Origin of the sequence: Saccharothrix mutabilis subsp. mutabilis, from assembly GCF_039521145.1 — a bacterium.
Classification (GTDB): Bacteria; Actinomycetota; Actinomycetes; order Mycobacteriales; family Pseudonocardiaceae; genus Actinosynnema; species Actinosynnema mutabilis.
The window spans coordinates 57,672-114,043 of the sequence record NZ_BAAABU010000023.1 but is presented as its reverse complement, the minus strand read 5'-3'; the positions used below and the strand labels follow the sequence as shown (position 1 = coordinate 114,043).

General features: G+C 74.0%; 56 protein-coding genes (2 of these 56 cut by a window edge). 28 read left to right on the top strand and 28 right to left on the bottom strand.

What is annotated here, in order from left to right:
* The 4 genes in view from ABD126_RS32520 to ABD126_RS32505 are tightly spaced (at most 15 nt apart) and all read left to right on the top strand, a layout consistent with a single transcriptional unit that may run on beyond the window.
* A protein-coding gene (locus tag ABD126_RS32520) for a ferredoxin reductase domain-containing protein (RefSeq protein WP_343938254.1) crosses the window boundary here: on the top strand, nt 1-486 show its 3' end. Its footprint begins 705 nt before the window's first position; only the last 486 of its 1,191 coding nucleotides appear in the window; its start codon lies off the left edge, out of view; its stop codon occupies nt 484-486.
* Nucleotides 487-496: 10 nt separating this feature from the next.
* Nucleotides 497-796 carry a hypothetical protein gene (locus tag ABD126_RS32515; RefSeq protein WP_343938252.1) on the top strand — a complete coding sequence of 100 codons (300 nt, stop codon included), beginning with the start codon at nt 497-499 and terminating at the stop codon, nt 794-796.
* Nucleotides 797-811: 15 nt separating this feature from the next.
* Nucleotides 812-1,321 (top strand): sigma-70 family RNA polymerase sigma factor, encoded by a 510-nt coding sequence (locus tag ABD126_RS32510; RefSeq protein WP_343938296.1) that lies wholly within the window; start codon nt 812-814, stop codon nt 1,319-1,321.
* Nucleotides 1,318-1,998, top strand: coding sequence for an anti-sigma factor family protein (locus ABD126_RS32505; RefSeq protein ID WP_343938250.1), 681 nt, complete (start codon nt 1,318-1,320; stop codon nt 1,996-1,998). The genes ABD126_RS32510 and ABD126_RS32505 overlap by 4 nt, the downstream gene beginning before the upstream one ends.
* A gap of 4 nt (nt 1,999-2,002) precedes the next feature.
* Here the strand turns inward: ABD126_RS32505 and ABD126_RS32500 are convergent, their stop codons facing one another.
* Nucleotides 2,003-2,161 carry a hypothetical protein gene (locus tag ABD126_RS32500; RefSeq protein WP_343938248.1) on the bottom strand — a complete coding sequence of 53 codons (159 nt, stop codon included), beginning with the start codon at nt 2,159-2,161 and terminating at the stop codon, nt 2,003-2,005.
* Between the two features lie 117 nt (nt 2,162-2,278).
* Between ABD126_RS32500 and ABD126_RS32495 the strand changes: the two genes are divergently transcribed.
* Both ABD126_RS32495 and ABD126_RS32490 read left to right on the top strand, forming a co-directional pair.
* Nucleotides 2,279-3,274 carry an arabinan endo-1,5-alpha-L-arabinosidase gene (locus ABD126_RS32495; RefSeq protein WP_343938246.1) on the top strand — a complete coding sequence of 332 codons (996 nt, stop codon included), beginning with the start codon at nt 2,279-2,281 and terminating at the stop codon, nt 3,272-3,274.
* A gap of 89 nt (nt 3,275-3,363) precedes the next feature.
* Nucleotides 3,364-4,812, top strand: coding sequence for a family 43 glycosylhydrolase (locus ABD126_RS32490; protein WP_343938244.1), 1,449 nt, complete (start codon nt 3,364-3,366; stop codon nt 4,810-4,812).
* A 4-nt stretch (nt 4,813-4,816) separates the two neighbouring features.
* Here ABD126_RS32490 and ABD126_RS32485 read toward each other — a convergent pair whose 3' ends face one another.
* Nucleotides 4,817-5,977, bottom strand: coding sequence for an endonuclease/exonuclease/phosphatase family protein (locus ABD126_RS32485; protein ID WP_343938242.1), 1,161 nt, complete (start codon nt 5,975-5,977; stop codon nt 4,817-4,819).
* A 184-nt stretch (nt 5,978-6,161) separates the two neighbouring features.
* Here ABD126_RS32485 and ABD126_RS32480 point away from each other — a divergent pair, with 184 nt between their 5' ends.
* Nucleotides 6,162-6,740, top strand: a complete 579-nt coding sequence (locus tag ABD126_RS32480; RefSeq protein ID WP_343938240.1) for a TetR/AcrR family transcriptional regulator — start codon at nt 6,162-6,164, stop codon at nt 6,738-6,740.
* A gap of 357 nt (nt 6,741-7,097) precedes the next feature.
* Nucleotides 7,098-8,822 carry an arginine--tRNA ligase gene (argS, locus tag ABD126_RS32475; RefSeq protein WP_343938238.1) on the top strand — a complete coding sequence of 575 codons (1,725 nt, stop codon included), beginning with the start codon at nt 7,098-7,100 and terminating at the stop codon, nt 8,820-8,822.
* 4 nt (nt 8,823-8,826) lie between these two features.
* Here the strand turns inward: argS and ABD126_RS32470 are convergent, their stop codons facing one another.
* A complete protein-coding gene (locus ABD126_RS32470) occupies nt 8,827-9,450 on the bottom strand; it encodes a class I SAM-dependent methyltransferase (protein ID WP_343938236.1) in 624 nt (207 codons plus the stop codon).
* Nucleotides 9,451-9,532: 82 nt separating this feature from the next.
* Here ABD126_RS32470 and ABD126_RS32465 point away from each other — a divergent pair, with 82 nt between their 5' ends.
* The gene (locus ABD126_RS32465; RefSeq protein WP_343938234.1) at nt 9,533-10,126 is read left to right on the top strand and encodes a TetR/AcrR family transcriptional regulator; all 594 of its coding nucleotides are present in this window, start codon (nt 9,533-9,535) and stop codon (nt 10,124-10,126) included.
* A 93-nt stretch (nt 10,127-10,219) separates the two neighbouring features.
* On the opposite strand, the gene ABD126_RS32460 is transcribed toward ABD126_RS32465, so the two are convergent.
* Nucleotides 10,220-10,558 carry a hypothetical protein gene (locus tag ABD126_RS32460; RefSeq protein ID WP_343938232.1) on the bottom strand — a complete coding sequence of 113 codons (339 nt, stop codon included), beginning with the start codon at nt 10,556-10,558 and terminating at the stop codon, nt 10,220-10,222.
* A gap of 190 nt (nt 10,559-10,748) precedes the next feature.
* Here ABD126_RS32460 and ABD126_RS32455 point away from each other — a divergent pair, with 190 nt between their 5' ends.
* The 3 genes from ABD126_RS32455 (at nt 10,749) to ABD126_RS32445 (ending at nt 13,174) form a co-directional block, all read left to right on the top strand.
* Entirely contained in the window at nt 10,749-11,702 is a 954-nt protein-coding gene (locus tag ABD126_RS32455) for a serine hydrolase domain-containing protein (protein ID WP_343938230.1), read from the top strand.
* Nucleotides 11,703-11,864: 162 nt separating this feature from the next.
* A complete protein-coding gene (locus ABD126_RS32450) occupies nt 11,865-12,542 on the top strand; it encodes an L-2-amino-thiazoline-4-carboxylic acid hydrolase (protein ID WP_343938228.1) in 678 nt (225 codons plus the stop codon).
* Nucleotides 12,543-12,607: 65 nt separating this feature from the next.
* Nucleotides 12,608-13,174, top strand: coding sequence for a histidine phosphatase family protein (locus ABD126_RS32445; RefSeq protein WP_343938226.1), 567 nt, complete (start codon nt 12,608-12,610; stop codon nt 13,172-13,174).
* A gap of 3 nt (nt 13,175-13,177) precedes the next feature.
* Here ABD126_RS32445 and ABD126_RS32440 read toward each other — a convergent pair whose 3' ends face one another.
* Nucleotides 13,178-14,134, bottom strand: coding sequence for a hypothetical protein (locus ABD126_RS32440; RefSeq protein ID WP_343938224.1), 957 nt, complete (start codon nt 14,132-14,134; stop codon nt 13,178-13,180).
* Nucleotides 14,131-14,652, bottom strand: a complete 522-nt coding sequence (locus ABD126_RS32435) for a SigE family RNA polymerase sigma factor (protein WP_343938222.1) — start codon at nt 14,650-14,652, stop codon at nt 14,131-14,133. Before ABD126_RS32435 ends, ABD126_RS32440 begins: the two co-directional genes overlap by 4 nt.
* A gap of 157 nt (nt 14,653-14,809) precedes the next feature.
* On the opposite strand from ABD126_RS32435, the gene ABD126_RS32430 reads away from it, so the two are divergent.
* Entirely contained in the window at nt 14,810-16,177 is a 1,368-nt protein-coding gene (locus tag ABD126_RS32430) for an oxygenase MpaB family protein (protein ID WP_343938220.1), read from the top strand.
* Between the two features lie 338 nt (nt 16,178-16,515).
* Here the strand turns inward: ABD126_RS32430 and ABD126_RS32425 are convergent, their stop codons facing one another.
* Nucleotides 16,516-18,018: an EF-Tu/IF-2/RF-3 family GTPase gene (locus tag ABD126_RS32425; RefSeq protein WP_343938218.1), complete on the bottom strand. Its 1,503-nt coding sequence runs from the start codon at nt 18,016-18,018 to the stop codon at nt 16,516-16,518.
* Between the two features lie 279 nt (nt 18,019-18,297).
* Nucleotides 18,298-18,753, bottom strand: a complete 456-nt coding sequence (locus ABD126_RS32420) for a peroxiredoxin family protein (protein ID WP_343938216.1) — start codon at nt 18,751-18,753, stop codon at nt 18,298-18,300.
* Nucleotides 18,754-18,905: 152 nt separating this feature from the next.
* Here ABD126_RS32420 and ABD126_RS32415 point away from each other — a divergent pair, with 152 nt between their 5' ends.
* Nucleotides 18,906-19,457: a calcium-binding protein gene (locus ABD126_RS32415; RefSeq protein WP_343938214.1), complete on the top strand. Its 552-nt coding sequence runs from the start codon at nt 18,906-18,908 to the stop codon at nt 19,455-19,457.
* On the opposite strand, the gene ABD126_RS32410 is transcribed toward ABD126_RS32415, so the two are convergent.
* The 4 genes from ABD126_RS32410 to ABD126_RS32395 form a co-directional block, all read right to left on the bottom strand.
* Nucleotides 19,441-22,347, bottom strand: a complete 2,907-nt coding sequence (locus ABD126_RS32410) for an AfsR/SARP family transcriptional regulator (RefSeq protein WP_343938212.1) — start codon at nt 22,345-22,347, stop codon at nt 19,441-19,443. The two genes, ABD126_RS32415 and ABD126_RS32410, sit on opposite strands and share 17 nt — an antisense overlap.
* A 553-nt stretch (nt 22,348-22,900) precedes the next feature.
* Nucleotides 22,901-23,335 carry a hypothetical protein gene (locus tag ABD126_RS32405; RefSeq protein WP_343938210.1) on the bottom strand — a complete coding sequence of 145 codons (435 nt, stop codon included), beginning with the start codon at nt 23,333-23,335 and terminating at the stop codon, nt 22,901-22,903.
* Nucleotides 23,336-23,453: 118 nt separating this feature from the next.
* On the bottom strand, nt 23,454-23,609 hold the full coding sequence (locus ABD126_RS32400) for a type 1 glutamine amidotransferase family protein (RefSeq protein ID WP_343938208.1): 156 nt from the start codon (nt 23,607-23,609) through the stop codon (nt 23,454-23,456).
* 45 nt (nt 23,610-23,654) lie between these two features.
* A complete protein-coding gene (locus ABD126_RS32395; RefSeq protein ID WP_343938206.1) occupies nt 23,655-24,311 on the bottom strand; it encodes an ArsR/SmtB family transcription factor in 657 nt (218 codons plus the stop codon).
* Nucleotides 24,312-24,377: 66 nt separating this feature from the next.
* Between ABD126_RS32395 and ABD126_RS32390 the strand changes: the two genes are divergently transcribed.
* From ABD126_RS32390 to ABD126_RS32370, 5 genes are all read left to right on the top strand, one after another.
* On the top strand, nt 24,378-25,709 hold the full coding sequence (locus ABD126_RS32390; protein WP_343938204.1) for a rhodanese-like domain-containing protein: 1,332 nt from the start codon (nt 24,378-24,380) through the stop codon (nt 25,707-25,709).
* A complete protein-coding gene (locus tag ABD126_RS32385; RefSeq protein WP_343938202.1) occupies nt 25,706-26,959 on the top strand; it encodes an MFS transporter in 1,254 nt (417 codons plus the stop codon). The genes ABD126_RS32390 and ABD126_RS32385 overlap by 4 nt, the downstream gene beginning before the upstream one ends.
* Before the next feature lie 126 nt (nt 26,960-27,085).
* The gene (locus ABD126_RS32380; protein WP_343938200.1) at nt 27,086-27,655 is read left to right on the top strand and encodes a hypothetical protein; all 570 of its coding nucleotides are present in this window, start codon (nt 27,086-27,088) and stop codon (nt 27,653-27,655) included.
* Nucleotides 27,656-27,790: 135 nt separating this feature from the next.
* Nucleotides 27,791-29,077: an ADP-ribosylglycohydrolase family protein gene (locus ABD126_RS32375; protein ID WP_343938198.1), complete on the top strand. Its 1,287-nt coding sequence runs from the start codon at nt 27,791-27,793 to the stop codon at nt 29,075-29,077.
* A 289-nt stretch (nt 29,078-29,366) separates the two neighbouring features.
* Nucleotides 29,367-29,492 carry a hypothetical protein gene (locus ABD126_RS32370; RefSeq protein WP_343938196.1) on the top strand — a complete coding sequence of 42 codons (126 nt, stop codon included), beginning with the start codon at nt 29,367-29,369 and terminating at the stop codon, nt 29,490-29,492.
* Here the strand turns inward: ABD126_RS32370 and ABD126_RS32365 are convergent, their stop codons facing one another.
* The 3 genes from ABD126_RS32365 to ABD126_RS32355 form a co-directional block, all read right to left on the bottom strand.
* The gene (locus ABD126_RS32365) at nt 29,493-30,650 is read right to left on the bottom strand and encodes a hypothetical protein (RefSeq protein ID WP_343938194.1); all 1,158 of its coding nucleotides are present in this window, start codon (nt 30,648-30,650) and stop codon (nt 29,493-29,495) included.
* A 64-nt stretch (nt 30,651-30,714) separates the two neighbouring features.
* Nucleotides 30,715-31,791, bottom strand: coding sequence for a PQQ-dependent sugar dehydrogenase (locus ABD126_RS32360; RefSeq protein WP_343938192.1), 1,077 nt, complete (start codon nt 31,789-31,791; stop codon nt 30,715-30,717).
* A gap of 106 nt (nt 31,792-31,897) precedes the next feature.
* Entirely contained in the window at nt 31,898-33,196 is a 1,299-nt protein-coding gene (locus ABD126_RS32355) for an APC family permease (protein ID WP_343938190.1), read from the bottom strand.
* Nucleotides 33,197-33,327: 131 nt separating this feature from the next.
* Between ABD126_RS32355 and ABD126_RS32350 the strand changes: the two genes are divergently transcribed.
* Nucleotides 33,328-34,062: a hypothetical protein gene (locus tag ABD126_RS32350; RefSeq protein WP_343938188.1), complete on the top strand. Its 735-nt coding sequence runs from the start codon at nt 33,328-33,330 to the stop codon at nt 34,060-34,062.
* A gap of 8 nt (nt 34,063-34,070) precedes the next feature.
* On the opposite strand, the gene ABD126_RS32345 is transcribed toward ABD126_RS32350, so the two are convergent.
* From ABD126_RS32345 to ABD126_RS32320, 6 genes are all read right to left on the bottom strand, one after another.
* A complete protein-coding gene (locus ABD126_RS32345) occupies nt 34,071-36,674 on the bottom strand; it encodes a winged helix-turn-helix domain-containing protein (protein ID WP_343938186.1) in 2,604 nt (867 codons plus the stop codon).
* Nucleotides 36,675-36,889: 215 nt separating this feature from the next.
* On the bottom strand, nt 36,890-37,540 hold the full coding sequence (locus tag ABD126_RS32340; protein ID WP_343938184.1) for a MalT transcriptional regulator family protein: 651 nt from the start codon (nt 37,538-37,540) through the stop codon (nt 36,890-36,892).
* Nucleotides 37,537-37,758 carry a hypothetical protein gene (locus ABD126_RS32335; RefSeq protein ID WP_343938182.1) on the bottom strand — a complete coding sequence of 74 codons (222 nt, stop codon included), beginning with the start codon at nt 37,756-37,758 and terminating at the stop codon, nt 37,537-37,539. The genes ABD126_RS32340 and ABD126_RS32335 overlap by 4 nt, the downstream gene beginning before the upstream one ends.
* A 14-nt stretch (nt 37,759-37,772) precedes the next feature.
* Nucleotides 37,773-38,264 (bottom strand): DUF1269 domain-containing protein, encoded by a 492-nt coding sequence (locus tag ABD126_RS32330; protein ID WP_343938180.1) that lies wholly within the window; start codon nt 38,262-38,264, stop codon nt 37,773-37,775.
* Nucleotides 38,252-38,554 (bottom strand): hypothetical protein, encoded by a 303-nt coding sequence (locus tag ABD126_RS32325; protein WP_343938178.1) that lies wholly within the window; start codon nt 38,552-38,554, stop codon nt 38,252-38,254. The genes ABD126_RS32330 and ABD126_RS32325 overlap by 13 nt, the downstream gene beginning before the upstream one ends.
* On the bottom strand, nt 38,551-39,513 hold the full coding sequence (locus ABD126_RS32320; RefSeq protein WP_343938176.1) for a hypothetical protein: 963 nt from the start codon (nt 39,511-39,513) through the stop codon (nt 38,551-38,553). The genes ABD126_RS32325 and ABD126_RS32320 overlap by 4 nt, the downstream gene beginning before the upstream one ends.
* 392 nt (nt 39,514-39,905) lie before the next feature.
* Here ABD126_RS32320 and ABD126_RS32315 point away from each other — a divergent pair, with 392 nt between their 5' ends.
* Nucleotides 39,906-41,213 carry an MFS transporter gene (locus ABD126_RS32315; protein WP_343938174.1) on the top strand — a complete coding sequence of 436 codons (1,308 nt, stop codon included), beginning with the start codon at nt 39,906-39,908 and terminating at the stop codon, nt 41,211-41,213.
* Here the strand turns inward: ABD126_RS32315 and ABD126_RS32310 are convergent.
* From ABD126_RS32310 to ABD126_RS32300, 3 genes are read right to left on the bottom strand one after another with little or no spacing between them, the layout of a single operon-like run.
* Entirely contained in the window at nt 41,201-41,602 is a 402-nt protein-coding gene (locus ABD126_RS32310) for a potassium channel family protein (protein WP_343938172.1), read from the bottom strand. The genes ABD126_RS32315 and ABD126_RS32310 overlap by 13 nt on opposite strands.
* Nucleotides 41,599-42,009, bottom strand: a complete 411-nt coding sequence (locus ABD126_RS32305) for a DUF1269 domain-containing protein (RefSeq protein WP_343938170.1) — start codon at nt 42,007-42,009, stop codon at nt 41,599-41,601. The genes ABD126_RS32310 and ABD126_RS32305 overlap by 4 nt, the downstream gene beginning before the upstream one ends.
* Nucleotides 42,006-43,838, bottom strand: a complete 1,833-nt coding sequence (locus ABD126_RS32300) for a glycoside hydrolase family 15 protein (protein WP_343938168.1) — start codon at nt 43,836-43,838, stop codon at nt 42,006-42,008. Before ABD126_RS32300 ends, ABD126_RS32305 begins: the two co-directional genes overlap by 4 nt.
* Between ABD126_RS32300 and ABD126_RS32295 the strand changes: the two genes are divergently transcribed.
* From ABD126_RS32295 to ABD126_RS32280, 4 genes are all read left to right on the top strand, one after another.
* Nucleotides 43,837-44,211: a hypothetical protein gene (locus tag ABD126_RS32295; protein WP_343938166.1), complete on the top strand. Its 375-nt coding sequence runs from the start codon at nt 43,837-43,839 to the stop codon at nt 44,209-44,211. The genes ABD126_RS32300 and ABD126_RS32295 overlap by 2 nt on opposite strands.
* 62 nt (nt 44,212-44,273) lie before the next feature.
* Entirely contained in the window at nt 44,274-44,690 is a 417-nt protein-coding gene (locus ABD126_RS32290) for a DUF7144 family membrane protein (RefSeq protein WP_343938164.1), read from the top strand.
* Entirely contained in the window at nt 44,687-47,287 is a 2,601-nt protein-coding gene (locus tag ABD126_RS32285) for an MGH1-like glycoside hydrolase domain-containing protein (protein ID WP_343938162.1), read from the top strand. Before ABD126_RS32290 ends, ABD126_RS32285 begins: the two co-directional genes overlap by 4 nt.
* The gene (locus ABD126_RS32280; protein ID WP_343938160.1) at nt 47,284-48,720 is read left to right on the top strand and encodes an alpha-amylase family protein; all 1,437 of its coding nucleotides are present in this window, start codon (nt 47,284-47,286) and stop codon (nt 48,718-48,720) included. The genes ABD126_RS32285 and ABD126_RS32280 overlap by 4 nt, the downstream gene beginning before the upstream one ends.
* Nucleotides 48,721-48,789: 69 nt before the next feature.
* On the opposite strand, the gene ABD126_RS32275 is transcribed toward ABD126_RS32280, so the two are convergent.
* On the bottom strand, nt 48,790-49,653 hold the full coding sequence (locus ABD126_RS32275; protein ID WP_343938158.1) for a PepSY-associated TM helix domain-containing protein: 864 nt from the start codon (nt 49,651-49,653) through the stop codon (nt 48,790-48,792).
* A 42-nt stretch (nt 49,654-49,695) separates the two neighbouring features.
* The gene (locus ABD126_RS32270) at nt 49,696-50,214 is read right to left on the bottom strand and encodes a hypothetical protein (RefSeq protein WP_343938156.1); all 519 of its coding nucleotides are present in this window, start codon (nt 50,212-50,214) and stop codon (nt 49,696-49,698) included.
* A 256-nt stretch (nt 50,215-50,470) separates the two neighbouring features.
* On the opposite strand from ABD126_RS32270, the gene ABD126_RS32265 reads away from it, so the two are divergent.
* Nucleotides 50,471-51,298, top strand: coding sequence for a DUF4097 family beta strand repeat-containing protein (locus tag ABD126_RS32265; RefSeq protein WP_343938154.1), 828 nt, complete (start codon nt 50,471-50,473; stop codon nt 51,296-51,298).
* A gap of 546 nt (nt 51,299-51,844) precedes the next feature.
* Nucleotides 51,845-53,077, top strand: coding sequence for a serine hydrolase domain-containing protein (locus ABD126_RS32260; RefSeq protein ID WP_343938152.1), 1,233 nt, complete (start codon nt 51,845-51,847; stop codon nt 53,075-53,077).
* A 1-nt stretch (nt 53,078) separates the two neighbouring features.
* Here ABD126_RS32260 and ABD126_RS32255 read toward each other — a convergent pair whose 3' ends face one another.
* Both ABD126_RS32255 and ABD126_RS32250 read right to left on the bottom strand, forming a co-directional pair.
* Nucleotides 53,079-54,083, bottom strand: a complete 1,005-nt coding sequence (locus ABD126_RS32255) for an alpha/beta fold hydrolase (RefSeq protein ID WP_343938150.1) — start codon at nt 54,081-54,083, stop codon at nt 53,079-53,081.
* Nucleotides 54,084-54,096: 13 nt separating this feature from the next.
* On the bottom strand, nt 54,097-55,422 hold the full coding sequence (locus ABD126_RS32250; protein ID WP_343938148.1) for a cytochrome P450: 1,326 nt from the start codon (nt 55,420-55,422) through the stop codon (nt 54,097-54,099).
* A 178-nt stretch (nt 55,423-55,600) separates the two neighbouring features.
* Here ABD126_RS32250 and ABD126_RS32245 point away from each other — a divergent pair, with 178 nt between their 5' ends.
* A protein-coding gene (locus ABD126_RS32245; RefSeq protein WP_343938146.1) for an SAM-dependent methyltransferase crosses the window boundary here: on the top strand, nt 55,601-56,372 show its 5' portion. Its footprint extends 53 nt past the window's final position; only the first 772 of its 825 coding nucleotides appear in the window; it begins with the start codon at nt 55,601-55,603; its stop codon lies beyond the right edge, outside the window.

The window sequence follows — 56,372 nt, the reverse complement described above, 5'->3', positions numbered from 1 at the left end:
GTGCCCGCGCCGGGCCGTTCCGGGTTCCGGCTCACGATCTCCCGCGCGGGCGACTGGACCGGCGCGCTCATCGACGACCTGCCGACGCACCTGTGGGTCAAGGGCGTGCCCACCGCCGGCGTGGGCAACATCGACAAGCTGTTCACCAGGGTGGTGTGGGTGGCCACCGGCAGCGGCATCGGCCCGTGCCTGCCGCACCTGCTCTCCGGCGACACCCCGGCCCGCCTGGTGTGGTCCACTCGCGACCCGCGCGCCACCTACGGCGACGACCTGGTGGACGAGATCCTGGCCGTCCAGCCGCACGCGGTCGTCCACGACACCGTCCGCGACGGCAAACCGGACCTGGTCGAACTGGCGCTGCGCGCGCACCGCGAGTTCGCCGCCGAGGCCGTGATCTGCATATCCAACAGGAAGACCACCTGGCACGTCGTGGAATCGCTGGAAGCGCGCGGGGTGCCCGCGTTCGGCGCGATCTGGGACTCGTGAGGAGAGGGCTGTGGAGCACTCGACAGAGGCGTTGCGGTTGGGTCTGGTCAACGCGGTGTTCGAGGACCGGGCCGTCGTGCCGGCTGCCGCCCGCGCGGTGCCGCGCCGCATCGCCCGCGACTCGGCCGGCGCGGTGTCGCCAGCCGAGGCCGTGCTCGACGGGGTGCGCGGCCGGACGGTGACCGAAGGGCCGGCGGTCGAGCCGACCGCGTTCCGCCAGGCGTTCACCACCGCCGACACGCGCGAGAGGACGGCCGCGTTCCTGGCCAAGCGCCCACCCGCGTTCGCCCTGCCGCTGCCGCGCGACTAGCCGAGGAGGTGCGCCATCAACGACACCCACACCGCGCTGTTGCGCGCTCTCCACGACGAGCACGCGCCCGCGCTCTGGCGGTACGTCCGCCGCCTGACCGGTGACGACGAACTGGCCAACGACGTGGTGCAGGAGGCGCTGCTGCGCGCGTGGCGCAACCCGGCGGTGCTGGAGCAGGGCACCGCGGCGGCCCGCGCCTGGCTCTACACGGTCGCCCGCAACGTCGTGATCGACGAGCGGCGCAGCGCCCGCGCCCGCTGGGAGGTCGGGTCCGCGCGGGTGCCCGAACGGGTCCGGTCCGACCCCAGCGACTCGGCGCTGGACGCCTGGCTGGTGGCCGACGTGCTCACCCAGCTGACCCCCGAACACCGCACGGTGATCGTCCGTGCGTACTACATGGGGCAGTCGGTCGCGGAGCTGGCGGCGGAGTTGGACGTGCCCGAGGGGACGGTCCGGTCGCGGTTGCACTACGGTCTGCGGGCACTGCGCCTGGCGTTGGAGGAGAAGGGGGTCACCGGACGGTGAGCGCGCCAGTCGATCCGTACCGGGACTGGGGCGCCGCGTACGTGCTGGGGTCGCTCGCACCGGCGCAGCGGCGCGAGTTCGAGGCCCACCTGGGCGGGTGCCCCGACTGCGCGGCCGACGTGGCGGCGCTGGCGGGCGTCCCCGGGCTGCTGTCGGCGGTGCCGCGGGACCGGGCGGTCGCCCTGCTGGAGCCCGAACCCGCGGGTACGCCGTCGGTCCTGCCGGGGTTGTTGGCCGCCGAACGGTCCCGCCGGCGTCGGGCCCGGGTCCTCGCCGTCGCCGCCGTGGTGGTCGCGGCCCTGGCCGGGGCGGGCGTGACGACCCTGCTCCGGCCGCCCCCGGCGGTGGTCGTCGTCGCCCCGGACGTGCCGATGCGGCAGACCGTGCCCAGCCCGGTGACGGCCAGCCTGCGGTTGGTCGAACAGCCGTGGGGCACGCGGATCGAGGTGCGGTGCTCGTACGCCGTGCCGACGAGCGGTCCGACGCCGCCGGTGTTCGCCTACGCGTTGTACGTGGTGGATGGGCAGGGTTCCGCCGTTCAGGTCGCCACCTGGACGGCGGGCCCCGGCTCCACCACGCTGCCGGTCGCGACCACGCGACTGGTCCGCTCGGAGGTCACGGCGGTGGAGATCCGGTTGGTGGACAGGGACCTGGTGCTGCTGCGCGTCGAACTCTGAGGCGTCACGTGTCGTACTCGCCGCTGTCCCACGGCTCGCTGAAGGCCATGTAGTTGCCCGGGTGCAGCTCGACCCACCACGAGTCGTCCTCCTCGTCGCCGGGCCGGGCGATGAGGCCAAACGTGGTGCCGATCCGCGCAACGGTCGATGTTCGCGATAACAAGTCTACTGCCGACTTTCACAGAACACCATCTAGGCATCAAGTTAAGCTTATGTTAACGTTCACGTCACCGCCACCGACCCGAGGACCCTGAGCCAGCCCCGAGGAGCCGTGGTCGCCGTGAGAAGACTGGCCCTGACAACCCTGGCCGTCACCCTGGCGGTCGTGTTCGCGCCGCCCGCGTCTGCCTACTCCGCGCCGTCCGCGTCTGCCTACCCCGCGCCGTCCGCGTCGGCCTACCCCGCGCCGGGTCGCGTGACCGGGGACGTCGGCGTGCACGACCCGAGCATGGTCAAGCGCCCCGAGGGCGGCTACCTGGTCGCCCACACCGGCAACGACATCGCCCTCAAGACCTCCGCCGATCGCACCGCCTTCCGCAACGCGGGCTCCGCGTTCCCCGGTGGCGCGCCGTGGACGAGCACGTACACCGGCGGCAGCCGCAACCTGTGGGCGCCCGACCTGTCCCACCGCAACGGCCGGTACTGGCTGTACTACTCCGCCTCGACGTTCGGCTCCAACCGCTCGGCGATCTTCCTGGCCACCAGCCCGACCGGCGCGTCGGGCACGTGGACCCACCGCGGCCTGGTGGTCGAATCCCGCACCACCGACGACTTCAACGCCATCGACCCCGACCTGGTCGTGGACGACCAGGGACGCTGGTGGCTGAGCTTCGGCTCGTTCTGGTCCGGCATCAAGATGATCTCGCTCAACCCCGCCACCGGCCTGCGCGCCGACAGCACCCTGCGCTCCCTCGCCGGGCGCGACGGCGGCCCGATCGAGGCGCCCACCATCGTCAAGCGCGGGGCCTTCCACTACCTGTTCGTGTCGTTCGACTACTGCTGCCGGGGCGCGAGCAGCACCTACCGCGTGATGGTCGGCCGCTCGACCAGCGTTACCGGCCCGTACCTCGACCGCGCCGGGCGGGCGCTGACCTCCGGCGGCGGCACGGAGATCCTCGCCGGGCAGGGCGGCGTGCACGGTCCCGGACACCAGGACGTGTTCGGCGACACCGACCACGACATCCTCGTCTACCACTACTACGCCGACAACGGCGCTTCCCTGTTGGGCCTGAACTGGCTCGGCTGGGACTCCGCCGGCTGGCCGTACGTCCACTGAGGACACCAACCGCCGACCGGCCGCACGTCCACCCAGGACCGCAACCGCCGGCCGGCCGTCCACTGAGGAACGCAACCGCAGGGAGACCCGTGATCTCGCGCCTGGCCCCGCTCGCCGTCGTGGCGACCCTCGTCGGCGGGCTGACCGCCGCTCCCCCGGCCGTCGCGGCCGTGGTGGACACCACCGCCTCCTACGTCCTGGTCAACCGGCACAGCGGCAAAGCGCTCGACCTCTACAACCTCGCCACCCACGACGGCGCGCCGATCGTGCAGTGGTCGCGCAACGACGGCGCCTGGCAGCAGTGGCAGTTCGTGGACTCCGGCGGCGGCCACTACCGGCTCAAGTCCCGGCACAGCGGCAAGGTGCTGGAGTTCCCGTCCACGGCGGACCGCGTCGGGCTGGTGCAGAACACCGACGCCGGCCGCACCAGTCAGCAGTTCCGCCTCGCCGACTCCGCCGGCGGGTACGTGCGGCTGGTCAACCGGGCCAGTGGCAAGGCCGTGGACGTGCTGGACTTCTCCACCGCCGACGGCGCGCAGGTGATCCAGTGGCCCGACACGGGCGGCGCGAACCAGCAGTGGCTGCTCGTGCGGGTGGGCGCGGGCACGTTCACCAACCCGATCAAGCGCAACGGCCCGGACCCGTGGCTCCAGTACCACAACGGTTACTACCACCTGGCCACGACGACGTGGAACTCCACGATCACCATGCGCCGGTCGCGCACGTTGGCCGGGCTGGCCACCGCGCCCGACCAGGTGGTGTTCAACCTCGCCGGCCGGCCCAACGGGTGCTGCAACATGTGGGCGCCGGAGTTCCACCTGATCAACGGGCGCTGGTACCTGTACTACGTGGCCGGGCAGGACGTGCCGGACTTCAACCCGACCCAGCGCCTGCACGTGCTGGAGAGCGCGGGCACCGACCCGATGGGCCCGTACAGCTTCAAGGCCGACCTGGGCAGCACGTGGGAGCTCGACCCGAGCATCCTCCAGCACAACGGCCGGCTGTACCTGATGGGCAGCGCGATCGACGGCACCCAGTCCCTGACCATCACGCCGCTGTCCAACCCGTGGACGATCAGCGGCCCGCGCCGCACCATCTCCCAGCCCACCCTGTCCTGGGAGCGCCAGACCCACCCGGTCAACGAGGGCGCGGAACCGCTGTACCGCAACGGCCGCACGATGATCGTCTACTCGGCCAGCGCGTGCTGGGGCCCGGACTACAAGCTGGGCCTGCTCACCCTGACCGGCACCGACCCGCTCAACCGGGCGCACTGGACCAAGTCGCCGAACCCGGTCTTCCAGCGCGACGACGCGGCCGGCGTGTTCGCCCCGGGCCACAACGGCTTCTTCAAGTCCCCGGACGGCACGGAGGACTGGATCGTCTACCACGCCAACGACTCGGCCGGCGGCGGCTGCGACATGAACCGCTCGACCCGCGCGCAGGAGTTCACCTGGAACCCCGACGGCACGCCGAACTTCGGCGCCCCGGTCCGCCTGGGCACCGCGCTGCCCGCACCCTCCGGCGAACCGGTCGGCTGACGGGTCAGAGGTCGATGTCGATCCACACCGCGGCGTGGTCGGAGGCGCCGTGACGGGAGGCGGTGATCTCCGGGTAGATCTGCCACTGCGCGGGCGGGTTGACGTTGTCCGGGTCGCCCCACAACCCCTTGCGGAACACGCCTCCCGCCGTGACCAGCGCGGCCAGTTCCGGGGAGACGAGGACGTAGTCCAGGCGGTTGCGCAGGCTGCACGACTGGAACGTGCCGGGGCGCGGCCCCGGGTCGAACACGGGCAGGCTCGCCGTGTCCACCAGCGGGGTGCCGGGGCCCAGGAGTGGTTCCAGCGTCGGGTGCCGGGGCGGGTCGTCGTTGGTCGGGCCCTTGTTCAGGTCGCCCAGCACGACGACCAGCTCCGCGCCGTCCGCGCGCAGGGCGTCGTAGATCTCGCGGACCCGGGCGCTCTGCCGCCGCCGCAACGGGTCGGGGTCGCCGCCGGAGAACGACTGGCTCTTGAAGTGGTTCGGCAGCAGGAACAACTCGCGCCCGCCGGGCAGCCGCAACTGGTAGACCGGGCAGTCGCGGCTGAACAGGGCGCGGCCGGCGCGTTCGGGGTCGGGGTCGTCCACGTGGCTGCGGACCGACTCGATCGCGACCCGCCCGGTGGTCATCACGCCGACGTCGATGCCGCGCGGGTCGTTGCCGTCCACCAGCATGGCGTGCGCGTACCGGCGGTCCAGCAGGGCCTCGTTGAACCGGACCAGCGCCGGCCGGTGCTCGGCCTCGACCAGGCACAGGATGTCCGCGGCCACCTCGTTGACGACCTTCGCGGTCATGCGGGTGGCGATCTCGTCGACCGGTTCGGTGATCAGGTCCACCCAGCCGATCCAGTCGCCGCGCCCGGTGGCCACGATCGTGGCGTCCCCGCCGCCGGGCTGCTTGAGGAAGTCGCCGCGGTTCTCCCGCAGCAGCGCCCACGCCTGGAAGGGCCGCGGGTTGAGCACCAGGCGGTTGTCGGCGCGCACCAGGACCTGGAGGGTTTCCAGGTCCTCCAGCATCTCCCGCTTGTCGACCTCGGTGTAGGCGGCCTCGGCGGAGACGGCGCCGAACCGGCTGTAGGCGGCGAGCACCGGGCCGGCGCCACTGGAGAGGGCCTTGGCCCGCTCGAACAGGTTTTCGACGTTGAAGGTCGCAACTCGGACGGTCATGGCGACGCCTCGATTCCGGGGGGACTTGTCTGTCCAGTCGCCACGACCCCCGGCCGGGTTACACCGTTCACCCGAACGAGCTGCCCAGTTCCCCGATCCGCCCCTCCCCGCGGAGCACGCACCACTATGGTGGGGTCGCGGTCCGGCTAACGGGCACGGTATCCCGGTGCGGCGAGGACGGAGCATGCGCGCGGACGCCCGACGCAACTACGAACAGCTGGTGGAGCAGGCCAAGGTCGCCTTCGCCGAACACGGCGTGGACGCCCCGCTGGACGCCATCGCGCGGCGGGCGGGCGTGACCAGTGGCACCCTCTACCGCCACTTCCCCACCCGGCTGGACCTGGTCGAAGCGGTGCTCGCGGACCGGACGGCCGACCTGGTGGGCCTGGGCCACCACCTGCTCACCGCGGCCGACCCGGTCGAGGCCCTGACCACCTGGCTGCGCGCCGCCCTGACCCACGGCCTGACCTACCGGGGCCTGTCGGCCACCATGCTGAACCTGACCCTGGACCGCCGCCACGACCCGGTCTCGCCGTGGCACGCCGCGCTGTTCGACGTCTGCGCCGCGTTGCTGGCCCGAGCCGCCGACGCCGGCGCGATCACCGCCGGGGCGACCGCCACGGACGTGCTGAAGATGATCAGCGCCATCGCGTGGGCCACGCAGGACTCCCCCGACAGCACCACCCAGGCCGACCGCCTGCTCACCCTCTTCCTGACCGGCCTGCGCCACAACGCGCGCGGTCAGTCGGGGGTGAGGCGGTAGCGCTTGTCCTTCAGCCGGTGGACGCGGGCGGTCGGGCAGGCGCGGTGCAGGGCCTCGGTCAGGTCGTTGACCGGTCCCGCGGGCGGAACATTCCGGCCGTCAGGGGGTGCGGCGCAGGACGAGCTTGCCGGTGTCCCGGCCGTCCAGGAACGCCGGACCGGGGCGGCGAGGTCGGGGCGGCGAGGTCGGCCGGCGCGGCAAGGTCGGCGCGGCAAGGTCGGCGCGGCGAGGTCGTGCGGGCGTCGAGGACGTCGTTCGCGCGGCGGGCCGATCAGACCCCCGCGAGCCCGTCGGCCGTCCCGAAACTCGCTTTCCCCCGTTGCGACACTGGTCCACAACGACCGTGGAGGGTGACTGGTGCGCAGCGGGGACGTCGGGCTGGAGCTGGGATCGCGGGTCGCCGCCGCCGTGCGCGCCGCCCTCGGGGTGGAGATCACGCCCGCCGAGGCGTTGATCCGACCGGCGCCGCCCGACCGCGCGGACTACCAGTGCAACGCCGCGATGGGTCTGGCCAAGCGGCTCGGCCGGCCGGCGCGGGAGGTCGCGGCGGCCGTCGTCGAGCACCTCGACGTGAGCGACCTCGCCGAGCCGCCCGAGGTCGCCGGGCCGGGGTTCGTGAACTTCGCGCTGCGCCATGACTGGCTGGCCGCGCGGCTCGCGGACCTGGTGGCCGACGACCGGCTCGGGGTCCCGCCGGTGGCCGAGCCGCGCCGGTGCGCGATCGACTACGGCAGTCCCAACGTGGCCAAGGAGATGCACGTCGGGCACCTGCGGTCGGCGATCATCGGGGACGCCGTCGTGCGCGTGCTGGAGTTCGCCGGGCACGACGTGGTCCGGCACAACCACCTCGGCGACTGGGGCACGCCGTTCGGGATGCTCATCGAGCACCTCACCGACGAGGGCGGATCGGCCGGCGGCTCCATCCGCGACCTCGACGCGTTCTACCGGGCCGCCCGGCGGAAGTTCGACGCCGACCCCGGCTTCGCCGACCGGTCGCGGCGGCGGGTCGTGGCGCTGCAACGGGGCGACGAGGCGACGTTGTCGTTGTGGCGGGACCTGGTGCGGGCGTCCGAACGGCACTTCGCCGAGGTGTACGCGCTGCTCGGGGTGAAACTGGACGAGGCCGACCACTACCCGGAGAGCTTCTACAACCCGTTCCTGGACGAGGTCGTCGCCGAGCTGGAGGCCGCCGGGCTGACCGAGGTCAGCGACGGGGCCGTGTGCGTGTTCCCGCCGGGCTTCACCAACCGGGACGGCGAGCGGCTGCCGCTGATCGTGCGCAAGAGCGACGGCGGCTACGGCTACGCCGCCACGGACCTCGCGACCGTGCGGTACTGGACCCGGGAGCGCAAGGCCACCGACCTGCTCTACGCGGTCGGCTCGCCCCAGGCCCAGCACTTCAGGATGGTCTTCGCCACGGCGGAGCGGATGGGCTGGCTGGACGACGACCACCGCGCCGTGCACATCGGGTTCGGTTCGGTCCTGGGCGAGGACGGCAAGGTGCTGCGGACCCGGGCGGGCGCTTCGGTGAAGCTGGTCGACCTGCTGCGCGAGGCGGTCGACCGGGCCGCCGACGTGCTGTCGCGGCGCGGTGAGCTGCCCGAGGAGCTGCGCGGCCCGGTGGCGCGGGCGGTCGGCATCGGGGCGGTGAAGTACGCCGACCTGTCCGGGGACCGGGAGAAGGACTACGTCTTCGCCTGGGACCGGATGCTGGCGCTGGAGGGCAACACGTCGGTGTACCTCCAGTACGCCAACGCGCGGGCCCGGTCGGTCGTCGCCAGGGCGGGTCGCACCGGGGGCGCGGTGTCGCTGGACACCCCGGCCGAGCGGGCGCTGGCCGTGCAGCTGGTGCGGCTGCCCGCCGCCGTGGCCGTGACGGCGGCGGAGCACGCGCCGCACAAGCTGTGCACCTACCTCTACGAGACGGCCGTCGCGTTCTCCGCCTTCTACGAGCACTGCCCGATCCTGAAGGCGCCCGACGACCGGACCCGGGACTCGCGGCTGGCGTTGGCGCACCTCACTTCCCGCGTGCTGACCCTCGGCTTGGACCTGCTGGGCATCGAGGCACCCGAGACCCTGTGACGACTCACTCGGGTTTGACCGCCCGGACGCAGTGCAGGAAGCCGACCGCCGTGACCGCCGGTCCGGTGAACCCCGCCTCGACCAGCATCGGCTCGATGCGCTCCACCGGGTTGTCGCGCATCGCCGGTCCCGCCGTCGCGCCGACGACGTGCCGGGACAGGACGCCCTTCGGCGGGGTGAAGTCGGCGACCATCACCCGGCCGCCGGGGCGCAGCACCCGGAACGCCTCCCGGAACGCCACGCCCCGCGACGCCGCGGGGAGGTGGTGCACGGCCAGGCTGGACACCACCACGTCGAACTCCCCGTCTGCGAACGGCAACGCCTCCGCGCGCCCCACCTCGAACGCGCAGTCGCGCCGCAGCCGCCGGGCCCGCGCGACCATCGGCTCGGACAGGTCCACCCCGACCGCGCGCCCGCCGGCGCGGGCCGCCATCGACGTCAGGTAACCGGTCCCGCAGCCCACGTCCAGCACGCGGTCGCCCGCGCGGACCCCGGCGAACGCCACCAGACGTCCGAACGTGCGCCGCCGCCGCCCCGCGAACACCACCGCGGACAACACCTCGTACGCGCGAGCGTGTCCGATCGCTCCCGGCGCGTCCGCCGGACCGTGCATCCCCAGTACCCTCATGTCCGCTCCCCTAACTTAGTCGTGACTAAGTACGCAGCTTAGTGACGACTAAGTTGCCGGGCAAGGCCACTACGATGACCGGGTGACCGGACGCACCCGCATGACCGCCGAGGAACGCCGCGAGTCGATCCTCGCCGCGGCCACGAAGGTGTTCGCCGAGACCGGCTACCTGCGCGGCAAGACCTCCGCCGTGGCGCGCGAGGTCGGGGTGAGCGAACCGGTCGTCTTCCAGAACTTCGGCACCAAGGCCGCCCTGTTCGCCGCCGTGGTCGAACGCGCCGCCGACCACGTGTGCCGCGTGGTGGAGCGGATGACCGACAGCCCGGTCCCCGTGACCACGCTGCTGGAGCTGATCCTCGACCCGGACCACCTCGAACGCGTGCACAGCGCGGGCAGCGTGGGCGCGATCATCGCCGACGCCTCCTCCATCACCGACGTGCCCGAGGTGGAGGCGGCGGCCCGAACGTCCACCCGCCGCTTCGCCACCGCCCTGACCGCCCTGCTGGAACGTGGCCGGGTCGCCGGCGAACTACGCCCCGACCTGGACCCGGAGGCCGCCGCCTGGTGGCTGCTGTCCCTGGTGGCCTCGCAGAGGTTCCGCCGGGCGACCGCCGAGGACCCCGCGAACGTCGAAGCGCGCCTGGCCGCGAGCACCCTGGCGTTCCTGACCCGCTGAACCACGGTTCCGCTGCACCAGCACCACGATCCTGCTCCCGGTCGCCCCGACCCGAAGGACGCCTGCGGCGTCGAAACCCGGCACCCGCAGGGCTCAGGCGGGCACCGGCTGGCCGGGGGCCTGAAAGACCACCGGCGGCACCGGGCGGAGTCGTGTCGCAGGGCGGTTCGCGGGCACGGCCGGGCCGCGCAGGGCCGCCTGGGCCTGCTCGATGCGTGCCCGCCACGCGGAACGGTCGCGGAAGTCGGCCGACTGGGCGGCCAACGACGACAGGACGCCGCGGACCCGGGCCGCCAGCACGGGGTGGGCCGCGATGTCCGTCCACACCGGACCGGCCACCGCCCCCGGCCGCACCGCCGCACGGACGCGGTCGACCAGCTCCGGGTGCGACAAGGCCAGCCACTGCTCCACCGTGGCGCGCGAAGTGGACACGACAACACTCCTCACGGGCGAAGTCCCGGCGCTCGTCGCCGGGCGTGTCCTTCTCTACCTCCCCCACGACCCCCCTAAACCACGCCCGCGGGAACCAAAGTCGCGGGACCGGTAGCCGAAGGGCTCATGTGGACCGCACCGCCGGCGATTACGGTCACCCCGTCGCTGTGTCGAGTCCGAGGAGTTCGTTGTGCCTGTGCAGGGTGACGTGGCGCTCGCGGAGAAGGTGGTCCAGCGCGTGGGTGCCCGGCGGCCGGTGGCCGTCGCGTCCGTGTCGCCGGGCGGGACGGTCGTGGCGAGCGTCGGCGCGCCGCTCGACGCCGACTACGAGATCGGTTCCATCTCGAAGGGGATCACCGGCCTGCTCTACGCCGACGCCCTCGAACGCGGCGAGATCACGCCCGCCACCACCCTGGGCGACCTGCTCCCGCTGGACGACAGCCCGGCGGCGGGCGTGACGCTGTCCGCCCTGAGCACCCACACCTCCGGCCTGCCCAGCCTGGCCGCCGCACCCATCGGCAAGACCCTCGCGCTGTGGTTCAAGGGCGCCAACCCCTACGGCGAGACGCTCGACCAGCTCATCACCCAGGCCCGGGCCGTGCGCCCGGGACCACCCCGCCCCCGCTACTCCAACCTGGGCTTCCAACTCCTCGGCCACGCGCTGGCGAGCGCCTCCGGCACCCCGTACGCCACGCTCGTCCACGACCGGATCTCCACCCCGCTCGGCCTCGACCTCTACGTCCCCGCCACCCCGGACGACCTGCGCCCCACCGCCCTGACCGGCACCACCCGATGGGGCCGCGCCCGCCAGGCGTGGACCGGCGAAGCCCTGGGCCCGGCCGGCGGCATCCGCGCGACGATCACCGACCTGGCCCGCCTCACCGCCGCCCTGCTCGACGGCTCCGCCCCCGGAGCCACCGCCCTGGACCCGGTCGCCGACTTCACCGGCAGCGTCGTCCGCATCGGCGCGGCGTGGATCACGCTCGAACGCCACGGCCGCGCCATCACGTGGCACAACGGCGGCACCGGCGGCTTCCGCACGTGGCTGGGCCTGGACCGCGCCGCCGGCACCGGCGTCGCCCTGCTCTTCGCCACGGCCGTCTCGGTGGACCGGCACGGCTTCGCACTGCTGGCCGGGGAGTGACGCCTTGACGCCCACCGGGCCGGTGTTGTTGCATGATCGGGCAATCACGCAGCGCCGGTAGGTGGTGGAGCGCGCTGGTCGAACCCCGGGCCACACGGGGCGATCACCGACGGCTCCCGCCGGGATCGTCCAGTGGGCCCCTTGACCGGAAGAACCACCACCATGGACGAAAACCCGCACACGCCCGACGACTACCGCGCGGACGCGTGGATCCCCGTGATCGAGGCCGCCTTCTTCGACCGCCTGCGCCGACTGCTCGGCGCGAGCGCCACCCGGTCGTGGCCGGAACCGGCCGACGCGCTGGTCCGCCGCCGGCTGGACGAACTGGACGCCGAACTGGCCCACCTGGTCGCCAACGCGATGGACGCCGCGAACGTGCGCTTCACCGCGTTGGCCGCCGCGGCGTTCGAGGTCCTGCGCCCGGTCTGCGGCGACGCCAAGGCCGCGGCCATCGTGGACGACTGCCTGAACAGCCCGTTGCGGCAGCAGATCATCGAGGGCACGACCGCGCTGCTCGACCACGCGCCGGACCCGTTCACCGCGCTGGTCGAGGCGAGCAGGCAACGCGAACGCACGTCGTTCGGCCCGTCCTTCACCTTCGAACGCCCGGTGGACGACCACGACACGTACGTCCTGGACGTCCGCCGCTGCCTGTTCCACGAGGCCCTGAAGGCCACCGGACACCCGACCCTGCAACCGGTCCTGTGCCGCTTCGACCTGAACTGGGCCGACGCCATCACCCCGGACCGCCACCACCTGCGCTTCATCCGACCGGTCACCTACGCGACCGGCCCGACGTGCCGCATGGTCTTCACCCGCGAGGAGAACGTACCGAACTGAGCACCGGAGCACGCCGTCAGTCGTGACCGACGGCGTGCTCCGGTTCCCCCCTGGATACTCGGCTTGTGCGCGCCGAAGTCGTCCTCGTCCGTCATGCCCGGCCGCTGCTCCCGAGCCGGCACGGACCGGACGACCACCACCGGCCGTTGACCGAGGTGGGTTTCGCGCAAGCCGAGCGCCTTGTCGAGGACCTGGCCGCGATCAAGCCCACCTTGATCGCCTCCAGCCCTTACCTGCGCGCCGTGCAGACCGTCGAACCCACCGCGCGTACGTTGGGCATGCCCGTCGAGAAGCTCCACGACCTGCGGGAATGGGACTCCGGACTGGAACCCACCCCCGACTACGCCCGCCACTACGCCCGAAGCTGGGCCGAACCGCACTTCGCCCGACCCGGCGGCGAAAGCCTCCACGCCCTCACGGTCCGGGCCACGGCCGTCCTCGAATCGCTTGCCCGGCAACACCCGGGCGGCACCGTGGTGGTCGGCAGCCACGGCACGTTCATCTCCCGAGCCCTGGTCGGCGCGGGCGTGCGCGGGTTGGACTGGCCGTTCAGCCGCGCGATGCCCATGCCCGCGATCTACCGCCTCCGCTTCACCGACCGCGGCGTGCACGCCACCGGACCAGGGCTGTGAGCGCTACGGGTTCGAGATGCCCAGGGTGAAGCGGATCAGGTCGTCTCGCGTGAAGCCCAGCGAGTCCGGCACGGAGACGCTGATGTTGCCGTGACCCGGCAGCGGCACCCACAGGACCGTCATGCCGTTCCGGTGGCTCAGGTACCCGGTGCGGTCGCCGACCGGGAGCGGGTCGCCGACCTTGCCGACCTCGCTGCCGCTGTGGTCGACGCGCACGATGTCGTTGTGCCGCCCGCGCTCGCCGCCCGGCATGACCATCACCGGCTCGACCATCGCCTCGTCCGAGGTCAGCTCGACCGCCGCGTCGGCCGGCAGCCACGCGAAGGTCAGCGGGGTCGGGATCGGTTGGGGTTCCCGGCGCAGCTCCTGCGCGTAGCGCACCACCTCGGCCTCGGGCAGCGTCCGCGACCCCACCACGGCCCACTCGCCGGGCCGCTCCTCCCAGGTCACCTTCACCTTGTCGGTCATCCGCGTCACCGTGGCGGTCTTGCCCAGCACGGTGGCGGTGGTGGTGCCGGTGACCGGGCCGTCGTCGCCGCGGTCGGGGCTGGGGCCGACGTAGACGTACGTGTCCGACGGCGCGTGCGGCTCGACGCTGTTGAAGATCAGTTCCACTCCCTCGCCGTTGCGGACCAGGCGGTAGGTGTGCGGGCGGCCCGGGGTGAACGGGAACACCGACGGCGCCGGCCGCGGGCCCGAGACCAGCTTGCCGACGACGGTGGGAGCCGTGGTCGTCACCACCTCGCCCGGACCGGCGGCCCTCGTGGTGGGGGCGTCGAGGCGCACCAGGTACGACGTCGACACGCCCACCGCGACCACCGCCAGCGCGGTCACCCCGATCCGGCCCGCGGTGCGGCGGCGGCGCACCGCCGCGAGCACGGTGTCGGCCAGGTCGGGCGGTGCGGTCAGCTCGGGCGGTGCGGCTTGCAGCCGTTCGCGCAGCACATCGGGACGGGTCATGACCATGCCTCCTGCGGTGTGTGGGTGTCGGACGGGTCGAGGGCGCGCAGCTTGGCCAGCGCCTTGGCGGCCTGGCTGCGCACGGTCCCCCGGGAGACGCCGAGCAGTTCGGCGACCTCGGCTTCCGGGCGGTCCTCGTAGTAGCGCAGCACGACGACCGCGCGTTGTCGGGCGGGCAGTCGGCGCAGCGCGGCGATCACCTGGTCCCGGTCGGCGACCTGCTCGGCGTGGTCGCCGGCGACGGCCCGCTCGGGTGGCACGGCCACCGGCGACTCGGCCCGCCGCGCCCGCTGCCGCCACCACCGCGCCTGCTGGTTGACCATCGCCCGCCGCACGTAGGCGTCGGGCTGGTCCCGCCGCCGGATGCGCGACCAGTGCCGGGCCGTGCCCATCAGCGCGGCCTGGAGCAGGTCCTGCGCGCCGTGGACGTCGCCGGCGAGCAGGTAGGCCGTGCGCAGCAGGGCGGGTGACCGGGCGGTCACGAACTCGCGGAACTCCCGCTCGTCCTCTGGACTCATCTGTCCTCCTCGTTCACCCCTTCAGATACCGACGGGCCCGCCGGCGCTGCCTCGCTCACCGCAATTCGTCGGAGACCGTTCACCCGAGGCGGTGCAATCGCTGCGCGGAAGTGGGACAAGTCACTCGCTGTGGCCGGCGGGCGACTAGGGAGGAGTGGTGAACACCGAAACGGCGGACGTGGACGAGCTCGGCGCGGGGTCCGCGTCGTGGAACCACCTGGCCAAGTGGCGGTTCCTGCTGGTGATGCACCGGACCCTGGTGCTCCAGACCGCGCACCCGGCGGTCGGCGCGGCGGTCGGCGCGTTCTCGGTGTACCAGGCCAGGCCGTGGCGGCGGCTGTTCCACACCCTCGACAGCCTCCAGCTCTACGTCTACGGCACGCAGGCCGAACGGCGGCGCGAGATCGCCCGCCTGGAACGGCTGCACCGGCGGATGCGGGGCACCGACGACCGCGGCCGGCCCTACACCGCGGCCGACCCGGCGGCTCGGACATGGGTGCACCTGACCCTGTTCGAGGCGGTCCTGCACCTGCACCGCCTGGGCGGCGACCCGCTGCCCCGGGCCGAGGCCGAGCGCCTGTACGCGGAGTGGTGCCGGTTGGGCACCCGGTTCGGCCTGTCCGAGGACGACGTCCCCGCCACGGTGGACGACTTCACCGCCTACTTCGACCGCACCGTCGCCACCGTGCTGGAGGACAACCCGGCCGTGCGCGACCTGCTGTCCGGGAGCATCCACCGCGTGCCCCCGCCGCCCGGCCTGCCGATCCCGGCGCTGCTGTGGGCCCCGGTCCGCCGCGCCCTGACCACCGCCGCGGTGGAGACGACCATCGCCACCCTGCCGCCCGAACTGCGCCGCACCCTGGGCCTGACCCCGCTGCCCGGCTCCGCCCTGGCGACCACGAGCCTGCACCACACCGTCCGCCTGATCACCGACCTGCTGCCCAAACCGTGGCGCTACCTGCCCCACGCGTCGGCGGCGATCCGCGCCACCCTGGGCGGCCCCCGCTCCCACGCCCCGATGGACCCGACCCTGCTGTTCACCACGGTGTTGGACCAGACCGGCGAGGGCGAGATCCGCTGGAACGACCTGCTGGCGATGGCCCGCGAGCTGTCGATCCACCTCGACGTGGACGAAGCCGCGGAGAACGAGCTGCACGACGCGTTCGAGGCGTGGTGGACCGAGCTGCGCGAGGCCGCGGGCGGGGCGGAGGTGGTCACGTTCCCCCGGTACCAGGCGGCCGTCGCCGAGGGCCGCTACCCGGGTGACGCGGCGGGCGTGGACCGGGTCGTGACGGCGATCTGCGCGTTGATCGACCGCAACGACAACGGCGAGGTGCCGGAGGCGGAGTACGTCGCGCTGTTCGCCGACAGCCCGAAACGGCACGAGATCATCGGCGACCTGCGCACCCTGGACCGCAACGGCGACGGCGTCCTGCACACCACCGAACTCGCCACGGCGCTCCGCGACTTCCTGACCGGCTCTCGCGACTTCCCGGCCGCTCGTGAGCTTCTCTCGCGGATCTGAGGTGCGGTGTGGGATCGAGAGGGGGTCATGAGCGGAAGCGCGGAAGCGCGGAAGCGAAGGGTTGAGGCGAAGAGCTAAGGCAAAGGGTTGAGGCGAAGAGCTGAAGCGAAGATCGAAAGCGAAGAGCTAAAAGCGGCGCTCGCCGCGCGGCAGGCCCCCGGGGGTGGAAGGGCGTCGGTTCGTTCCCCGTACGGCCTGCCGGAGGCAACCACCCTTGGGGGTTCTTGGCAACCGGTGAAGCGTGGTTGCCAAGAACCCCCAAGCGCGGTTGGGCTGCGCCCAGGCCGTACGGGGAACGAACCGAGGCCCTTCCTGTGCTTGGCAGCCGTTCTCGGTGGTTACGTCGGTGCTGTGGCGTAGCCGGTGGGGCGGGTGGTGAAGGTGCCTCTGCCTTGGGTTCGGCTGCGCAGGCGTGTCGCGTAGCCGAACAGCTCGGCCAGCGGCACGCTCGCCGTCACCACCGTCGTCCCCGCCCGCGTGGCGGACCCGAGGATGCGGCCACGCCGGGCCGACAAGTCGCCCAGCACGCCGCCCACGGCACCCTCCGGAACGGTCACCGTCACCTCCGCGACCGGTTCCAGCAGCGCCATCGTGCTCGCCCGCAGCGCCTCCCGCACCGCGAGCCTGCCCGCCGTGCGGAACGCCATCTCCGAGGAGTCCTTCACGTGCGTGGACCCGTCGGTCAACGTGACGCGCACGCCGGTCACCGGGTGACCGCCCAGCGGGCCGTCGGCCAGCGCGTCACGGCAACCCGCCTCCACCGCGCGCACGTACTCCGCCGGCACCCGGCCGCCGGTCACCGCGGACCGGAACTCGAAGTCCTCGCCCGGTTCCACGTCCAGCACCACGTGGGCGAACTGGCCCGCACCTCCCTCCTGCTTCACGTGCCGGTACACGAACCCCGAGACACCGCGCACGACCGTCTCCCGGTGAGCCACCTTCGGCCGGCCCACGCTCAAGTCGAGCCGGTGGTCCCGGCGCACCTTCTCCACCGCGACCTCCAGGTGCAGCTCGCCCATGCCGGACAGGACGGTCTGACCCGTCTCCGGATCGGTCCGCACCACCAGCGCCGGGTCCTCCTCCACCAGTTGCGCCAACGCCGCCATCAACTTCTCGGTCTGCGCCGACGCCCGGGGCTCGACCGCGACGGTGACGACCGGGGTCGCCACCACCGGGGGTTCGAGGACCAGCGGGGCCGCGGGCGCGCTGAGCGTCGTCCCGGCGCGGGCCGACTTCAGGCCCACCACCGCGACGATGTCACCGGCCGCCGCGGCGGCGACCGGCTCGTGCCGATCGGCCTGGACCCGCAGGATGCGGGCCACCCGTTCGACGCGCCCGGTCGCGGCGTCGAGCACCGGGTCTCCCTTGTGGAGGGTCCCCGAGTACACGCGCAGGCAGGTCAACCGGCCCGTCGAGGTCGAGTTCACCTTGAACACCAGCGCCGCGAACGGCCCGGACGGGTCGGCGGTCCGCTCCGCGCCGTCCACGCCGCGCACCGGCGGCATGTCCGACGGGGACGGCAGGTACGCCGCGACCGCGTCCAGCAGCGGTTCGACACCGCGGTTGCGGTAGGCCGAGCCGCACAGGACCACGACGGCCTCACCGGTGCGGGTCAGGTCGCGCAGCGCCGACGCCAGCGTCCCCGCGGACACCGTCGAGTCCGCCACGAACTCCTCCAGCGCGGCCGGGTGCAGCTCGCCCACCGCCTCCTCCAGCAGTCGGCGCCGCCGCTGCGCCTCCTCCCGCAGCGCGTCCGGCACCGGGCCGCCGGCGTCGACGTGGGCGAGGATGCCCAGGTTGCGGACGGCGGACAGCGGGAACGTGCTCAGGTTCGCGCGCACGGCACAGCGCCTTTCGAGGTGGTTCGCGAACGGGGTCCGCGCGATGGCGGGACGACCCGCCGACCTCGGTCAGGCGGTCGTCACGAACTCCGGAGCCGGGCGCGCAGCCGGCACCGGGCGCCCGGAGACACCAGGATCACCTCGTGGCGCGACGAGGGGACGACGGCAGCGGTGCGGTGGCGCACGGCCGGCCTCCCCTCGTCGCGGTGGCGCGCTGAAGATCAGCACGCGAAGTCGAGCGGAAGTGTAGGCACCCCCGCACGCCTCCGCGAGCGGTTTTCACGTCGTCGTGCGCAGCGATTCGACGGCCGCGGCGATGCCCTGCCTGTCGTAGCTCGACGTGGGCAGGGTGGCGCCGTGGGCGTGGCGGACGACGCCCCGCGCGTCGACCAGGACGGTGCCGGACTGCTGCATCGAGCCGAACACCTTGCGGCTCAGGCCGACCAGGGCGTGTGGTGTGCCCGCGGCGGTGACCACCGGGTACGGGATGCCGCGCCTGGCCTTCCACGCCGCCGCGGTCTCGCGGTCCTCGGGGACGGCGATCAGGACGCGGACGCCGGCCGCCGTGAAGCGGTCGCCGCTCTCGACCAGGTCGCGGACGTGGCGGTTGCACATGGGGCACGTCGTCGAGCGCATGAAGTACAGCAGCACGGCGTGGCCGTCGGGGAGGCGGACGGTGTGGCCGGCGGTGTCTTCCAGCACCATCTCGGGAGCGGCGGATCCTGGTGTGAGCACTGTGGAGTTCCTTCCGAACGGTTGTGACCCGCACAAGAGGGCGCGACGGCGCGAAAGGGTTCGCGGAACGCGGTTAGCGGTCGGCTAACGCCCGGTGCGCAGCCTGGTCCCGTGGCCGCCGGAAGGGGCCACCGGACAAGGGAGGCTCTGTCATGAACATGCGCACTCGGCTGGTCGCGGTCGCGGCCGTCATGGCGGGTGGGGTGCTCGCCACGGGTGGTGTGGCGGTCGCGCAGGAACCGCCGCCGCCGTGGGCCCAGCCCTGCTACGGGTTGGCGCCGACGATCTTCGCCGTGCCCGGCGTGCCCACGGTCGGGACCAACCTGCCGGACGTGATCCTGGGGACGCCCTTCCCGGACCAGATCGCCGGTCTGGCGGGCAACGACGTCATCTGCGCGCTCGCGGGCGACGACACGGTCTACTCCGGACCGGGCGACGACCTGGTGTTCGCGCAGGAAGGCGACGACTTCGTGGACGCCGGCATCGGCAACGACACCGTCTACGGCGGCTACGGCGACGACGACGTCATCGCGGGCGACGGCGAGGACAGCGTCTTCGGCGGCCCCGGCGACGACCGGATGGCCGGCGGCGACGGGGTGGACACGCTCGACGGCGGCCCGCACGTCCTGGGCGACACCGCCAACGGCGGCGCGCCGCTGGTCGGCGACAGCTGCCCGAACGACGAGTTCATCGCCAACTGCTGACCACCGCCCCGCGCTGCTCCCGGTCACCGGTCGGGGGCAGCGCCTGGCGCAGCAACAACGCGGTCGCCCCGTCCGCGGGTGCGCCCAGCTGGGCGAGCGCGGCTTCGACGGTGGCGCGGGCGGCCGTGACGCGCGCCGGGTCGCGGCCCTTGAGCGCGGCGGCGAGCAGGAGCCGGTGGGCGCGCGGCGCGAACGGGTCGCGGGCCAGGGCGCGGTCGGCCAGGTAGCCGGCCCGGGACGGTTCGCCCGACACCAGGCACAGCTCGCCCAGGTCGAGCAGGTTGCGCCCGTGCAGCGCCCGCAGGCGGTCGGCCTCCAGGCCGGGTTCGGCGTCGGGCAGGTCGGCGAGGTCGGGCAACGGCTCGCCGCGCCACAGCTCGACCGCCTCGGCCAGCAACTCCTTCGCCCGGTCCAGGTCGCCCTCGGCGCGGGCCGCGCGCACGTCGGCGCTGAGCGCGTCCAGCCGCCACAGGTCCACGTCCAGCCACCGGGACCGGACCAGGCGGATCGTGTCCCCCGTGGTGCGCAGGTGGAAGCTCGCGTCGCCGCGGGCCCGGTCGGGGTCGAGCAGGCGGCGCAGGTGGGTCAGGGTGACCCGCAGGTTGCGCGCGGCGTCGGCGGGGTCGAGGTCGGGCCACAGCAGCCCGCACGCCTGCTCGCGGGTGACCGCCGGGCGGACCACCAGCGCGCCGAGCAGTTGCCGGACCCGGACGCGCCGCAGCTCCGGCGGGTCGACCGGCGCGCCGTCCCGGGTGACGCGCATGGCGCCGAGCACGTCCACACGGGTCCGGGTGGCCGGTGGCGGCGGCACGGCGGCGAGCAGCCGCGCCGCTCCCGCGCGCGGCGTGGCCGAGCGCAGCCACCGGTGCACGACCGGTCCGAGGACGTCCGCGAGCCACCCGCCCAACCCGAGGTCGCCGACGGCCGCCAGGCGGGCCGCCAGCTCGACCGACCACGGCAGCGGCAGGAAGCACAAGGCGTGCTCGAACGGCAGCCGCGTCGCCGGGCCGACGTCGCCGGACCTGGCCAGCACCAGCGCGCGGGCCGCCGCACGGGCCTTGGCGTGCGAGGGTCCCAGCTCGGTCCGGTCCCACACCGCGCGCAACCCGTCGCTGAGCACGTACCCCAGGGCCAGGAACCGTCGGAGGTGCCGTTCGTGGAACCGGTCCGCCACCGGCCACCGCGCGAGGTGCTCGGCGAACGTCCGGCGCGCCACCGCCTCGTCGCCGCCACCGACCGCGACGGCGGCGCGGGCGGCGCAGGCCAGCACGGCGTCGCGCGGGTTGTCGTGACCCGCCGGGTCCCCGCACGGCAGCGGGCACCAGTCCCCCGCGTCACCGCAGCACGCGGCGATCACGGCCTGGAAAGCGGCGGACACGAAGCAGTCGCGGGCGGTGCCGTCCAGCGGCGCGCCGCGCAGGAGCGCGAGGTCGGCCGGGTCGCCGTCGAACCAGCGCGCGACGGGCCCGTTGAGGCGCAGGTGCTGCTCGTCGGCGTCGGCCAGGGCGCTGTCGGCCAGGTCGGCGGCCTCGCCGGCGCGCCCGCACATGTTGAGGCAGTGGTAGTGGAACCGGACGGTCGCGAGCGCGACCGGGCGCGGCACGTCGACCACGGGCGCGCGTTCGATCTCGGCCAGCGCGGCCTCCGGGTCGCCGCCGACCTCCGCGACCGTCGCGGCCACGCTGTGCCGCAGCACCAACGCGATCGCGGTCGGCGCGCCGCGCAGTTCCCCGGCTCGTCGCGCCAGTTCGGCCAGTCGCGGCAGGTCGGCGCGCGAGTGGGCGGTGATCACGGCCTGGCCCAGGACGGCGGTGTGCTTGAGGCCCTGCCAGGCCCGGTCGAGCAGCGGGTCGATGCGCGGGTCGGCGAAGTCCCTCGCGTGCAGGACCGCCGCCTGCAAGAGCAGGAACGCCGGTGCGTCCCGGGCGCTGTCCGGCACCCAGTCCAGCCAGCGGCGCGCGGTGACGTCGGGCAGCGCCGACAGGGTCGTGTTGACCAGCACGACGGCCAGTTCGGCGAGCAACTCCCAGTCGCCGCTGCGCTGGGCCAACGCGCCCGCGCGGGCGAGATCCCCCCGCGCGGTCAACACTTCCGCGGCTCGTCGGTGCAGCCGCCGGGTTTCCGCCGACAGCGCCTGCGCCCACAGTTCGTGCGCGCGGTAGCGGCCGTCCTCCAGCACGCAGACCAGCGGGACCCGGCGCGCCAGGTCCGCGAGCGCCACCGGTTCGCCGGTCACCGCCGCGACTTCGTCGTCGGTCGCGGTGTGCAGGGCGGCCAGCGCCACGAGCGCGGCGCGGTGGTCCTCCGGCAGCCGCGCGATGATCTCCTCCCGCGCGTACCGCCACGGCGCCGCCGGCCCGGCCGCGAACGCCAACCGCACCAACGCGGGCCACCCGCGCACGGCCCCGGCCAGCGCCGGGTCCCGCCCGAGCGCGCGCCCCAACGCCCGCACCTCGGTCCCGGTGAACGACAACTCCTCCACCCCGACGCGCAACACCTCTCCGGCGGCCTCCCGCCGGGCCAACGGCAACTCCGGCAACTCCCGCCCGCACAACACCAGGTGCGCGGTGGCGGGCAGGTTCCGCACCAGCTCCGCCAGCAACCCGGCACCCGGCGACCCGGACGGGATCTCGTGCACGTCGTCCAACACCAGGCAGACATCCAGCGGAGCCATCCGCACCACGGCGTCCACCACCCCCCGCGCACCACGGGCGGCCCCAACCCCCTGCAACGCTTGCAGCAACGCGCCGGCCAACGCCTCGGCACTCTCGTGGACCGGCGCGCACCCCACCCACACGTCCACCCCGCGCGGCTCCAGCAGGTGCGCCCGCACCGCCTGCGCCACCACGGTGGTCTTCCCGAACCCGGCCCCCGCCACCACCACCGTCACCGGCCGCTCCCACCGACCGGCAAGCCGATCGACCAACCGCAACCGAGGCAACTCGACGTCCAGGGACCGCGGAACGATCGTCGGCTCCCACACGTGTCCACAGATCCGCGTGGGCCCCGGAAAATACGCCTACCGCCCCGGGCTCCGGCCGACAGCGCGACGAGGCGGTGCACCAGGCCTTCCTCGAAGGTCAGCCGGACCTCCCCGGCCCACACCGGCAGCGCGTTCTCCCGTTCCAGCAGCCACCACAGGCCGTCGAAGGTGAACGGGCCGGCGGGGGCGGGCGGCCGGCGGGGGCGGCGGCGGGAGGTGCGGGCGGTGCGGGCGGTGCGGGGGCGGCGGCGGCCGGCGCGACGGCGGCGGCGGCGGCGGCCGGCGGGGTCGGCGGCGGGAGGTGCGGGGGTGGCGCGGGGGCGGTGGCACGGGGGCGGTGGCACGGGGGGCGGGGGGGCAGCGGGAGGTGGCGCGGGAGGCGGGGCGGGGTCGGGGTGGCTTGTGCGGAGGTCGGCCGGCCTCGACCCGCGCCCCTTCCCGGCCGGGGGCCGCGGCCCGGCTAGTTGTACGGGTTGTCGTAGAACGCGCTGCGCGTGACGGTCTTCGCGGTGTTCGTCGCCCCGTCGAAGTACAAGCCCTCGAACACCAGGCGCACGTTCTGCACCGTGCCCGGGTACGGGAAGTCGGCGTTCAGCGCCCCCGACTCGTAGAAGTACTGGTGCGGCGCGCCGTTGACGTCGATGCGCAGCTTGGTGTCCACGTAGCTCGACTGCCGGGACATCGTCACGTCGAGCCGGTACAGCGCGTTGCCGTCGTCGAACCGGATCGTGCCGCCCAGGTGCCCGACCTGCGTCACGTGTCCGCTGGAGGAGTAGCCGCGGAGCTGGATGTCCACGGGTTGAGCGGGTCCCAGAGCGGCCTGCGCGGGTGTCGCGGTCGCCGTCGCGGCGAACAACGCGGCACACAACGCTCCGGCCAGGCGTAACAGCATCATCCGTCGTTCCTCCTGCCAAGAGGGGGTGTCGGCGCTCACTGTGGCACGCCGACCGCCCCCGCGTTGACAGCCGATCGGACGCGAAAGCCCTTGTCGCGCAACGAAAAAGTTTCGCAGGTCACAGCGGGTCGATGCGTTTGCGGAGCAGGCAGAACTCGTTGCCGGCGCTGCGGCCCGCGCTGGTGAGCACGTCACCGTCGTCCACGTAGAGCACCGAGTCGTCCACCCGGACCCGCGGGTGCAGCAGGGCCAGGGTCGCTGCGTACATCCTCACCAGGACGACGTCCTCGCCGCCGCGCGCCCGGGTGACCGCCCGGCCTCAGCCGGCGATCGGCAGCCGCGCCGAGCGCCACTCCAGGATGCCGTCGGCCAGGCGGCGCGCCCGACGCCCCTGAGCGGTCAGGTAGCGCACGGCGTCGTGGGCCAGCACGCAGTACGCGCCCCGGCAGTAGGCGATGACCTCCTGGTCGGCGGGCAACTCCGCCAGCCGGTCGGGCAGTTCCTCCAGCGGGATGCCCAGCGCGCCGGGGATGTGCCCGGCCGCGAACTCCGCGGCCGGGCGCACGTCGAGCACCGCCACCCCGCCGGTCTCCACGCGGCGCAGCAGTTCCTCGCGGGTGACCTCCTCGGTGTCCCCCGGCCCGAGGTAGGCGACGCGGGCCGCCTCGACGTCGGCCAGGTGGCGGTTGGCCACCGCGCGCACCAGCGCCAGCAGGTCCGCGACGTCGTCGCCGGCCAACCGGTAGTGGACCTTGGTGCCCGACCGGCGGGTGGCCACCACGCCCGCCCGCTTGAGGGTCTGCAGGTGCGCGGACGCGGTCGTCAGGCCGAGGTCGGCCGCGCGGGCCAGGGCGTCCACCGTCCGCTCGCCCTGGGCCAGCAGGTCGAGCAGTTCCAGGCGCTTCCCGCTGGCCAACGCCTTGCCCACGCGCGCGAACTGCTCGAACAACGCCGTCTTCGCCTCGCGATCGCCCACCGCCGACCCCTTTCTCCACAATTCCTTGGAATAGTGTCATACTACCCCGGATCGGAGGTGGTCCTCATGGAGGTCGTCCCGCTGGTGGACGAGGGGTTGGGCAATTCGGCGTACCTGGTCGACCTGGGCGACGGTCGGGCGCTGGCCGTGGACGTCAGTCGCGACCTGCGCGCGGTGGAGCGGGAGGCCGCCCGCCGGGGGCTGACCGTCGCCTTCGCGGCGGACACGCACCTGCACGCCGACTTCCTGTCCGGCGCCCGCCAACTGGGGGCCACGCGGGGCGCGCGGGTCCTGGCGTCGGCGGCCGGCGGGCGCGAGTTCGACCACCGCGGCCTGCACGACGGCGACGAGGTGGACCTGGGCGGGCCGACCCTGCGCGTGCTGGCCACCCCCGGCCACACCCACGAGCACCTGTCGCTGCTGCTGTCCGACGGCGCGCGGCCGGTCGGCGTGTTCACCGGCGGCTCGCTGCTGGTCGGGTCCGCCGCCCGCACCGACCTCGTCGCACCGGACCGCACCGAGAACCTCGCCCGCGCGCAGCACGCGTCCCTGCGCCGCCTGAGCGCCCTGCCCGACGAGGTGCGGGTGTGGCCGACGCACGGCGGCGGCTCGTTCTGCGCCGCGCCCCGCACCGGCGACCGGACCAGCACCATCGGGCACGAGAAGGCGACCAACCCGCTGCTGCGCCTGGCCGACGAGGACGAGTTCGTGGCCGCGCTGCTGGGCCCGCTGGGCAGCTACCCGACCTACTTCCGGTGGCTGGGCGAGGCGAACCGGCGCGGACCCGCGCTGCTGCGCTCCCCCGCGCTCCGGCCGGTGCGCGACGTGCGCGCCCTGGTCGACGACGGGGCGCAGGTGGTCGACGTCCGCCCCGTGGACCGCTACGCCGCCGGGCACATCCCCGGCTCGCTGTCGATCCCGCTGCGGCCCGTGTTCGCGAGCTGGCTGGGCTGGCTCGCGTCGCCGGACCGGCCCCTGGTCGTCGTGCGCGACCCGGACCAGGACGGCGACGAGGTGCTGTGGCAGGCGTTGAAGATCGGGTACGACGACCTCGCCGGCGAACTCGTCGGCCTGACCGCCTGGACCGACGCCGGGCTCCCCACGGCCGGCACGGAGCTGGTGTCCGCCGACGACATCGGCGGTCGGCGGGTGGTGGACGTCCGGCAGCGCGCCGAGTTCGCCGCCGGGCACCTGCCCGGCGCCACCCACGTCGAACTCGGCGACCTGGCGACGGCGGACCTCCCGCCCGAGCCGACGGTCGTCATGTGCGGCCACGGCGAGCGGGCCCTCAGCGCGGCGAGCGTGCTGGAACGCGCCGGGCACCGCGACGTCGCCGTCCTCACCGGCGGTCCGCAGGACTGGGCCAGGGTGACCGGGCGCGCGTTGGAGACCTGGTGACGGTCCTCGGGCTGCGCGCCAACCTCGCCCAGTTCAGCCTGCTCGTCGCGGTGAACGCGCTGGTCGGCGGCGTGCTGGGGCAGGAACGCACGGTCCTGCCGCTGCTGGCCGGGAGCGAGTTCCACGTGACCGGCCACACCGCCGCCCTGACCTACGTCCTCGCGTTCGGCGCCGGCAAGGCCGCCACCAACTACTTCGCCGGCACGTGGTCCGACCGGTTCGGGCGCAAACCCGTGCTGGTGGCCGGGTGGCTGGTCGCGGTCCCGGTGCCGCTGCTGCTGGTGTGGGCGCCGGACTGGGGCTGGGTGGTGGCCGCCAACGCGCTGCTGGGGGTGAGCCAGGGCCTGACCTGGTCCACCACCGTGATCATGAAGATCGACCTGGCCGGACCGGCCCGGCGCGGCCTGGCGATGGGCCTCAACGAGGCCGCGGGCTACCTGGCGGTCGCGGCCACCGCAGTGGCCACCGGCTACCTGGCCGCCCGCTACGGCCTGCGCCCCGCGCCGTTCCTGCTGGGCCTGTCCTACGTGGCGCTGGGCCTGGGCCTGTCCGCGGTGCTGGTCCGCGAAACCCGGTCCCACGCGCACCTGGAGGCCCGCGGCCACGCGGAGTCGGCGCTGACCGATCGGCAGGTGTTGGCGCACACCAGTTTCCGCGAGCCGGCGCTGTCGTCGGCGAGCCAGGCGGGCATGGTCAACAACCTCAACGACGGCCTGGCGTGGGGCCTGTTCCCGGTGCTGTTCGCCACCGCCGGTCTGTCCCTGGGCCAGATCGGCGCCCTGGCGGCGCTCTACCCGGCGGTGTGGGGCGTCGGCCAACTCGTGACCGGTCCCCTCTCCGACCACTGGGGCCGCAAACACCTGATCACCGCGGGCATGCTGCTCCAGGCCGGCGCGCTGGCCCTGGTCGCCGCCACGACGGGGGTCGCGGCGTGGGCGTGGGCGGCGGCGTTGCTGGGCCTGGGCACGGCGATGGTGTACCCGACCCTGCTGGCGGTGGTCGGCGACGTGGCCCACCCGGCGTGGCGGGCCCGAGCGGTGGGCGTCTACCGCCTGTGGCGCGACGGCGGCTTCGCCGTGGGCGCACTGCTGTCCGGCGCGGCGGCCGACCTGTACGGCCTGCGCGCGGCGATCTGGACCGTCGCGGCGATCACCGCCGCCTCCGGCCTGGTGGTCGCGTTCCGCATGTACGAGACCCACCCACGCGCCAACCGCCTGGACGCCCGGAGTGGCGGCGACGCGGGCAGGTGACGAGACCCACCCGGGAGTCGAACGCGGAATCGACGGCTTTGCCGGTCGCACTTCGGGGGAAGGGGTCCGCGTTCGCGATTCGACGTGACGTGGCAACCCCGGCTCGGGTCGCGCGTCCTTGCGCACGTGAGGCTCGACTGGGGGCGGGTGTGGCGGTGGTTGCCGGTCGGTGCCGCCGGGGTGGCGGCCGTGTGGTCGCTGTGGGCGGTCAGTGTTCCCGGTAGTAACTTCATGGCGTTCGTGCTGTCGTTGAGTGCCTGGATGGTCGTGGCGGGGATGACCGTCGGCCTGGCGATCATCGGTCTGATCGGGTTGCCGGCTCCCCGGTGGCGCACGTCGGTCCGCCTGTGGCCGCTGGCGCTGGTGCCGGTGGTCGCCGCGGTGACCTTCGCGGTAGCCGGCTCGGTCCAGGGCGTCATGTTCGACCTGCACCGCGGCCGGCTGGAGGCGCTGGTCGCCGAGGCGGCCGAGCAGCCCGACCGACGCGTCGAGGACCGTTGGGTGGGCATCTACACCATCTCGTACATCGCGGGCGACCAGGGCTGCACGCTCCTTGCCCTGGAGGACGCCGGGGCGCTGTTCGCCTCGACCGGGTTCGCCCACTGCCCCGGCTCGCGGCCGAAGGACGCCACGGGCGACGGCTACCGGTACAAGCCGATCGACGGACCCTGGTACGAGTACACCCTGGTGTGGTGACCGGCGTTGCGGACACAGGGCGGTGGCGGAGCGCCGGCGCATCCGCCGCGTCGCTCGATTTTCGGCGGATCCGCGGCAACGTCGACGGGCCGGCGCTAGGGTCTGTCCGCACACCGACTACCAGGGGGGCCGGCCATGTCGGGCGACGACCGTGCGCGCCTTGACGTCAGGACGTTGCTGAGCGAGTCCGACCTGGAAGTGCTCGCCCGGCTGGCGCAGGCGCAGGCCGACGCCCCGCCCGCCGGGAACGCCGAGGTGCAGCGGCTGGAGCTGCACATCGCCGTCGACCCGGCCGGCCGCCGGTTCCTGGTGCGGGGCCCGGAACCCTTCACGCGTCCGCGTCGAGGTGTCGATCCCGAGCGGTGGCGTGCCAGCCTCCTCGCCGGGGCGCTCGGCGACGCCCTGGGCGCGCCGGTGGAGAACAAGCCGATGGACCAGGTCCGCGAACTGGCCGGACCGCACGGCGTCACCGACCTGATCACCTCCGCCGACGGGTCGGCGCGCATCACCGACGACACCCAGATGACCCTGTTCACCGCCGAAGCCCTGATCCGCGCGCACGCCCGGCAGCGCCGCCGGGGTCGGGCCGACGTCGCCCGGTCCCTGCAAATGGCCTACCAGCGCTGGCTGCACACCCAGGGCACGCCGTGGCCGCGGGCGCGTGGCCCGCACAACACCCGGGACCTCCCCGACGGCTGGTTGATCGGCGTCCGGGGCCTGTTCGCGCGCCGCGCTCCCGGGGCCACCTGCTTCCTCACGCTCCAGGAGTACGGGGTGAGCGGCCGAGCGGGCAGCGTCGACCGGCCGCCGAACAACTCCAAGGGCTGCGGGGGCGTGATGCGCGCGGCGCCCGCCGCGCTTTGGTCCGACGACCCCGACGCCGTGTTCGACGTGGCCGTGGCCTCCGCCGTCGTCACGCACGGCCACCCGTCCGGCTACCTCTCGGCCGGTGTCCTGGCCGTCCTCGTGCACGGCCTGGTCCGCGGCCACGGCCTCCCGGACGCCCTGGCGGCGGCGCGGGCGCGCCTGGTCCGCTGGAAGGGCCACGAGGAGACCTCCGCCGCGCTGGACGCCGCCCTGGCGCTGGGCGGCCCGCCCACGCCGGAGAAGACCGCCACCCTGGGCGACGGCGCGGTGGGCGAGTCCGCGCTGGCCATCGCCCTGTACGCGACCGTGGCCACGGACAACCCGCGCGCCGCGCTGCTGGCATCGGTCAACCACGACGGCGACAGCGACTCCACGGCCGCGGTGTGCGGCAACATCGTCGGAGCCCTGTACGGCCCGGCCGCCCTGGACCCGGCCTGGCTGGCCCGCCTGGAACTGCGCGACGTCGTGACCCGGGTGGCCGACGACATGCTCGCCGAGTTCGGCCCCACCCCGCCCACGACACCGGAGTGGACGGCCCGCTACCCCGACGACTGACGCCACGGAGCCACCTCCCGCCGAAGGAGGCGGCCCCGCGCCGTCACGTCATCCCGCGATGAACCCCCACGCGCACATGAAGAGGCTCAGGGCGAGCGACCTCAACACTGGCCGCCTTGCAGGCTGATCGTGTGCAGCCCGGCCTCCGTCATGGCCCGCTGGGGCCGGGTCGTGCGCCTGTGGGACGCCGGCGCCCGCGCCCAGCTCGCCGAACTGGCCGCCCACACCGACACCGTCCACTCGGTGGCCTTCAGCGGGCCACACCCTGGCCACCGCCGGCGAGGATCGCATGGTCCGCCTGTGGGAGGCCGACACCGACCACGCGGCGCGGTGGGTCTGCGCCGGCGTGCCCGCGCCGGGCCGGGAGGGGTGGCGGGAGCACTTCGGCGACCTGCCCTTCCGCTCCCCGTGCTGATCAGCCGCGCAGGCCCATCAGGTAGACCGCGCGCACGGCGAGGGTGCGCTCGACCTCGTCGATGATCGGGGCGAAGAACTGCTGGCGGTGGTCTGCGTCGCTCATCGACGTGATGGCGAAGTACATGCTGCCGAACGCCGCGAACAGGGTCGCGTTGCGCAGCAGGGCCACCGGGATGCCGGGCAGCAGCTTGGAGAACGTCGGCGCGTCGCCGATCCACTGCTCCGCCGTCGCGGGCGTGACCACGATCAGGCCCAGCACCAGGAAGAACGCGAACAGCGCGAGCCCCACCACGGCGGCCTGCACGAGTTGGCGGGTGGCGAGCATCAGCAGCAGGTTGCGGTTCTGGCGGCCGTTGAGCGGGGTGGCGCGCAGGGGTTCGGCGACCTCGACGCCGGCCAGCGGGGTGCCCTGGCAGGCGGCGGCGAGGCGGTCGGGGCGCAGGTCCTGCTCGACGCGGCCGATCTCGTCGCGCAGGCGGGCGGCGGCGGCCAGCACGGTGATCGCGCTGAACAGCAGCACCACCAGGGTCAGCCGGAACCAGCCGAGGTTGTTCATCGCCTGCCACAGCTCGCCGGTGAAGAACAGGAACAGGGTGACGAACAGCATCGCCGGCAACGCCCGTCCCAGCAGCCGCACGCTGTTGCGCAGGTCGTTGACCGCGTGGCGGACCGCGCGGCGCAGCAACGTGCCGAAGCCGTAGGTGGCGGCCAGCGCCGTGGCGGCGAACACGGCGGCGAAGAAGATCACGAACCCCAGCAGTCCCACCGCGCTGCCGCCCGGCGGCGTGATCGTGTCGTCCACGGCCAGTTGCAGCAGCGGAACGGCCAACGGCATCGCGGCGTACACGGCGAGCACGACCAGCGTGGCGGTCTTGGACAACCGCGGCAGCCGCCGGACGAACAACCGCAACGCGACCCAGGTGGCCAACGTCGCGAGCAGCACACCGGCCAGCAACGCCCACCGCTGCCCGCCGGCCGACCGCAGCGGCACCAGCCACACCAGGCTCGCCAACGTCACCAGCCCCAACGCCGGCAGCATCCGCGGCAACACGTGCCGGCGGAACCCGTAGCCCTCGATCATCGTCGGCGTGCCGTCCCGCACGAACCAGTTCTCGGCGGCACGGACCCGGCGGGCGCGGACGTTGTTGGACGGCATGCGCGAATCATTCCATCGTGGATCGACCGTGCGACGGCGACTCGGGTACCGACCACACTCCCCGTCAGCTCTTGCGCAGGACCACCTTGAGGACGCGTTCCTCGCTGTTGTTCGGAACGCTGTCATTGTCGCCCTTGGTGCTCGTGGTCAGCCACAGGTCGCCGTCGCCCGTCGGCTCCACGGTGCGCAGCCGCCCATAGGTGCCGTTGAGGTGCTGTTCGGGCTCGCCCAACTGGTCGCCGTTGATCGGAACACGGTAGAGACGCGCACCGCGCAAACACGCCGCATAAAGGACATCCTGGACCACGGCGATGCCACTGCACGACGCCTCAGAGGTCTTGTAGGTGCGCTTCGGCGGCACAAAGGCCGGGTCGTTGCACATGCCCGAGGTGCCCTCGCAGCGCGGCCAGCCGTAGTTGCCGCCGCGCACGACCAGGTTGGTCTCGTCCATCACGAAGTTGCCGAACTCCTGCTGCCACAACCGCCCCCGCGAGTCGAACGCCAGGCCCTGCGGGTTGCGGTGGCCGTAGCTCCACACCGGGTTGCCGAAGGGGTTGTCGGGCGGGACCGTGCCGTCCGGGGCGATGCGCAGAACCTTGCCGGCCAGGCTGCGCACGTCCTGGGCCGTCTCGCGGCGTTGGGCGTCGCCGGTGGCGATGTAGAGCTTGCCGTCGGGACCGAAGCGCAGCCGCCCGCCGTTGTGGTACTTGCCGCGCGGGATGCCGCTGACCACCACCTGCGGAGGGCCGTTGAGCGCGCCATCGGTGTAGCGGATGCGCACTACGCGGTTGTCGGTCGCCGTGGTGTGCATGATGTAGAGCCACGGGTCGGTCGCGAAGTCGGCGGCCACGGCGATGCCCAGGACACCGCCCTCGCCCTCGGTGCCGGCCGCGCCCGGCACCGTCCCGACGCTGGTCCTGGTGCCGGTGGCGGGGTCGAGCCGGACGATGTCGAGCAGGTCGCGGCGGCTGTAGAGGACCGCACCGCCGGGCACCGCGGTCAGGCCCCACGGCAGGTCGTCCTCCGCCGTCACCTCCGTGACCGAGCAGACGGGCTCGACGCACAGCGGGTCCGCCGCGGCCGGCACCGGCCCGACCCCCGCGACGACGACCGTCACCGCGGCCGTGAGCCTCCTGAGCACCGAACCAACCTAACGCCGCACCGGACTGCGCGCAGCGCCGCTCACCCGGCGCCGGTCTGTCCAGAGCGGACCGACCCGCCGGTCACCACCCGAAAGGGGACACGGCTCACACCGGCTGCTTGTGGGCGGTGCGCCTGCGCAGCGCGTTGACCGCCGCCAGGACCAGGCCCAGCCCGAGCAGCACCGAGCCGCGCAACCACGTCCCCGGCTCGACCCGGGTCACGAGCAGCAGGCACGAGCCGATGCCCAGCACCGGCACCACCGTCGGCACCCGGAAGTGGTCGCCGTCGCCCGGGTCGCGGCGCAGCGCCGGCACGGCCGCGTTCACCGCGAGGAAGACCACGAGCAGCAGCAGGACCAGCGTGGTCGCCAGGGTCTCCACCTCGCCGGTCAGCGCGAGGACCAGGGACGCGCCGGACGTGGTCAGCGCGGCGACCCACGGCGTGCGGCGGACCGGCAGGACGCGGCCCAGCGGGGCGGGCAGCAGGCCGTCGCGGGCCATGCCGTAGGCCAGGCGGGAGGACATGATGCCGGTCAGCAGCGCGCCGTTGGCCACCGCGACCAGCGCGACCAGGCTGAACAGCCACTCCGGCACGCCGCCCGCCACCCGCACCACCTCCAGCAGCGGCCCGCTGGAGGAGGCCAGCCGGTCGGTCGGCACGGACGCGCTGGTCACCAGCCCGATCAGCAGGTAGACGACACCGACCGTGGCCAGCGCGCCGAACAGCGCCCGCGGGTAGGACCGGCGCGGGTCGCGGACCTCCTCGGCGAGGTTGACCGAGGTCTCGAAGCCGACGAACGAGTAGTAGGCGAGCACCGTCCCGGCCAGGACCGCGCTGAACACCCCCGACCCGGTGTCCACCTGCGTCAGCCGGGCCGGGTCCGCGTCACCGCGCAGCACCACCCACGCGCCCAGCACGATCACCACGACCAGCCCGCCGAGTTCGACGCAGGTGGCGACGGCGTTGGCGCGCAACGACTCCCTGATCCCGCGGATGTTCAACGCCGCCAGCGCGGCCAGGAACACCACGACCACCAGGACCGTCGGCACGGACACCAGCGCCCCCAGGTAGTCCCCGGCGAACGCCCGCGCCAACGCGCCCACCGACACGATCCCGGCGGCGAGCATGCAGAACCCGACCAGCGAGCCGGCGGCGCCGCCGAACGCCCGCGTGGCGTAGTGCGCCGACCCGCCCGCCCGCGGGTACTTGGTGGCCAGCTCGGCGTAGGACCCGGCGGTGAGCGCGGCCAGCGCGAGCGCGGTCACCAGGGGCACCCACACCGCGCCGCCCACGGCCCCGGCGATCGAGCCGACCAGCACGTACACCCCGGCCCCGAGGATGTCCCCGAGCACGAAGAAGTACAACAGCCGCCCGCTGACCGCCCGCCTCAACACCTCCGCCATGCCCGCTCCGATACCCCGAACCCCCACCCCCGAACCCCGCTGTGACCAGCGCGACCACCGCTGACCTCACCCGTTCGACGGAAAGCGGCCCGGTCCGTCAGGTACCGGTGAGGAGCTGCCCACCGAGGGGGATGGACACGAGACGTCTGCTCACGACCCTGGCCGCCGCCTGTCTCGCCGGCACGGCCCTGGTCGCCACCGCGGGCCCCGCCGCGGCCGTCACGTTCCCGGCCCGCGAGGTCAAGGCGCCGCCCGGCGGCACGCAGAGCGTCATCGCGCTGAACTCCACGGCGACGCCGGTCCGCGAACCGTCCATGCCGCTGTTCGACACGGCCCCGGTCACGGGCCTGAGCGTGTTCGGCGACATGGAACTGACGGCGTGCTACCCCGAACCGACCGGCTACGACTGCCCGAGCGACTCCGTCGACGTCAGGGTGACCCTGTTCGTCAACCAGTGGAAGCGCGACGGCACCCCTGTGCAGGACCGACAGGCTGGGCGGCTCGACCGCGGCGGTCCAGGGTGGAGTTCACCGGGCGGTGGGAAACCGGCGGGCCCTGTGGCAGCAGGTCCGGCGACACCGTCTACTGGGGTCCAGGAGTCCCGAGGAGGAACGATGGTCAAGCGCATGCTCTTGGTCCCCGCCATCGCGCTGGCCCTGGCCGGGGTGGTCGCTCCGCAGGCCGGGGCCACGGCCCGGGATTACGGCGACTGCATGGACATCGCCGTGGGCGAGAACGACGCCGACCCCTGGATCGCCAACGACGCGTGCAGCTCCGAGGAACTCACCACCTGCTACCGCATCTTCCGCGACGCCTACGGCCGGCAGCAGTGGGCGCTCGACGCCTGCAAGGCGCGCAACGCCTGAAGCGCGGTTCAAATCAAACCGCGTTGGCGCGCAACGACAACAGCGTCACGGCGTTGGCTCACGCCCAGCTTGCGGTAGATGCCACGCAAGTGCGTCTTCACCGTGTTGACCGACACGTACATCGAGTCCGCGATCTCCTCCGCCGTCCGCATCGACGGCAACTCCACCAGCAACGCCCGCTCCCGCGTGGTCAGGGCTTCGGGTTGGCCGGTGGACGCCGTGGGGACCGTGGTCATCACCGCGGTGGCGAAGCGGTCCAAGCGGCCGAAGCGGCCGGCGCCCCGTGCCAGCAGGTCGCGGACGGGTTTGCCCGCGTTGTAGAACGGGCGTAGCGCGTGCAAGGGTTCGGCGGCGGCCAACGCCTTGCGCAGCGCGTCGTGGGCCTGTTGCGGGCTCCCGTCCCGGGCCAGCAGCGCCACCTCCAGGACCCAGGCGTCCACCAGGGTTCCGGGCACGACGGCGGCCGACTCCCCGCGCAGCACGGGTTCCAGGCACTTGCGGGCCTGTGCGGCGCGGCCCCGGTGGGACAGCAGCACGGCTTGGACCAGCGCGAGTTCGGCGGACTCGCCGGTCAGCGACTCCACGTACGCCGCCAGGTCGGCCGCCCACTGCTCCTCCCCCACTCGCAACGCCATGCGCTGCGCCGTCGGCACGGCCTCGGCCGCCAGGTGCGGCGACACCTGCCGGTCGGTGAAGCCCCGCCACTGCTTCCACAGCGTGGACACCACCGCGTGCGGGTCGTCGGCGCGTTCGAACGAGGTCGTCGCGCACACCACCGCCACCGCCAGGGCCACGGTCCGGTCGGCCGCCTCCGGCAACGCCGCCACCGCGCGGCCCGCCAGCGCGCGGGCCGTGGCGTCGTCCAGGCGGCGGTGGGCGTCGGCGGCCAGGACGGTGTGCACCACCGCGCTCGCCGGCCGGTTCTCCCAACCGTGCGCGGAGATCAGGTCGAGCGCGCGGTCGCCGCGGTGGGCCACGGCCTGGGGGTCGCCGTTGAGCGCCGACACGACCGCCAAGTGCGCCAGGCACTCCAGCGCGGCGTGGTCGAACCCGCCGCGCACGGCCGCGTCCAACGCGTGCCGCAGATCCCCTTCGGCCTCGGTCAGGCGACCGGTCCACAGTTCGGCGATGCCGCGCTCGCGGCGCGACAGCACGTCGAGGGCGTCGTTGCCGGTGCGACCCGCCGGTGTCGCGGCCAGGGCGGTCAGCGCGGGGGCCAGGTCGCCGTGGTACCTGGCGCGCTGCAAGCGGACCGCGGCGTGCAGCGCGCGCATCCGGTCGGAGGTGAGCGCGCCGTCGGCGATGTGCCCGAGCAGCCAGTCCACGGCGGTCAGGTCGCCCGCGTCCAACGCCGCCGCCGCGCCGACCAGGGCGGCCGGGGTCCGCCCGACCAGGGTCTGGGGCGCGGCGCTGAGCAGTTCGTGCAGGCGGGGTCCGTGGCCGCTCAGGACTTCGGCCAGGCCGTCGCGGCCGACGACGTCCGCGGTGAGGTCGGGGCGTTCACCGTGCACGGCGTGTTCCAGGGCGTCCAACGGCCGGCCGTGGTCGCGGTGCCACGTCGCCGCCGCGTGGTGCAGGCGGGCGCGGTCGCGGGGGCGGACGCGGTCCAGTTCGGCGGACAGGTGGTCGCGCAGCAACGGGTGGCACCGGAACCGCACCCCGTCCTCTGTGGACACCAGCGCGTGCCGGCGGGTCAGCTCCTGGAGCAGGCGGCCGGCTTCGGGTTCCTCGGCGACGGCGGCGGCGAGGTCGGCGGAGACCTCCGCGCACACGCTGGTCGCCACCAACAGCGAGCGGGCGCGGTCGCCGTGCGGCGCCAGCACCTCCTCGGCGAGGTAGTCGGCGACCGGGGGCAGCGCGCCGGTGAACCCCGTCGGCGGCACGGACCCGGTCAGCGCCAGCGCCGCCAGCCGCAGCCCGGCGGTCCAGCCGTCGGTGACGCGCAGGACGTGGTCCACGTCCCGCGCGTCGAGTCTCAACTCGTGGTGGGCCAGCAGGCGCTCGGTCTCCTCGCGGGTGAACGCCAGGTCCCGCTCCCCCACCACGCGCAGCCTGCCCTCCAGCAGCAGCCGGGACAGCCGCAGCGGCGGCGCGTGCCGGCCCGCCAGCAGCAGCCGCAACGGTTCGGGCGTGTGCCGCACGAGCAGTTCCAGGCCGCGCAACGCGGTCCGGTCGTGCAGCAGGTGCACGTCGTCGACCACCAGGCGCACCGGGGCGGCGAGGTGGTCCAGCGCGGCGATCAGCAGCGCCGGGAAGTCCGGTCCGGACGGCGGCGGCAGGTCGGGCGCCTCGCCGCCGAGGGCCTCGGCCAGCGCCTCGCGCACCGCCGACCACAGGTAGGGGGCGGTGTTGTCGTGCGGGTCCAGGGTCACCCAGGCCACGCGCCCGGTCGCGGGCCGGCGCGCCCACATGGCCAGCGCCGTGGTCTTGCCCGCGCCCGCCGGTCCGGTCACGACGGTGACCGGTGGCGCGGCGGAGGTCGCCGCGGTGTGGGCGTCCAGCAGCGCGGTGAGCCGGTGCCGGTGCACCATGGGCGCCTCGGCGAGCGGGACGCGCAATTTGGGCGGCGCCACCGGGTGGCCGGTGCCTTCGGGGTCTTGCCGCTCCGCCATGTCGTCGCCTCTCTGCTCTTCCTGCGTGCCGGTTGATCGCGTGCGGCGGGTGCTGACGATCATCGGCGGTGTGGTCACGGGCCTTCCTCACCCTCGGCGGGTGACGCTTGATCCGTTCTGGCACAACGGTTGCCCGGGATCGGCGAACGGAGCCACCGGCGCGGTGCGATCGCCCGCCCGGCGGCGTCCGAACGGGGTCTGCGCTGTGACGGTGATCACGCCACTGTGGCCGGTCGGGTCGCGGACGGCGTGCCCCGCGCGGACGACGAGGTCGCGGCCAGGCGCAGGCCGGCCGCCACGCCGCCGGTCAGCCGCACCAGCTCGGCGAGGTCCGGCGAGGACAGCGCGACGCCGTGCGCCGTCAACATCTGCCGCGCCTCGTCCTCGGTGAACGCCAGGTCGGCCGCGCCGATCTCGCGCAGCCGGCCGTGCGCGCGCAGCCACGGGCGCAGCGGCGAGGGCGTGCGTCCGGCGAGGACCAGCCGCAGCGACGGGTGCCGGGCCAGGGCCGCGAGCAGCCGCGCCGACGGGCGTCCGGCGAGGACGTCCACACCGTCCAGTGCCAGGCACAGCGCGGGGCCGCCGCGGCGCGGCCGAGGTGCCAGCCACACCAGCGGCGACCCGCCCGCGCCGGCCACGGCGTCGTGCACGGCCCGGCTGAACGCGGCGGGCTCGCCGTGCGCCGGCGTGAGCGGGACGACGGCGACCGGCGACACGTCCCCGGCCACCCGGTCGGCGCACCGCGCGGCCCAGCTCGTCAGCAGCGCGGTCTTGCCCGCGCCGGCCGGGGCCCGCACCAGGGTGACCCGGCCGTCGTCGCGGTCCAGCGCGGCGAACAGCCGTTCCCGCGCGAGCAGTCCGGTCACGGGCACGACGGCACCGCCGGGACCGACGGCTCGGTCAGCGCGGCGGCCAGCCGCAGCACGGTGCGCGGCACGGCGGCCAGCAGCACCGCCGCCGCGACCACCGCGCCGCCCGCGCCGCACGGCAGCCGACCCGCGTGCCGCTGCGCGACCAGCGGCACCAGGGCGATCAGGACGCAGAGCAGGACCAGCCGACGCCGGCCCCCGGACGCACGTGCCACGCGGTCACCCCCGGTCAGGCGTCGGCGAACATCTCGCGCAGGGAGCGCTCCTGCTCCGGCGAGAGGTTGGTGAACAGCAGTTCCGGGGGGCTCGGCCCGGCGAAGGCGTCGCGGACCTTGTCCAGCACCGCCCCGGAGGTCAGGACGAACAGCGCGGACGTGCCCGGGACGACCCGGTCGCGCACCTCGCGCAGCAGGTCGTCGTCGATCCCGACGTCCACGAGCTTGCCGCCGGCCGCGCCCGCCGCCGCGCCGACCGCCGCCCCGAAGAACGGGACCAGGAACAGCAGGCCGAACAGCAGCCCCCAGAACGCGCCGGTCAGCGCGCCGCGCCCGACCAGGTCGTGCAGCTGGCGGATCTTGGGCTTCTTGCGGTCGTGCGGCCAGGTCACGACGGCGGCGTCGTGCACCGCGACGAGCCTGCTCTTGGCCAGCGACTCCAGCGTACGGGCGGCGTGGTCGGCGCCCTCGGCGGTGTCGAACTTCCAGATGGTCAGCGTTGCCATGTCACCTCTCCGATCTCCGGTCCCAACGCCGCTCCGGCGCGGGTGAGCACGTCCGCCGCCGCGCGCAGGCGGGCGACGACGCGGTCGTGGTGGCCGTCCAGCTCGGCGGCCCGCTCCCGGGCGCGGGCGGCGGCCTGCTCGGCTCGGCGCGGGCGACGGTCCGCTCGGCTCGGCGCGGGCGCGGGCCGCGGTCTGCTCGGCCTGCGCGGCGCGGGCGCGGGCTTGGGCCTCGACCCGGTCGGCGAGCAGGTCCGCGCGGCGCAGCGCGGCGGCACCAGCCCGTCGGTCACGAGGGCACCACCGCCAGCGGGTAGCGGCACAGCGCGCCGACGCCCGCGGGCAGCGCGCCGGGCCGCAGCACCCGCACCGGCACGCCGCCCAGCAGCGCCGACCGCACGGCCACGTCCACCGCCGGCCCCGAGCGCCACGCCACGTGGGGCCGGTCGAGCACCTGGCGGGCCGACGCGCCGAACCACCCGGTGGCCGGGTCGGCTACCGCCCGGTCCACCAGCAGCTCCCGCACCCGGCCGCGGGCCAGGGCCGCGAGCGTGGGGCCGACGCCCCGCACGGCGTGGCCGGGGACCGCGGACCGCTCGTCGAACTCGGCCACGCTGCGCGCCGCCCACAGCCGCGCCGTGGACCGCGCCACCTCCGCCAGCCGGTCCGGCCCCGGTTCGCGCACCCGCCGCACGGTCACGTCCGGCCCGAACGCCGTCCGCAACGCCTCGGCCAGCGGTTCCCCGCCGTGGACCACGACCAGCCGCGCGCCGCACCGGTCCACCGCGTCCCGGCACGCCGCGACCGCCGCCCGCGGCCGGCACCACACCGACTCGCGCCCGGACGCCGCCAGCCCGCCGGGCACCGACGCCACCTCGACGCTCGCGTGCCGCGCGTCCACCACGACGCACGGCGGGCGTTCCTGCGCCCACGCCACCAGCGGCAACACCCGCGCCGGCGCGCCGTACCGGGCGGTGTCGGGGCCACGCCGGCCCGGCATCGGGTACACCGCCGGCACGTGGCCGCCGTCGGCGAACACCGCGACCGGCGTGTCCGGCTCGTCCGGCACGGCGACCAGGAAGTCCACGACGGTCGCCTCGTCCGCGCCGGCCGCGCGCAACGCGTCGACCAGCGCGGCCGCGCGGTCGCCCCACGGCGCGTCCGACTGTCCCAAGTAGATGGACGCGACCGGGTGCAGCGGGCGGACCACGTCGGCGAGCCGGTGCGGTCCGAGCAGAACGGGTGTGCGCACGGGAGTTGCTCCTCACGGGAGGGGTGTGGGGGTCCGGTGGCGCCGGACCGTCGCGCGCGGCGCCACGACCCGCGCCCCGACCGCGGGCCGTGGCGTCGCGCGTTCCGCGACGACCGGACCGGCGCCACCGGTGCGGCGGGGACCGAGACCGCGAAGCCCCCCGAGGCCCGCGCCGCCCCACCAGCGTCACGACGGCGACCCGGGCGGGGCGACACCCGTGGCGGGTGAACGCGCACGCCGGCCCACCCGACGCGGGTGAGCCGCCGGCGCCGGCCCCGGTGCGACCGTCGCGGCGGACCGGGCGCGACCGCGCCCGGCGACCGGGACCACGGGTGGGCGGGGGCGTGCCGCCGCTTCACCCGGAGAGGGTGAACATGCGGCGTGGAGGAGGGGTGGCGCCGTTGGCGCTCGCGCAGTTCGTCGCGAGTTTCGCCGCGACCACCATGACGGTGTCCATCAGCGCCATCGCGGACGGGCTGGCCACGCCGGTGTCCGGCGTCCAGGCCACGATCACGCTGTTCACGCTGGTCATGGCGGCGTTGATGGTGCCCGGCGGGAAGTTGACCGACGTGTGGGGGCGCAAGCGGTGCTTCACCGCGGGGCTCGCCGTGTACGGGGCGGGGGCGCTGGTGGCGGCGCTCGCGCCCGGACCGTGGGTGCTGTTGCTGGGCTACTCGGTGCTGGAAGGGGTCGGGTCGGCGCTGATGATCCCGCCGGTCTACGTCCTGGTGACGGTGCTGTTCGGCGAGGTGGCCGAGCGGGCGCGGGCGTTCGCGGTGGTCAGCGCGGCCGGCGGGGTCGGCGCGGCGGCGGGGCCGCTGCTGGGCGGGCTGCTGACCAGCGCGTTCGGGTGGCGCACGGCGTTCCTGTTCCAGGTGGCCGTGGTGGCGGCGATCCTGGTGGCGGCACGGGGGCTGCGCGATCCGGGGCCTTCCGGCGCACGTGGGGACGGGCCGCCGGCGCGGTTCGACGTGCCGGGCGCGGTCCTCTCGGGCACGGGGTTGTTCCTGGTGGTCCTGGGCGTGTTGCGGTCGGGGTGGGTGTTCGTCGGGCTCGGGGTGCTGGTCCTGGGCGCGTTCGGGTGGCACATCACGCGCCGCCGCGACCCGCTGTGCCCGCCGGAGCTGTTCCGCGACGCCCGGACCGTGCTCGGGCTGGCCACGCAGGTGGTGCAGTGGCTGGTGCTGCAGGGCGCCTTCATCGTCCTGTCGGTGTACGCGCAGCGCGTGCGGGGGCTGGACGCGGTGGGCAGCGGGCTCGCGCTGGCGCCGGTCACCGCCGGGGTGCTCGTCGCCGCGGCCGTCGCCGACCGCCTGGCCCGTCGGCTGCCGCTGCGCCGGGTCGTGCGGGTCGGGTTCGCCGTGACGGTCGTCGGCGTGGCGCTGCTGGTGGCGCCGGTGCGGCACGACTCGGGGTTCGCGGCGTTCCTGCCCGGCCTGCTGCTCGGGACCGGGGTGGGCACGATGCTGACCGCGTCGGTGACGCTGGTGCAGTCGGCGTGGCCGCCCCCGGCGCAGGGCGCGGTGTCCGGGGTGTCGCGGGCGGTGTCCAACCTCGGGTCGTCGTTGGGCACGGCGCTGGCCGGGGCGGCGGTGGCGGCCACCACGGCAGGCCCCTACGCCTCGGCGCTGGCGGTGTTCGGCGGGCTGGCGGTGGTGGGGTTCGGCCTGGCGCTGCTGCTGCCGCGTCAGCCGTCCTGACCGGAGATCCGGCGGCGGCGCTCCGCCACGGCCCGGACCACCAGCCGGGCCACGCCGCCGACCAGCACCACGCCCCCGCACATCTGGACGGTCACGGCGAGCCGGGCCGCGCCCGTGACCGGCGCGATGTCGCCGAAGCCGACCGTGGCGAACACGGTGACGGCGAAGTAGGCCGCGTCGAGCCGGTCCAGCGGCTCGCTGAACGCGCCGGCGTCCACAGTGGACAGCGCGTGGTAGGCGTTGGCGAACACCAGCACGAACAGCACCGCCACCACGACCAGCGCGCGGACGCCCCGCCGCACGGGGTGGCGGGACCGGCCGATCGCCCGCAACTGCCACAGCAGCACCAGCGCCACGACCGCCAGGCCCGCCACCACCGCCCCGGTCACGGGAACCGGGCCCCCGCCGCGGTGAGCCGGTCCAGCGCCGGCTCGTCCAGGGCGTCGCGGGTGAGCAGCACGAGCACCGACGAGCCGCGCGTGACGTGCCGGCGGCCGGCGCGGACGGCGTCGTCGGACAGCCCCGGCCGGGTCAGGCACGCGGCCAGCAGCCCGACCACCGACCCGACCACCGCGCCGAGCACGGGGGCGAGCAGCGGCAGACCGGCCACCAGGCCCCAGAACGCGCCCGCGAGCACCGCGTCGCCCACGACCCGGCCGGGCCGGCGCACCTCGGGCAGGGCGTGGTCGGGCAGCCACGACACGACCGCCGCGTCCTGCACCGCGTGGTGCCGGTCGTGCAGCAGTTCCAGCGCGTTCTCCGCCCCGTCCGGCGCGGGGAACCACCACGTCGTCACCACGGCCACGCCACACCGCCCTCCAGCGCCCGGTCCAGCGCGACCGCGGCCTCCACCAGGGCCAGGTGCGTGAACGCCTGCGGGAAGTTGCCCAGGTGCGCCCCCTCCGGGCCCAACTCCTCCGCGTACAGGCCGACCTCGCCGGCGTGGGTCAACGCCTTCTCGAACACCAGCCGCGCCTTCGCCGTCCGGCCGGAGCGGGCCAGCGCGGACACGTAGTCGAACGTGCACAGCGAGAACGTGCCCTCGACGCCGTCCAACCCGTCCGGCGAGGCGACCGGGTCGTAGCGCAACACCTGGTCGTCCAGCACGAGATCACGCTCGACGGCGTCCAACGTGGACAGCCACCCCGGGTCGTGCGGCGCGACGAACCCGACCCGGGCCAGCCGCAGGACGGACGCGTCGAGCACGTCGGAGTCGTAGCGCTGCGCGAACGCCCGCCGCCCCGGGTGCCAGCCGCGCCGCCACACCTGCTCGTGGATCGCGTCCCGCGCCGCGCGCCACCGCTCGACCGGCGCGGGCAGCCCCTGCTCGGCCGCGATGCGCAGACCGCGGTCGAACGCGACCCAGTTCATCACCCGGCTGTAGACGTGGTCGTGCCGGCCGCCGCGGGTCTCCCAGATGCCCTCGTCGGGTTGGTCCCAGTTGTCCTCCAGCCAGTCCAGGACCCCCGACAGCGCCCGCCAGCCGCGCCGCCCGACGCGCAGGCCGTGCCCGTGCGCCCGGTGCAGGGCGTCGAGCAGTTCGCCGTGGACGTCGAGCTGGAGCTGGTCGCCGGCGGCGTTGCCGACGCGGACCGGACCCGAGCCGCGGTAGCCGGTGAAGTGGTCCAGCACCCGCTCGGGCACGTGCGGCGAGCCGTCCACCCGGTAGAGCACCTTCAACGGGCCGTTCTCGTACCGGTCGGCCAGCCAGCGCGCGAACGCCGCCGCCTCCCCGGTGAACCCCAGTTCCAGCAGGGAGGACACGGCGAAGGACGCGTCACGCACCCACGTGTAGCGGTAGTCCCAGTTGCGCTCGCCGCCGACGCGTTCGGGCAGCGCGGCCGTCGGGGCGGCCACCATCGCGCCCGTGGGGGCGTAGGTGAGCAGCTTCAACGTGATCGCCGACCGGTTCACCGCCTCGCGCCACCGGCCCCGGTAGGTCGACCGGGCCAGCCAGGCCTGCCAGAACGCGACCGTCCGCGCGAACTCCTCCTCCACCTCGGCCACCCGCACCGAGCGCGGCGGGCTGCCGGGGTTGGTCTCCAGCACGATCCCCCGCACCTGGCCCTCCGCGAGCGTGAGGACGCCGTGCAGGTCGTGGTCGGCGCGCAGGTCGGTCGGGCGCGGGTCGCCGGGTTCGCGGACGGTGTGCAGCACCAGCGTGGTGTCGAGGTTCTCGAAGACCGCGCCGTCGTCGGTGAGCACCGTCTTGTGCGGGCCGGCGCCGTACTCGAAGCGCGGCACCACGTCCAGCGCGAAGTCCACTTTGCCGCGCACGCACCGGGCCATGCGCACGAGCTTGCGCCGGTTGGTCGCGGTCGCGCCGGCGGGCGGCATGAAGTCCACCACCTCGCCGACACCGGTCGCGGTGGTGAACCGGGTGATCAGCGCGGCGGTGTCGGGGAAGTAGAGCTGGCGGCCGGGCCGCCGGTCACCCGCCGGGCCGATCCGGCAGTACCCGCCGCGCTCGCGGTCGAGCAGGGCGGCGAAGACGCTCGGCGAGTCGAACCGGGGGACGCACCACCAGTCCACGGTGCCGTCCGCCGCGACGAGCGCCGCCGTCTGGAGGTCGCCGACCAGGCCGTGGCCCTCGATCGGCGGGAAGTCGTGCTCTCGTTCGGTCATGCGGACGACGCTGTCCGCCCGCAGGCCCCCCGGCCTCACCCGGCACGGGCGAAGATCCACGCCGCCACCCGCCGGCACGGTGCCGCTCGACGCAAGAGCCGATGGCGGACCAGGCGGTGCCGGGCGGCTCGACAGGCGCGGCGGGCGGCCCGGCACGCGCGGCACCCGCGGCACGCGCCCCGGCAAGCCCCGCACCCCCGGCACGCGACCCGGCAAGCCCGGCACCCCCGGCACGCGGCCCGGCAAGCCCGACACCCCCGGCAGGCAGCCCGGCGCAACGGCGAGCGACTCGCCCAGCGCGGCGGTGCTCGTGGACGTCGACCCGCGTGCCCGGTGGGTCACCGCGTTGGTGCGTTCCGCCCGTGACGGGTGAGGAAATCCGGCCCCGCCCCCACGACCGTGGTCGGCGTGATCCACCGACCGGAGGGAACCGACATGGCAGAGCAGACGTGGCCGAGCCGGCCGAGGGCCAGCGCGTGGACCGGCTGGATCGGCTTCGCGGCCATCATGATGATCGTCATCGGGGCGTTCAACGTCATCGAGGGCGTGGTCGCGCTGTTCGACGACGAGTACTACGTGGTCGGACCGGACAACGTCCTGGTGCTCGACCTCACCGGCTGGGGTTGGACGCACCTGGTCATCGGGGTGCTGATCGCGCTCGCCGGGGCGGCGCTGCTCACCGGAGCGGCGTGGGCGCGGGTGGTCGCGGTGGTGTTCGCGGCGCTCAACGCCGTGGTGCAGCTGGGTTTCGTGTCCGTGCAACCCGTGTGGTCGACCATCGTGATCGCGCTGTGCGTGGTCGTGGTGTGGGCGGTCGTGGTGCACGGCGACGAAGTGGGCGGCGCCCGGTGACCGGCGCGGAGCGGCAGCGGTTGGAGGAGGCCGAGGCGGGCGTGCCGTGGCGGCGCTGGGGTCCCTACCTGGCCGACCGGCAGTGGGGCACGGTGCGGGAGGCGCGGTTCGGCGGGGACGCGTGGTCGTCGTTCACCCACGACCAGGCCCGTTACCGCGCCTACCGGTGGGGCGAGGACGGGCTGGCGGGCATCAGCGACGACAAGCAGCGGCTGTGCCTGGCGCTCGCGCTGTGGAACGGCGTCGACCCGATCCTCAAGGAGCGCCTGTTCGGCCTGACCAACGCCGAGGGCAACCACGGCGAGGACGTGAAGGAGTGCTACTTCCACCTCGACGCCACGCCCACCGCGTCCTACCTGAAGATGCTCTACAAGTACCCGCAACGGGAGTTCCCGTACGCGGACCTGGTGTCGGTCAACGCCGCGCGCGGCCGGCACGACCCGGAGTACGAACTGCTGGACACGGGGATCTTCGACGACCACCGGTACTTCGACGTCGTCGTGGAGTACGCCAAGGCGGGCCCGGAGGACGTGCTGATGCTCGTCACCGCGCACAACCGCGGACCGGAGCCGGCGCGCCTGCACGTGCTGCCCACGCTGTGGTTCCGGCACACCTGGTCGTGGGCGGGCGGTGACGAGCGGCCCACGCTGGTCGACGCCGGCGGCGCGCTGCGCGCGGACGGCGCGGGCCTGGGCGCGCGGCGCCTGTCGGTGGACCCGCCGGCGTCGTTCCTGGTGACCGGCAACGAGACCGACGACGAACGGGTCTTCGGCTCGCCCAACGCGTCCCCGTTCGTCAAGGACGGCATCGAGCGGGCGGTCGTGCACGGCGACATGACCGCGGTGGACCCGGCCGGTGCCGGCACGAAGGCGGCGGCGGTGTGCGTGCTGGACCTCCCGGCGGGCGGCAGCGGCACGGTCCGGGTCCGGCTGGCCGACCGGCCGGCCGCGTTCGCCGACTTCGACGCCGTGCTCGCGGCCCGCCGCGCCGAGGCGGACGAGTTCTACGCCGACGTGCTGGCCGGCGACCTGACCGACGACGAGCGGGTGGTGGCGCGGCGGGCGTTGGCCGGGATGCTGTGGTCCCAGCAGTACTACGAGTTCGACGTGGAGCGGTGGCTGACCGAGCGCGGCGAGGACCCGCTGGGCCCGCCGACCACCCCGAACCACCTGTGGCGCCACCTGGTCGCCGAGGACGTCATCGCCATGCCGGACGGCTGGGAGTACCCGTGGTTCGCGGCGTGGGACCTGGCCTTCCACGCGGTGGCGCTGGCCGTGGTGGACCCGGCGCTGGCCAAGCGGCAGCTGGAGCTGCTGCTGGAACGCCGCTACCAGCACCCGACCGGGCAGGTCCCGGCCTACGAGTGGAACTTCGGCGACGTCAACCCGCCGCTGCACGCGTGGGCGGCGCTGTTCGTGCACGACCACGAGAAGGCCGTGCGGGGCCGGGGTGACCGGGCGTTCCTCGCGCGGGTGTTCCCCAAGCTGCTGCGCGACTTCGACTGGTGGCTCAACCGCAAGGACCCCGGCGGGCGCAACGTGTTCCAGGGCGGGTTCCTCGGGCTGGACAACGTCGGCGTGTTCGACCGCAGCGCCCCGTTGCCCACCGGCGGGCACCTCGACCAGTCCGACGGCACGGCGTGGATGGCGCTGGCCTGCCAGAGCCTGGTCCGGATCGCGCTGGAGCTGGCCGCCGACGACCCGGTGCACCTGGAGCAGGCGCAGGCGTTGCTGGAGAACTTCGCCTGGATCGCCGCCGCCGCGCGGCACGTGGAGCTGTGGCACGAGCAGGACGGGTTCTTCTACGACGTCCTGCGCCGCCCCGACGGGAGTTCGGTGCCGCTGGAGGTGCGTTCGGCGGTCGGGCTGGTGCCGCTGGCGGCGGCGACGGTGGTGGACGGCGCGGTGCGGCAGCGGTTCCCCGGGCTGGTGCGCGGCGCGACGGAGTTCCTGGACCGGCACCCGGCGGTGACCGCCGCGCTGTGGCGGCACGGCGAGCAGGCGCACGGGACCGGTCCGGTGCTGTTCGCCCTGTTCGACGAGCAGCGGCTGCGGCGGATCCTCGCGCGGATGCTCGACGAGGACGAGTTCCTGAGCCCGTACGGCATCCGGTCGCTGTCCAAGTGGCACCGCGACCACCCGTACGTGTTCACCGTGGACGATCGGGAGCTGCGGGTGTCCTACCTGCCGGCCGAGTCCGACAGCGGGATGTTCGGCGGCAACTCCAACTGGCGCGGGCCGGTGTGGTTCCCGGTCAACGTCATGCTGGTGCGCGGGCTGCTGAACCTGCACGAGCACTTCGGGGACGCGTTCACGGTGGAGTGCCCGACCGGGTCGGGCCGGTGGGCGACGCTGCGCGAGGTGGCCGAGGAGATCTCCGACCGGCTGGTGCGGCTGTTCCTGCCCGGCGCGGCCGGGCGGCCCGCGCACGGCGGCCGGGAGCTGCTGCGCGACGACCCGCACTGGCGGGACCTGGTGCTGTTCCACGAGTACTTCGACGGCGACACCGGGGCCGGGCTGGGCGCGAGCCACCAGACCGGGTGGACCGGGACGGTGGCGCTGCTGCCGCTGCTGTTCCGCGGGGCGGTGCGCCGATGAGCCCGCAACCCGTCGTGCACGAGGTGAACACCGCGCTGTGGCTGGCCGACCTGGGCCGGGCTCTCGGGCGGCCGGTGACGTTGGGCGAGGTGCCCGACGACGCGTGGGACGCCGTCGCGCGGCCCGGTGTGGACGCGGTGTGGTTGATGGGCGTGTGGGAGCGCAGCACGACCGGGCTGGCGCTGGTGGACACCGACACGCGGCGTTCGTTCCGGCGGGCGCTGCCCGACCTGCGGCCCGAGGACGTGATCGGGTCGCCGTACTGCGTGCGCCGCTACGAGGTCGACGAGCGGTTCGGCGGGCGGGACGGGCTGGCCCGCGCCCGTGCCGCCCTGGCCCGCCGCGGTGTGCTGCTGGTGCTGGACCACGTGCCCAACCACGTCGCGCCGGACCACCCCTGGGCGTCGTCGCCGGAGCTGGTGGTGCGCGGCGACCGCGCGGAGGACCCGGCGGCCTGGGTGGTCGTGGCGGACCGCGCCGTGGCCCGGGGCCGGGACCCGTACTTCCCGCCGTGGCCGGACGTCGTGCAGCTGGACGCCTTCTCCCCCGCGCTGCGCGAGGCGACCGTGGGGGTGTTGTCCGACATCGCCGAGCAGTGCGACGGGATCCGCTGCGACATGGCGATGCTGCCCACCAACGACGTGTTCGCCCGCACCTGGCGGGGCCGCACCGGTCCGCCGCCGGCGGACGACTTCTGGCCGACCGTGCTGGCGGGCCTGCGCGCCCGGCACCCGGACGTGCTGATGATCGCCGAGGCGTACTGGGACATGGAGTGGACGTTGCAGCAACAGGGGTTCGACCTGTGCTACGACAAGCGCCTCTACGACCGCCTGACCGGGTTGGACGTCGCCGGCGTCCGCGCCCACCTGCGGGCGGACCTGGCGTACCAGTCGCGGCTGGTCCGGTTCCTGGAGAACCACGACGAGCCGCGGGTGGCGGCCCGGCTGCCGCGCGAGGCCGTCCCGGCGGCGGCGGTCGTGCTGGCCACCCTGCCCGGCGCGACGCTGTGGCACGAGGGCCAGTTCGAGGGCCGGCGCGTCCGCCCGCCGGTGTTCCTCAACCGCGCTCCGGACGAGCCCACCGACCCCGCCCTGGCCGCGTGGCACCACCACCTGCTGACCGTCGCGCCGGGAGTGCGGACCGGGAGGTGGCAGCTCCTGGAGGCCGCGGGCCGGCCGGACAACCGGACCTGCGAGAACCTCCTGACCTGGTCGTGGACCGCGCCGGGGACGAGCCACGTGGTGGTCGTGAACTTCTCGCCGGCGCCGTCCCAGGGGCGGGTGCGGATGGACTGCGCTCCCGGCCCCACGCGGCTCACGGACGTGCTGAGGACGGAGACGTTCCACCGCGACGGGGATGAGCTGTCCACCGAGGGCCTCTACGTGGAGCTGCCACCCTGGAGCCACCACGTGCTGGAGGTGACCGCCGCCTGACGAGCGACCGGGTGCGGGTCGCGGTTGCTCCGCACCCGGCCGCGGTGACCGGGTGCGGAGCGCCGGCCGTCACACGGGCTGTTCGGACGGTTCAGGCGCGGGCTTGGCCGTGCGGCGCGCAAGCAGGGCGTCCACGACCAGGAACCCCAGCAGGCTCAAGCCGAACAGCGGCACGAACCAGCCCACGCCGGCCGCCACCACCAGCACGACCACCAGTTGCGCCCGCGGCACCTTGCGCCACTGGCCGCGCGGCACCGGGCGGCCGAAGCCGCGGGTCGGGCGGCGCTGCCACCACATCCGGTAGCCCAGGACCACCAGCACGACCAGGCCGGTCGGGGTGCCGCTGGTGTGGCCGGCGTGGTCACCGGAACCGGTCATGCTCAGCGCCGGCGTGGTCCAGCCGAAGGTCGCGCGCAGGTCGGCCACGTTCTCCCCGGCGTACTTCGACCAGGTCAACCCGGTGGCGGACAGGAACACCGCGCCGACCAGCACCCACAGGCCCAGCACGGCGTGGCGGCGCACGGCGGGTTTGGGCCTGGCCGCCCGCCGCCGGGCGAACCACAGCACCAGACCGCCCGACGCGACCACCCACAGCCAGGACGCGGCCAGCTCGCTGTAGCCGCGGCCGAACTCGCCGAGCAGCAGGTTGGCGTGCACCTGGTCGAGCACGGTCCGCAACGGCAGCACGCCGCTGGACCCGTAGGTGACCAGCTCGCCGACCACCGAGCCGGTGCCGGGGTCGACGAAGACGGCCAGCCGCTCGGACTCGCCGAGCGAGTCGGCGGTGAACAGGACCCGGGTGGTGGCGCCGGGTTCGGGCGCGGGCCGGACCGCGACGAGCGTGGCCGACGGCCGCGCCGCCACCGCCACCTCGACCTGCCGCGCCAGGACGTTGTCATGGCGAAAGCTCCTCAGGGTGTGCGGTAGCGCCATCGGTCCACAAAGGACGGTGGTGTGACTGGCTCGCTCACTTCCTCAGGAGACGGGCGGCCCGCGGCGCGGCACGGTGCGCCGGCGCGACACCTCGGCCAGCGGCTGCTCGGGGTGCCCGGCGATCGGGATGCGCAGCGGCGCGACCGCCGGCGGCGGCGACAACCGGCGCGGCACCACCGACGCCAACGCCGCCGCGAGCCGGAACACCGCGCGCTCCGCGCCCGTCAGCGCCCCGACCACGACGGCCGTGGCGAGCACGTGCGCGGACAGCATCGACGGCGACGGCAGGACCCCGTCGGGGTGGCGGCTCACCACGGCCAGGAACACGTGCATCGTGACCTGCACCGACACCACCAGCGCGACGATCTCGCCGAACCCGACCTGCCGGTCGGTCAACGGCCCGCAGGCCCACCCGACCACCGCGGCGAAGGCGAGGACGTGCGGCAACGCCGGCACGTGCCCACCCGCACCCGCGTGCACGACCACGGCCAACAGCCCGGACGACAACCCGATCACGCCACAGCGCGCCACGCGCACGGCACCGCGGGTCGGGGACGTCACGCTCCGCAGCGTATCGACCTCCGGCCCGCAGGCGAAGGCTCGCGCCCGGCGGGGGTGCGGGAAGCTGACCACGCACAGACCCTGCTGCCGATCCTCGCTCGGCAGGCTGCTTCACTCAGAGTAACTCCGCATGGCCAGATCTCGCCGTGACATCGCACTGTTCGACGCACCTCCCGCGCCGTGTCAGCGCTGTGACTGCCCGGTGTCAGGCGACGCCGTGATCGTTGCCCCCACCAGCGACAACGGGAGAGCAACCATGACCACCTTCCCCACCCCGACCCCGATCACAGCCAACCTCACCACCGCCGGCGCCCACGTGCGGGTCGTCGCGAGTGCACGGTCCGACACGGTCGTCCAGGTCCGGCCGCTGAACAGCGCGAACAAGACGGACGTGAGGGTCGCCGAGAAGACGAAGGTCGAGGTCTCCGACGGCGACTTGACGGTGGAAACCACCAGGTCCGGCGACAGGCGGGGTTCGGTGGCCATCACGATCGAACTACCGGCGGGGTCCAACCTGGTCCTGAACACGGCGTGGACGGATGTGCGGGCCGAGGGCGACCTGGGCGACTGCGACCTGAGCACCCTGTCCGGCTCGATCCGCCTGGACCGGGTGTCGTCGGTGCGCGGCAACGTCGTGGAGGGTGGCGTGGAGATCGGACACGTCGCCGGCGCCGTGGAGGTCGACGGCGGTGCCGGCGGCCTGCGCCTGGGTGAGGTCGGGGGCGCGATCCGCTACGCGGGCTCGTCGGGCGAGGTCTGGATCGGCCACGCCCACGCGGACGTGCGCCTCGGCGGGTCGAACGGCAGCTTCACGATCGACCGAGCGGACGGCAACGTCATAGCCGAGGGCGCGAACTGCCCGATCCGGGTCGGCCGGATGGCGGGCGGTCAGGCGCACCTGGCGAACGCGTCGGGCGGCATCGAGGTCGGGGTCGCAAGGGACGTGACGGCGGAGGTCGACGCGACCAGCACAAAGGGCACCGTCCGCAACACCCTGCCGACACCCACGACAGCCGCACCAATCCTGAAACTCCACGCCCGCACCCGTTTGAACGACATCCACATCCACCCGGCCACGAACTGACTCCGAGGTCCCACTCCGGTCGTTCGGCTGTCGGGCGCTCCCTGCCGAGGAGCGGCGAGTGGTGCCCCATGACCGCCGCACCCGCGCCCGCCGCGCCGCCGCTCCTGCCCTTGCGCCCAGCCCCCTGCCTTTCGCTCCTGGCCTCGCCTACCGGCCCGGGCTTCCGGTCACCGCTCCGGCTTCCGAGGTTGGTGTCCGGCGCTCGGCAATCGGGCTTCGGCGCTGGGTGTCGGGCGCTGGGCTCCGGCGTCGGGCACCCGACGTTCGGCGCTCGGCATCCGGCGATGGGACCCGGCGTTCGGGGTCCGGCGCTCGACACCCGGCGTCCGACGCTCGGCACCCGGCGTCCGGCACCCGGTACCGGCGCTCGGCGCTCGGGGTTCGGCGTCCGGGGTTAGGCGTCCGCAGCCCGGCGTCCGCAGCCCGGCGTCCGGCCTTCGGCCCGAGCATGACCGGCCCACCCACCGATCGCCGCAACCCTTCACCACACCAAAAATTTCAGTCAACCAAAAGTTTTACTTCACCGAAATGGAGTTTTCAGCAGCCATGAACAGCACAAGTGAGCGCGAGAACGGTGTCGAGCGGGGCTGGGAGAGGGTCGCCGACGTCTTCAAGGCGAACTTCGCCAACGGAGGCGAAGTGGGCGCGGCCTGCGCCGTCTACCTCGACGGCAAGCCGGTCGTGGACCTCTGGGACGGTCTCGCCGACCGCGACACCGCCAAGCCCTGGCGGGACGACACGATCGTCCAAGTCGCCTCCACCACCAAGGGTGCGACGGCGATCTGCGCCCACCTCCTCGTGCAGCGCGGACAACTCGACCTCGACGCTCCCGTCTCCCGCTACTGGCCCGAGTTCGGCGCCAAGGGCAAGGAAGCGATCCCCGTCCGCTGGCTGCTGTCCCACCAAGCCGGCCTGCCGATCGTCGACGGGCCGTTGACCTTCGAGCAAGCCTGCCAGTGGAACCCGGTCATCGAGGCCCTCGAAAACCAGGAGCCGTTGTGGCGGCCCGGCACCGAGCACGTCTACCACGGCGTGACCTTCGGCTTCCTCGTCGGCGAAGTCGTCCGGCGGATCACCGGCAAGTCGCTCGGCACCTTCTTCGCCGACGAGGTCGCCGCCCCGCTCGGCCTCAGCGCCTGGATCGGCCTCCCCGACACCGAAGAACCCCGCGTCGCCAAGGTGCACTACGCCGCACCCTTCAGCCTCGAAGAACTCATCGCCGGCATCATCGAGGCCACCGGGCTCGACGCCGACACGGTCAACGCCTGGGTCACCGCCGTCTGGGGCGAGGACTCCGTGCAAGCCCGCGCCGCGGAACTCGGTGGCGCGCTGGACAACTCGACCGCCTACCACGAGACGCGGGCGTGGCGCGCGGCCGAGTTCCCCGCTGCCAACATGCTCGCCGACGCCCGGTCCGTGGCCAGGATGTACGCCGCCACGGTCAGCGACGTCGACGGTCTCCGCCTGCTCAACCCGGACACGGTCACCACGATGACCGAGATCCACACCGACAAGAGCAGGATGCACGGCCTGCCGCCCGGCCTCGACCTCCCGGCGGACCGCTCGTTCAACATGTCCCTCGGCTTCTGGCGCGCCTGCCCGCCGATGCCGCTGCTGGGCCCCGGCTCGTTCGGGCACCCCGGTTCCGGCGGGTCGATCGGGTTCGCGGACCCCGACGCCCGGGTGGGCTTCGCCTACGTCACCAACCTGTGGAACTTCCGCGCCGACGACCCGCGCGCGGCCGGGCTGGTCAAGGCCGTTCGCTCCTGTCTCGGCTGAGCTACAGCGTCGCGACCCAGTCGACCACGGCTTGGTGGTAGTCGGGCGCGTTGGGCGCGTAGTTGATGGAGTGGCCGTAGCCGTCGAGGATGTAGGTGTGCAGGCGGGCCTCCGGGGCGAAGTACGGGGCCTCGGAGGCCCGCAGCGCTTCGGGTGACGAGCAGTCGCTGCCCAGCGGGGTGCCGCAGAAGTGGGTGTCGTTGCCGACCACGAGCATCACCGGGACGTCGATCGCGCGGCTGGCCGGGGTGACGATGTTGGTCAACGCGATGGTGTCCACGGCCTCCGTCGCGGCGAAGACGTCCTTTGTGGACTCGTCCACCGCGATGGCCTCCGGGACGTTCGGGCCGGGCGTGTGGAAGGCGGAGTACCGGGTGCCGGGGCTGGTGGTGAGGTAGCCGGCGTCCAGGCCCCGGCCGGCCAGTTGCGGGTCGAGCGCGGCGGGGATCATGCCGGCCAGGACGGGCAGCACGGTGATGTAGTTCATCCGGTGGGTCATCCCGGTGACCAGCACGCCGTCCACGTCGCGGTGCAGGCCGGCCTCGATCATCGCCATCGCCGCGCCGATCGAGTGCCCGCCGACGACGACGCGCTCGAACCGGGGCCGCAGCGTCTGCACGACCTGGTGCACGGCGTTGGCCTGGACGGTCGCGGTGACCAGGGTGCTCAGCGGCTTGGAGCTCTGGCCGGTGCCCAGCCGGTCCACGGCGAGGGTGGCGATGCCGGCGTTGTTCATCGCCTGCCGGTACGAGCGGGTGCCCGGCGTGTAGGAGATGTCCCAGTACGAGCTGTTGTACGTGCCACCGGGGATGAGCACCTGCACGGTCCGGGCGCCCTGCGGCGTGCACAGCCTGCCGTACATGGTCTCCACGGCCAGCAGGATCCGCACCGGCACCCGCACGTCCTCGCACGACACGGGGGCCGCCGTCGCCGCACCCGGCACCAGCCAGGTGGTCACGACCAGCAGCACGACGGCACAGATCCGACGGAGACTGTTCCAGGGCACGGGGAAATACCTCTCAACGGGGACGGGGTTCGACGCGCATGAGCATGCCGCTGGGGTAGGCGGCGGAAGTGAACTTCACCCGGACCTGCTTGTCCGGTAGGGGGGTCAGGCGGTGTCGCGCGGCGATGGTGGCCAGGGCGACCACGATCTCGGTGTGGGCGAAGAGGTTCCCGAGGCACTGGCGGGTACCCGCGCCGAACGGGACGTACGCGCCCCTGGGTAATCGGGTGGCGCGCTCGGGTTCCCAGCGGTCCGGGTCGAACCGCTCGGGGTCGTCGTGGGAGGCCGGGTCGTGGTGCAGGGCGTGCGGGCTGACGATGACCTCGCCGCCGGCGGGGATCGTCGTCTCCCCCAGTTCGACGTCGACCAGGGCGCGGCGCATCAGGATCCACACCGGGTACTTGCGCAGCACCTCGTTGACGACCCGGCCCAGGTAGACCAGGCGCGGCACGTCCTCGGCCGTCACGGGGCGGCCGGCGAGCACTTCGTCCACCTCGGCGTGCACCCGGGCCTCGACCTCGGGGTGCGCCGCGATCTCGTGGCACGCCCACGCCAGCGCGATGGCCGTGGTCTCGATGCCGGCCGTGAGCAGGGTCAGCACCTCGTCGTAGGTCTGCTGGTCGGTCATGCCGCCGCCGGTGTCGTCGTCCTGCGCCAGCATCAACGTCGAGAGCAGGTCGCCGTGGTCGACGCCCTCCGCGCGGCGGGCCGCGATGACGTCGAGCACGATCGCCTTCATCCGCGCGACGGCCCGGTCGAATTCGCGGTTGGCTGGAATCGGCAGGCGTTCCACGAAGGACGGCGACAACGCGCGCACCATGCCCTGCTTGATCACGGTGAAGACCGAGCGCCGCACCTCCGCGATGACGGGCGCGCCGATGCCGGTGGAGAACAGCGCCTCGCCGACGATCGTGACGGCCAGGCCCTGCATGTCGTCCTCGACCACCCGCACCTCGCCGGCGCGCCAGCCGGCCACCAGGTCGGCGGTGGCGCGGCGCATCGTCTCGACGTAGCCCGCGACGCGGTCGCGGTGGAACGCGGGCTGGACCATGCGGCGCTGCCTGCGGTGGAACGGCCCGTTGGACAGCAGGAGGCCGTTGCCGAGGTAGGGCTGGAACTTGTCGAACATCGCGCCCTTGCGGAACTTCGCGCCCTGCGTCACCAGCACCTCGTGCGAAAGTCGAGGACTGGTCACGAAGAACGCGGGCAGCGGCCCGAGGTCCACGCGCACGACCTCGCCCAGTTCCCGCAAGGATGCGGTGAAGTCGGGGCGGTGCCGCAACAACGGCAGGGTGTGCCCGAGTAACGGCAGCCGGCCGGGCGCCACCGGAACGGGCATCTTGGCTCCACCGAAGACGAGTACGTCTACCCACGAATGGTGGACCACCATAGAAGCCGACAGCGGGCAGGGGACAGTGCCCGATCGGGTGGATCAGCATCACCCCGACAGCGCAACCGCCGCGCGCCGCCGGTCGCTATGCTCGCGGCCCCGCCCTCGACTGGCTGAGGTGTTCACCGTGACCCGAACCCGCGACTGGGTGCCCGACAGCGTCGACGTCTCCGTGCCCAGCATGGCCCGCACCTACGACTACATGCTCGGCGGCGCGCACAACTTCGCCGTCGACCGCGAGGTCGGCCAGAAGATCGAACAGGTGATGCCGGGCCTGCGCACCGCCGCCCGCGTCAACCGGGCGTTCCTGAAACGGGTGGTGCGGTTCATGGTGGACTCGGGCATCCGGCAGTTCCTCGACATCGGCTCCGGCATCCCGACGGTCGCCAACGTCCACGAGGTGGCCCAGCTGGCGGACCCGTCGTGCCGGGTGGTGTACGTGGACCGCGACCCGATCGCCGTTGCGCACAGCGAACTGATGCTGGCCACCAACGACCGCGCGGCGATCGTGAAGGCCGACATGCGCGACCCGGAACACATCCTCGACCACCCGGTGACCCGGAGCCTGATCGACTTCGACCAGCCCGTGGGCCTGCTGTTCCTGCTGGTGCTGCACTGGGTCCCCGACGAGTCGAACCCGCACGCCCTGCTGGCCCGCTACCGCGACGCCCTGGCACCCGGCAGCTTCCTGGCGCTCACCCACGTCAGCGCCGACCACCAGGACAGCACGCTGACGGCGGCCACGGACGTGATCAAGCGCAGCAACAGCCCCGACCAGATCACCGAACGCACGCACGCGCAGGTGACAGCCCTGTTCGGCGACTTCGACCTGGTGGAACCGGGCCTGGTCGGCTGCGGCGAATGGCGCCCCCACGGCCCAGGCGACATCTCCGACCGGC

Excerpts from the sequence above, each read along its gene's own strand:
- ABD126_RS32405 (WP_343938210.1), bottom strand. The coding sequence starts at position 23,335 with ATGATGCTGTTACGCCTGGCCGGAGCGTTGTGTGCCGCGTTGTTCGCC.
- ABD126_RS32330 (WP_343938180.1), bottom strand. The coding sequence starts at position 38,264 with ATGGCAACGCTGACCATCTGGAAGTTCGACACCGCCGAGGGCGCCGAC.
- ABD126_RS32260 (WP_343938152.1), top strand. The coding sequence starts at position 51,845 with ATGAACAGCACAAGTGAGCGCGAGAACGGTGTCGAGCGGGGCTGGGAG.
- ABD126_RS32370 (WP_343938196.1), top strand. The coding sequence starts at position 29,367 with ATGGTCCGCCTGTGGGAGGCCGACACCGACCACGCGGCGCGGTGGGTC.
- ABD126_RS32485 (WP_343938242.1), bottom strand. The coding sequence starts at position 5,977 with ATGACCGTCCGAGTTGCGACCTTCAACGTCGAAAACCTGTTCGAGCGG.
- ABD126_RS32440 (WP_343938224.1), bottom strand. The coding sequence starts at position 14,134 with ATGACCCGTCCCGATGTGCTGCGCGAACGGCTGCAAGCCGCACCGCCC.
- ABD126_RS32365 (WP_343938194.1), bottom strand. The coding sequence starts at position 30,650 with ATGCCGTCCAACAACGTCCGCGCCCGCCGGGTCCGTGCCGCCGAGAAC.
- ABD126_RS32375 (WP_343938198.1), top strand. The coding sequence starts at position 27,791 with ATGTCGGGCGACGACCGTGCGCGCCTTGACGTCAGGACGTTGCTGAGC.
- ABD126_RS32435 (WP_343938222.1), bottom strand. The coding sequence starts at position 14,652 with ATGAGTCCAGAGGACGAGCGGGAGTTCCGCGAGTTCGTGACCGCCCGG.
- ABD126_RS32450 (WP_343938228.1), top strand. The coding sequence starts at position 11,865 with ATGGACGAAAACCCGCACACGCCCGACGACTACCGCGCGGACGCGTGG.
- ABD126_RS32290 (WP_343938164.1), top strand. The coding sequence starts at position 44,274 with ATGGCAGAGCAGACGTGGCCGAGCCGGCCGAGGGCCAGCGCGTGGACC.
- ABD126_RS32355 (WP_343938190.1), bottom strand. The coding sequence starts at position 33,196 with ATGGCGGAGGTGTTGAGGCGGGCGGTCAGCGGGCGGCTGTTGTACTTC.
- ABD126_RS32265 (WP_343938154.1), top strand. The coding sequence starts at position 50,471 with ATGACCACCTTCCCCACCCCGACCCCGATCACAGCCAACCTCACCACC.
- ABD126_RS32280 (WP_343938160.1), top strand. The coding sequence starts at position 47,284 with ATGAGCCCGCAACCCGTCGTGCACGAGGTGAACACCGCGCTGTGGCTG.
- ABD126_RS32275 (WP_343938158.1), bottom strand. The coding sequence starts at position 49,653 with ATGGCGCTACCGCACACCCTGAGGAGCTTTCGCCATGACAACGTCCTG.
- ABD126_RS32480 (WP_343938240.1), top strand. The coding sequence starts at position 6,162 with ATGCGCGCGGACGCCCGACGCAACTACGAACAGCTGGTGGAGCAGGCC.
- ABD126_RS32300 (WP_343938168.1), bottom strand. The coding sequence starts at position 43,838 with ATGACCGAACGAGAGCACGACTTCCCGCCGATCGAGGGCCACGGCCTG.
- ABD126_RS32350 (WP_343938188.1), top strand. The coding sequence starts at position 33,328 with ATGGACACGAGACGTCTGCTCACGACCCTGGCCGCCGCCTGTCTCGCC.
- ABD126_RS32470 (WP_343938236.1), bottom strand. The coding sequence starts at position 9,450 with ATGAGGGTACTGGGGATGCACGGTCCGGCGGACGCGCCGGGAGCGATC.
- ABD126_RS32250 (WP_343938148.1), bottom strand. The coding sequence starts at position 55,422 with ATGCCCGTTCCGGTGGCGCCCGGCCGGCTGCCGTTACTCGGGCACACC.
- ABD126_RS32295 (WP_343938166.1), top strand. The coding sequence starts at position 43,837 with ATGCGGACGACGCTGTCCGCCCGCAGGCCCCCCGGCCTCACCCGGCAC.
- ABD126_RS32390 (WP_343938204.1), top strand. The coding sequence starts at position 24,378 with ATGGAGGTCGTCCCGCTGGTGGACGAGGGGTTGGGCAATTCGGCGTAC.
- ABD126_RS32345 (WP_343938186.1), bottom strand. The coding sequence starts at position 36,674 with ATGGCGGAGCGGCAAGACCCCGAAGGCACCGGCCACCCGGTGGCGCCG.
- ABD126_RS32415 (WP_343938214.1), top strand. The coding sequence starts at position 18,906 with ATGAACATGCGCACTCGGCTGGTCGCGGTCGCGGCCGTCATGGCGGGT.